We start from the raw sequence: 57,671 nt of genomic DNA, 5'->3' as shown, positions 1-57,671 counted from the left end.
GTCTGCTGATAACTATGTTCGTTTAAAAAACGAATACTTAGTGGATTTACAACAGTAGAGTCAATTCGTATATACGATATGGATCAATTTTGATTGGTCTATTTCGTTTTAAGCCTTATCAAAACAAGTCACTCCCCACATTTCTTTATGATATTGATTGATACACTCACAATAATTTATAGGATAGATCGTCCCTAACACATGCTGTAGTATTTATGTCGTCATTACAGACATATGCTGACAGCACAATTGGTCTATATTTTATGGATGTGTTTACTTTACTTGAAATACAGCCAACACAGTACATAACCTAAACAGTATTACTTACTTATTACCAAGGATGATTAAAGTGAAAACTAAAGGACGCATTAACAATAAGCATATTGCCTATGTCGACCTTAAGAGTCATCTACTCTTACTCGTTGTGCCTCTAATCCTGTTAATCATTATCTTCATACTTGCTGCTCCAGACAGTTCAGTGCTGTATTTATATCTATTACTTATTTGTGGTGTTTACGCTTTGAGCTATGGCATCACTTATTATATTAACAAACAGAATATTTCGCGTCTTTGGCAACATTTAGAACAAGTGATTCATATTAACGATACAACTTATGAATTAGTTAATTTGGCCAGCCAATATGATTCTGAAAAATCTTTTTTAGACGCCCTATTACAAAAAGCAGTAAGTGCTATAGATGATGCTGAAATGGGTAGTATTATTTTAGTTGATAAGAACACCAGCAGATTACAATTTGAGTCGGTTGTGGGCTTAGATATAGACGCTCTTCGAAAAATAAACTTTACCTTAGAAGAAACCTTTCAGTTTCGACGAACCAACGGTCGCTGTGATAAAGCGGTTGTAATTAACAATATGAAAAATATCAATGCTAAAAGCACTCTCACCAATGAAGATCAACATGCACTAATACATGCTTCGATAAAACCTATTTGTTCAACCTTGTCGAGCCCAATTCATATTGACGGTGATCTTTATGGAATGATGAACTTAGACAGTAGCAAGATGGAAGCCTTTGGTGATTACGATATTAATTTAGTTAATATTCTAACTTCAGAAGCTGCTAATGCGATTTCGTTGTATCAAAAGTCAAAGAAAATTGAAATCATGGCAGATTATGATGGGTTAACCGAACTGTACAACCGTAAGAAGTTTGATGCCACAATTTTACAATGGCAGCACGACCCAAAGTTGGCTAGTTACGTTATTATCTTGGATATGGATAATTTAAAACCACTCAACGATGAGCATGGACATCAAGCCGGTGATGATGCATTAAAAGCCTTTGCCAAATCGTTAAAGTCGCTATGGCATGCTGATTTTTTGGTGGCGCGCTATGGTGGTGATGAGTTTGTGGCTTTATGTCGTGGCCCAATAGAGGCTATAGAATTACAAATTAAACAATTACAACAAGACTTAGCCGCTTGTTCACCCGCCATTCACTTTAGCTACGGGTTTGCACAATATGATCAAGATTGGACGAGTGCCTTTAAACAGGCTGATAATAATATGTATAGCCAGAAGCGACTCAAGAAAAGGGCGCTTTCAAAACCTGCGCTTGACTAGATCGATACATATGACTCATTAAACCTATCAGGCAGTCACTATAATCTCACCGCTGTCGCTAAAAGCCTCTTGCTCAATAAGGCTTTCAGCTCTGTCTTCTAGATCAAAGCGACATTGCTCAAACAAACTGCCGGCATTATGTTTGCTCACGAGTTGATTATCACAAAGCTCACTAATAATAACAAAGCTGGCAAAACAGTTAATGTTCATGCCCTGCTGCTGCGCAATAAATCTTACCTTATTGGTTTCGATAAAGAGCTGATCGGAAAAAATCACACTTTGATTCATTAATCGGCTACCTTTTGGGTCATTAACCCACGCAATTGCCGTATGACAGAAGCGGTATCAGGAGTCACACCTCGCCATAAACTAAAACTTTTTGCAGCTTGGCCCACTAACATCCCTAAACCATCAGCGGTTTTGCGCGCATGCTGATTTTGAGCCCATTGGTTAAATACTGTGGTTTGCTGGCTATAAGTCATGTCGTAACAATCTGTGGTTTCATCTACGATAACGCTAGGTAGAGCAATTAACTGTCCAGATAAACCCGCTGACGTTGAGTTAATCACTAAATCAAATGGCGAGATTAAATCTTCAATCGGCTTAGCAAAAAAATTGCCATATTCATTAAATAATTTTTGAAGTTGCTCTGCTTTCTCATGTGTGCGATTACAGATAACTAATTGAGCCACATTATGTTCTAAAATAGGTAAGATACAGCCTCGTGCCGCACCACCAGCACCGACCAATAACACTCGCTTACCTTTTAATGAACCAAACAACATTTCGAGGTCATTCACCAAACCAATACCGTCGGTATTATCACCACCAATTTTGCCATTAGGCAAATTAAACAAGGTGTTGACTGCGCCAGCCTGTTTCGCCATATCACTGAGTTCGTCACACATGGCAAATGCTTGTTCTTTAAAAGGAGCGGTAACATTAGCGCCTTGACCACCATCGGCAAAGAAAGTCGTTAAATAAGAGTCAAATTTATCAACCGGTGCCAGAATAGCTTCATAGCTTAAGTCTTGCTGAGTTTGCTTAGCAAACTCAGCATGTATAAATGGTGACTTACTTTGGGCTATAGGGTTACCAAATACTGCATACTTATCGGTCATATGTATCATCTCTTCGTTAACGGCATTATTTGTCTACGATGGAAACATCCCACTTATAACGTAAGATGTTATCGGCTGTATGCCTCAGGCATTGCCGTTTTTTGCAAATAGCGATCACGTAGCTTGTCTTGGCGGCTGTCAGTACTTTGCTCTTCTCCTGCTATCCACATTTTTTGCACTTTACTACTGAATTCGAATGGGTCGCCGCTCCACAAAACTAAATCTGCCGGTTTGCCAACGGCAATGCGTCCAGTTTCTAAATGAAAAATATCAGCCACATTTGCAGTCACAGCAGCCAACGCATCATCATAACTCATGCCATTAGCGACCGCATTTCCGGCACTAAAACGTAAGGCATAAATACCATGGCTATCACCCGGTAGAGCAATCGCCACTTTGACACCTGCTTTGACTAGCTTACCTGCATTCTCGAGTGAATTATGCAGCGAATCAAAATTTTCTGGCAAGTTACGCATACTGTCAATCACCACCGGAATATTGGCTTGAGCTAACTTATCGGCAATGAGCACTGCATCAGCGGCATTAACTAAAATAAGCTCAAGATCTAAATTTTGCTTTAGCTTGATCAAATGCAATATATCGCTGGCCCGATCGACCTCGACAATTAATGGTTTCTCGCCTGCCAATACCGCATTAATAATATCATCTTCGCGAGTAAGCTCTACGTCATCTTCTTTAGTAGACGCTTTAGCTTTACTCTTTTTAGCTTGAGCTTTTTTAGCATCTTCGAGCTTATGGATTAATTGCTGCATACCCGAAGCCCGCGAGCCTTCTTCTGTCGCGCCCAAACTAACAACTAATCCGGTGTTAGCGGCCAATATACTGTTCCAATTACCACTTAAGTTAACCGTAAATATCTGCCCAGAAAAAATATCATCACCACCTCCAGATGACACTACATTACGTGTAATACCACCTTTTCGTGCAAATGCTACCGTCGTTACTTTAGGGTTATAGGCTAGACTAGGGTCAAAAATAATATCAGCTTTTTTTTCGTAAGTATCAAGCGAGGATCCTACGGCACCAATCTCTACAAGCCCCAGGTCATTCATACTAGCAATTAAACCTGGGGTTAAGATTGCGCCCTTGGCATCGATAATCGTATCCGCGGTAGTTGATGTGGGATTAATTGCGACAATTTTTCCGTCTTCAATCACTACCGTAGCATCTTTTAATACGCCTTGATCGGTCACGGTATGCACAGTTGCATGAATAATAGCTACACTTTCGGCTTGAGCTGCGCCACAACTGAATGCAAGACTGATAGATAAACTCAAAGCAAGCGCAGATTTGTTAAATAGTGTCATTGTCTTGCTCCTTATTGCTGACCTAACATAAAGTCACTTTTTGCCTGATAGGTTGGGTCTTGGCGGTCATATACTTTAGCCCCATCAATAAATACCTGTTCCGCTTGGGCGTAAACACTAAACGGATTGGTATTCCACACCACTACATCAGCATTTTTACCCTTTTCAAGTGAACCAGTTTTATCACTAATTCCCAATGATTTAGCCGCGTTAGCGGTAAGCCAACCAATCACGTGTTCTTCTTTCAAATCAAATCCGTTTTCATTAGCATTATGCATTATTTTGGCCGTTTCTTGATTTAGGCGTTGAATTGTTACACCTGAATCTGAGTGTACAATTGCACAAGCGTTTTTAACTGCATCAACTATCGCGACATTTTCGAGTACCATGTCGTAAGCTTCTAACTTAAAGCCCCACCAATCTGGCCACATCGCGGCACAGTTACCATTTTCGGCTAACAAGTCGGCAATTTTGTAAGCTTCTACGGCATGATGGAATGTCCCAGCGTGATAACCAAACTCCTTGCCTAAGTCGATCATCATCGCCATTTCTTCGGCTTTATAGCAATGATTGTGTATTAAAATATCACCTTCAAGCACGCCCTTTAAGGTGTCTTTCATTAGGTCTCGTTCAGGTACAAGAGGATTTTTCCCTGCGGCGTAATCAGCATCGTACTTATCCCAAGCACGCTTGTATTCTGTGGCTTGAATAAATGCCGTACGGTAGCCTGCCATATTTCCCATACGAGTCATGGGTAATTCGTTGCGACTGCCATAGAGTGATTTTGGATTTTCACCACAGGCCATTTTTAAACCATAAGGCGCATTAGGAAATTTCATCGCTTGCATTGTTGTCGCTGGAACATTCTTTAACGTTACCCCACGACCGCCAATGAGGTTGGCAGAACCAGGTAAGATTTGTAGCGTAGTGACACCACCTTCACGAGCACGATTAAAGCCAGGATCTTGCGGCCATACACTATGCTCAGCCCACACCTCTGCGGTCACGGGGTTAGTCATTTCGTTACCGTCATTATGTGACTCAGCATTCGGGCTTGGGTAAACACCTAAATGTGAATGCACATCAATAATACCAGGGGTAATCCACTTGCCTTTGACATCAATTACCACCGCACCTTCGTCAGACAGTTGTGGTCCAACAGCACTAATTTTACCGTCTTTAATTAACACATCGGCACCATCAATACGTTGACCGGTACCAGTTAATACAATGGCATTTTTAAGCAACGTAGTTGAGTTAGGTAGCACATGATAAGTACTAGGATACGGATTAGTATTGATGGTAACTTTCGGGTCTTGTTGTTCTGCTGGGCTACAACCTGCAATGGCAGTTGATAACGCCACAGCAACTAATGAAGGGATTAGTTTTGCCATTTGGCTCTCCTTTTTATTTGCGCCCAATCTAACCAAGTTAACGGCTTTAATACAGCGTAATCGTTAAATAATTGGTATCAAAACGTTAACAATAAAATAATTCATTGATGCTAATGATTTCGATATAATAACCACGATATTCTTAATGACAGATAATATGAACTGGTTACGTAAATTATTCACTAAGCCTCAAGTCGACGATGGCAGAGATCCAACACAGTCAAATGCCTACGATATTATTGGTGGCGATAACGTTATCCGCGCGATTGCCCACGACTTCTACCAACAAATGCAAACGCGCCCCGAAACCCAAGCATTATTAGCAATACATCGTTCACCAATTGCAGATTCAGAACAAAAACTGTATGAGTTTTTAAGTGGCTGGTTAGGTGGGCCACCGCTATATCAGCAAAAACATGGTAACCCTGCATTACGCGCAAGACACACGCCCTTCGCGATTGATGAGTCTATGCGCGATCAGTGGTTAATTTGCATGCGCGCAGCGATTAACAACGCAATAAAAAAGCCTGAACATCAACAAGTGATTATTCAGGCTATTTCGACTCTAGCGGACAACATGCGCAACCAATGATCAATTAACGCAGCATGTAAAGATCAAATATTCGATTGATATTACGTTTGGCCTAACCAATCTTGTGGCTTTAAGTAGATGTCGTATAATTCAGCTTCAGGGCTATCTTCTTCTGGGGTAAATGCATATTCCCAGCGCACCAGCGGCGGCATCGACATTAAAATCGATTCAGTACGGCCACCTGTTTGTAAACCAAACAAGGTGCCGCGATCATAAACTAAGTTAAACTCAACATAGCGACCACGACGATAAAGTTGGAACTGACGCTCATCATCACTGTATTCTAAAGTCTTATTTCGCTCAACAATCGGTGCATAAGCTTCAATAAAGCCATTGCCTACTGCTTGCATAAATTCAAAGCTACGTTCAAAACCAGGCTCGTTTAAATCATCAAAAAACAATCCGCCAACACCTCGTGTTTCATTTCGATGTGGCAAGAAGAAGTAATCATCACACCATTTTTTGTATTTAGGATAAACATCTTCACCAAATGGCTGGCAGATATCGTTAGCCATTTGATGCCAACTAATGACATCCTTTTTAAATGGATAATAAGGTGTTAAATCAAACCCGCCACCAAACCACCACACCGGATCAGCCCCTGCTTTACTGGCAATAAAAAACCGTACGTTAGCGTGTGTGGTTGGGATATAAGGATTGTTAGGATGGATTACTAAAGACACCCCCATAGCTTCAAAGCTACGTCCAGCCAATTCAGGACGATGCGCGGTAGCCGATGCCGGCATTGCGGCACCCATTACATGCGAAAAGTTAACCCCAGCTTGCTCAAATACTTTACCTTGGGTTAATACCCGGCTAGTGCCACCACCACCTTCTTCACGCTGCCATGAATCCGCTTTAAAACTGGCTTTGCCATCGAGTAGCTCTAAACGCTGACAAATATTTTGCTGTAATGCTAACAGGAATGATTTTACTTGTTGTACGTCTGGCGCTTGAGAATGCTTGTTTGTCATAATATTAGCTTCCACTGCGAAGAATTTGACCACTGCGAGCATCGATAATGGTTGATGGCTGACGCTGTTCGCCCAGCTGACCTAAAATCAATGCATCAATTTTATCGCTAAAATCAGTGATGATATGTTGTGCATCGACCACCGGTTGCTCACCGGCTAAATTGGCGCTTGTCGATACTAGAGGTTTATTGAGGGTGTTACATAACTCTCGCACCACTGGGTGAGCTGATACGCGCACGGCTATTGAGTCAAACTCACCGCAGAGTAATTTAGATACATGTGACTTTATTGGCATAACAAAAGTAAAGGGGCCTGGCCACTTTGATTGTGCAAACTGCAACTGCTGTTCAGTTAGCAGAGTAATATCAAGGTAAGGTAACAGTTGCTCAAACGAACTTGCCACTAAAATTAACCCTTTCTGCCAGGGGCGCTGTTTAACCGCTAACAATTTTTCAATAGCACTGTCGTTGTCAGGATCGCATCCTAAACCGAACACCGCTTCGGTAGGATAAGCAATCACGCCGCCTTGGTTTATCACGGCGGCGACAGCAGATGGTTGCAACTGCAACATGGAATTTCCTTGAATAGTTAGTGGTGTAAACGAAAACTACAAAGCTCGCTTATATTTACAGGATTTTTGCGGACACTCTACTCTACTGCCCGCAGCACCTTTGCGTTCGACTAAAATGCCGAAGCCACAATCAGGACAAGCTTCATTATAGGGAGGATAGTTTACGATAAACTTGCATTTTGGATAGGCACTACATGCAAAAAAAGTCTTCCCATAACGACTGGTACGCGATTCAAGGTGGCCTTTAGCACACAGAGGGCAAACAATCTGTTCAGTTTGATTAGTATGGTCGTGTTTTTCAATGTGAGTACATTCAGGATAGTGAGTACAGCCAATAAAAATACCAAATCGACCAGACTTCACCGCTAATTCATGACCACACTGCGGACATTGAGAACCACTGATAACTTGAGTTTCGATCGACTCATGTTGCACTAGTGGACGAGTATAGTCACACGTTGGATAATTATTACAGCCAACAAAGCTGCCATGTTTACTGTGTTTAACCGACAGCTCCGAACCACAAACAGGACAAAGTTCAAACTCTTTCTCCAGTGCATGCTCGTGGACAGTAAACAACTGCGGATCAATTTTCGACATGGTGCTCTCAATGAATGATGTTATGTAGATCTAAAAAAGGAGGCTAAGCCTCCTTTATGTTATGAGTGTAATCGCCCCTCTGGCTGCTCGAAGATTAAATCCTCCATCTGCTCATAGGCCGACTCATTTCCGGGCACATTAAATAGTACCATTAAGACTACCCATTTTAGATCTTCTAATCCTAACGTTGGCTCATCTAACTCCATAACCCGATCAATGACCATTTCACGAGTTTCGACACTGAGTACTTGGATTTGCTCCAAAAACAGTAAAAAACCACGACACTCAACATCTAACTTGGACATTTCCGCTTTGGTATAAATACGAAATGAATGTTGAGCATGATTACACAAGTAAGGTTTATCGCTTTCTTGTAGATCAGCAAGGTGCTCTAACCAAGAAAGTGCTTTTATAATATCAACTTGATGAAAACCAGCACGAGTTAACTCTTTAGTCAGCTCATCTTCATCAACTAATAATTCAATTTCACTATGAACATAATTTTCAAATAAATACATGAGGATATCGAACATGGCTAACTCCTCTTTAGTCTGACGTAACCACCGGGCACAGCTGCAACCCACCCTTGTAACTCAAGTTCAAGCATTTGTATTAACACCAGATCTATTGATTTCCCACTGTCCTCAACCACGGCGTCTAGAGAGGTCGTTTCGTACCCTACACTAGCTAACAGCGGAGGAAATGGCAAATCAGTAATGCCATTATCCTGTATATGGTACCGTAGATGCAATTGTTCAAGGTGATAATCCGATAAACACCCTAATTCTTCTATTATATCGGCAGCAGACTCGACAAGTTTTGCACCATTTTTAATTAGATCATGACAACCTTGGCTATACCCTCCTAATACAGATCCTGGCACCGCAAACACTTCACGATTTTGCTCCATTGCCAGCCGAGCACTAATTAACGAACCACTTTTACGACTTGCCTCCACGACAACAGTACCTAAGCTTAGGCCGCTGACAATACGATTACGTCGAGGAAAGTTACCTGCAAAGGGGCCTATTTCTGGCCAATACTCACTGATTACGCAACCAGTATTGATAATGTCATGATACAAATTTTGATGTCGCTTAGGATAAATACACTCAACTCCGCAGCCGAGCACCGCAATCGTCGTCCCATTTACTGCCAACGTCGCTTTATGGGCTGCGCCATCAATACCGGTTGCCATACCACTGGTAATGGCGAAACCTTGATTTGCTAGATGACGGGCTAGATCAGCCGTCATATCTAGCCCGCCTCTAGAAGCATTACGACTACCGACAATAGCGATACTAGGTAACACCAGAGATTCTATTGATCCTTTGACAAATAACACCTGTGGCGGATCGCTAATTTGCGCAAGTAATGGTGGGTAAAGTGGATCAGAGAGGGTCACGATATAGTGATTAGGCTGTGAATCAAGCCAAGCTAAAGCTTGCTCGACTTTATTAAAATCAATATGACATTTAGCCAACAGGCTTGCCGATAGCGGCAAGGCCTGCGGTTCAAACTCTAAACGTTGACGAATTTCTTCAACGTCCATTTGAGTTAGTAATTGTTGAATCCGAGCAGGTCCTAGCCCAGATACTGCACAAACAACTAGCCAGTCGACCAGTTTATCTGAAATTATTCACCTTTTATGGTCAAGGGATCGGGTTTAATCAATTTATCACCCACTCGTACCGGGCGATCATTAAACATAATCAAACCTAAACTAGTTCTATCAAATACTTTAAAAACCATCACATTACCATGAAAAACATCAGGCATTTCATACACGGTATCCTCGGAAAAATTAGCCAACAATTTATCGTAAGATGAACGGTCTAGAGGGCGAACAGGATTACCATCGTTATCAATGATAATATTTTCACCATCGCGGAACATTGAAAAGACATGCCCAGTTTCAACACCATCATTGGCACCACGATCAAGATAGACGACATCTAGCTTACCGGCTTCACGAATATTACCTGTGGTACCGACAATAGAAGTAGCAACACTTAAGTCTGCTGCTTTAGGGATAAAATACGCTGACATTAACGCTTCATCTTCTACAGGTGCAACATGATAGCCACCTTTGGTTTCGCGTAAACTACTTAATAATTCAACTTTTGATACGACGCCGGACTCTATAACTCGTCCGCTTGAGGTCAAAATAATCTCTTGGCCTAATAAATCACCGCTATCAGGAGCAAAAAACTCACGTCCAGTTTGATAAATAGCCACTTTAAGGCCTTGCTCAAGCTGCGCATTAACATAGACAACATCATTCACTACATGATGAATTGATGGACTCTCACCACTCATCACAATCGGTAATCCTAATAACCATGCCGGATCAACCACTCTATTCTGTACTAAATAGGGTTTAATTAACGCAAGATCAACCGCTGGAATCGGACCGTCTTTAGATGCTATGCGTCCTTCAGGACTTTTTTTGATGTGCTGCTTAACCATTAAACGTGGCTGACCATCGATAAATACCAATGTCAATCTGTCACCAGGGTAAATAAGATGTGGATTAGCTATTTGTGGGTTAACCCCCCACAACTTAGGCCAACGCCAAGGATCATTTAAAAAATAACCTGAAATATCCCACAACGTATCGCCTTTTTTAACGACATACGAGTCAGGATGTCCTGCCTTTAGAGTTAACGTATCAGCATTAACCCCAAAAAAATTTAATGATAAAAAAGCAAGTAAAAGTAAGCGTTTCATGGTGCGGTCCATGTTGTTTAGCTCTTTATTAGAGCTTTTTACTGTTATTGATAGGCGGTAAGGATTAAAATCACCCTAATCGCAACAGCCAGTATAGCTAACTGGCTGAAATTTGACAGACTTGTTAAGAGTTTATATATGCCATTACTTAATGTTTTACGATTTCCAGATGAACGTTTACGCACTATCGCTCAGCCTGTAACGGATTTTGGTCCAGAACTACAAACACAAATAGATAACATGCTCGAAACAATGTACTTAGAAAAAGGTATTGGTCTTGCTGCAACACAAGTTGATTTTCATCAACAGCTCATCGTTATGGATTTACAAGATGAAGTTGAACGACCAACTATTTTTATTAATCCACAAATTGTTGCTAGCAGTGGTGACTTTGCCAACGAAGAAGGTTGCTTATCGGTACCGGGAATTTATGCCAAAGTTGACCGTGCTGAATTTGTCACCTTAACAGCCCTAGATCGTCACGGTAAGGAATTTACCGTTGAAGCAGATGAGCTTTTTGCCATTTGTATTCAACACGAAATGGATCACCTAAAAGGTAAGTTATTTGTCGATTATCTATCGCCATTAAAACGCCAACGCATTAAAACTAAGCTTGAAAAAGAAGCACGTTTAGATGCTAAAGAAGCATAGGAAAAAATTTGAAACCGTTAAAAATTATCTTTGCCGGTACTCCGGATTTCGCTGCCCGACATTTACAAGCACTCATTGACTCTGAACATGAGGTGATTGCGACTTATACTCAACCCGATCGACCAGCAGGGCGAGGAAAGAAGCTCACCGCCAGTCCAGTTAAAGCCTTGGCTTTAGAGCATGCTATTGCGGTATTCCAACCTGCATCTTTACGAAATGAAGAGGCACAAGCGGAATTGGCAGCTCTTAATGCAGATATTATGATTGTTGTGGCTTACGGGTTGATTTTGCCAAAGGTAGTGCTTGATACTCCGCGTTTAGGCTGTATCAATGTACACGGTTCAATTTTACCTCGTTGGCGCGGCGCAGCGCCAATTCAACGAGCATTGTGGGCTGGCGACACACAAACCGGTGTCACCATTATGCAAATGGATATTGGTCTAGACACCGGCGATATGCTGCTTAAAACGTACTTACCTATCGAAGATACTGATACCTCTGCCAGCCTTTATGAAAAGCTAGCAGCTCAAGGGCCTTGTGCATTAATACAAGCGCTCCAAGGGTTGAGCAAAGGTAGCCTAAGCCCTGAAAAGCAGGATGAAACCCTCGCGAGTTACGCACAAAAGCTGTCTAAAGAAGAAGCACGTCTTGATTGGCATAAGAGCGCTAAGCAACTATGGCAAGAAATTCGTGCATTTAACCCTTGGCCAGTCAGCTACTTTGAACACGAGAACAGTACCATCAAAGTTTGGCAGGCGGATTATTCTGATGACAAGAGCCCGGAATCACCAGGTACGATTCTTGCGGCGACGAAGCAAGGAATTGAAGTTGCCACAGGCGATGGCAAGTTAATTATTAACACCATGCAACTGCCCAACAAAAAGCCGCTTGATGTGGCTGACATTCTCAATGCTCGTGGTGATTGGTTTACCGCTGGTGTATGTTTAAACCAAGAGGCTAACTAGCATGAATGTGCGCGCACTAGCAGCTAAAGCGATTTATGAAGTACTTGAAAAAGGCATTTCGTTATCGGTGGCTCTACCCGATCAACAGCAACACTTACAAAATGGCAAAGACAAAGCCTTATTAGCTGAATTATGTTATGGCGTTATGCGTCAATTACCGCAACTAGACAAGTGTGTAAGTGACTGCTTAGCGAAACCGTTTAAAGGTAAACAGCGTATATTGCATCAACTGCTGATAGTAGGTTGTTACCAACTTTACTTTACCCGTATCCCTGCACATGCGGCGATTTCAGAAACAGCAGAAGCCTGCAGACAGTTACGTTTTGATGGCTTGGTGAAAGTGGTCAATGGCGTATTGCGTAATATTCAGCGCCAGGACGCCGAATTAAATACTGATTCAGACACGCTGCGCTTTAATACTCCAGCCTGGTTTATTAAACGCTTGCAGCACGCTTATCCAGACAACTGGCAAGCGATTATTGAGCAAAGCCACCAGCGTCCACCAATGTGGCTCCGTAATAATCAGCAATCACAAACACGTGATAGTTATTTAGCAGCATTAGTCCAATACGATATTCCAGCCCAAGCAGGCCCAAGCCAAGATGCGATATTGCTCGACGGCGCAAAAGATGTCGCTGCGTTACCCGATTTTATGGAAGGCGCTGTATCGGTACAAGATGGCGCCGCACAATGGGCTGCAACTCTATTAGCACCAATGGCAGAAGAGTTAATTCTTGATGCCTGTGCTGCACCAGGTGGCAAAAGTTGCCATTTACTAGAGCTTGCTCCCGATATTAATTTAGTCGCCGTCGACTTTGATCAAAAACGCCTTGCCCGAGTACAACAAAATCTGGACAGGCTGCATTTAAAGGCGCAACTTATCCACGGTGATGCCGCTGATATTCCATCGTGGTGGCAAGGACAGCAATTTGATCGAATATTACTTGATGCACCTTGCTCAGCAACAGGAGTTATTCGCCGTCATCCTGACATAAAATGGTTACGAAAAAATAGCGACATTGAAGAGTTAGCTAGCTTACAAAAACAAATATTAGATCATTGCTGGCAATGGCTTAAACCAGGTGGCACTTTATTATATGCAACCTGCTCTATTTTACCGCAGGAAAACAGCCAACAAATTGAACAATTCTTAGCACGTACCGCCGATGCGAGTTTAGTACCGATAGAGCAGCAAACTCAGCTCGATGATATCGGCTGGCAAATTTTGCCAGGACAAGACAATATGGACGGCTTTTATTACGCGCGCCTAGTTAAAGCAATTTAAGGATGTACCTCAAGCCATGAAAATTATTATTTTAGGCGCAGGACAAGTTGGCGGCACATTAGCTGAAAACTTGGTCGGTGAAAATAACGACATCACACTTGTCGATAATGACCGAGCTCGATTAAGGTTATTACAAGACAAATTTGATTTACGTGTTGTTGTCGGTCATGGCGCCCATCCTAGTGTATTAAAAGAAGCGGGTGCAGAAGACGCTGACATGCTCATTGCAGTGACTAACAGTGATGAATGTAATATGGCTGCCTGCCAAATTGCTTACAGCCTATTTGGTACCCCGACAAAAATTGCTCGTATTCGCTCAGAAGCCTATTTAGAACTGCAAGATAAACTATTTATTAATAGCGAAATTAAAAGCGGGGATGCTAAACCTCGTGGTGGTTTTATTATTGATGAACTGATTGCACCTGAGCAGTTAGTGACCGCTTACATACAAAGATTAGTAGAATACCCAGGCGCACTACAAGTGCTTGAATTTGCTAAAGGTAAGCTAAGTCTTGTTGCGGTTAAAGCTTATTACGGCGGCCCATTAGTGGGTAACGCATTAGCCACATTACGTGAACACATGCCCAATATTGATACCCGCGTTGCCGCTATTTTTAGGCAAGGCCGCCCTATCATGCCGCGCGGCACCACGATTATTGAAGCAGATGATGAAGTGTTCTTCGTTGCTGATAGCCGTCATATTCGCGCAGTGATGAGTGAGATGCAAAAACTGGATAATTCGTATCGTAATATTATGATTGCGGGCGGTGGTAACATTGGTTTCGGTCTTGCTCAAAAGCTGCAACGTACCCACTCGGTTAAATTGATTGAACATCGTCAAGAGCGCGCGGAGTTATTATCGGAAAAGCTCGAAAAAACTACTGTTTTTTGTGGTGATGCTTCAGACCAAGAATTATTGCTAGAAGAAAATATCGATCAAACTGACGTATTTATTGCCGTCACCAATGACGACGAAGCCAATATTATGTCTGCCCTACTTGCTAAACGCATGGGGGCGAAAAAGGTTATGGTACTTATTCAACGCGAAGCCTATGTTGACATAGTGCAAGAAGCCAATATTGATATTGCCATATCACCTCAACAAGCCACTATCTCAGCGCTATTAACCCATATCCGCCAAGGTGATATCTGTAATGTTTATTCATTACGGCGCGGCGCTGCAGAAGCCATTGAAGCCATCGCTCATGGTGACTCCAGTACATCAAAAGTGGTCGGCAAACAAATTGGCAACATCAAGCTGCCACCAGGTACTACCATTGGCGCAATTGTTCGTAATGATGAAGTATTAATGGGCCACGATAAAACGGTAATCGAACAAGGTGACCACGTGATTTTATTCTTAGTGAATAAGAAATTTATTGGTGACGTAGAGAAGCTATTTCAACCTAGCGCATTTTTCTTTTAAGTTCCCATGCTTAACATCAAACAAATCATTTTTATCCTTGGTATTTTTCTCTCGATACTGACAGGATTTATGCTGGTTCCAATGGCTTTTGCGCTATTTTATGGCGAGGAAACCATTGGTGACTTTATGATGTCGGGTTTATTTACTGGCTTAGTGGCTATTTTGTGTATTCAAAATGGCCGTAACCATCAGTTTAATCTCAATATACGCGACATGTTTATGCTGACCAGTATCACCTGGTTTGTCGTCAGTTTATTCGCCGCACTACCCTTCACGCTTTATCATGGCATTAATTATACCGACGCTTTTTTTGAAACCATGTCAGGCATTACGACTACAGGCTCAACTGTGCTATCGGGTTTAGACACCATGGATCACAGTATTCTTGTGTGGCGCTCATTATTACAATGGTTAGGCGGTATTGGATTTATTGTAATGGCAGTGGCAATTTTACCGTTTTTAAATGTTGGAGGAATGCGTTTATTTAGAACAGAATCATCTGACTGGAGCGATAAAACCATTCCTCGAACCCAGCATATGGCCAAACATTTATTTCTTATTTATGTTGCCTTAACACTGCTATGCACATGGTGCTATCACCTTGCTGGGATGCATTGGTTTGAAGCAATCAATCATGCCATGACCACATTATCAACCGGAGGCTATTCAACCTCAGACAGCTCTATGGCGGCCTTTTCACACTCGGCGCATTGGGTCGCTATCGTGTTTATGCTGGCAGGTGGGTTACCGTTATTAATGTTTGTACAGACTATACAGCAGCGCAGTTTACGCTTGTGGAACGATCAACAAGTAAAAGGCTTTCTACGCTTTGTTGTATTAGTGTCAGTATCATTAGCCCTTTGGTTATGGCAACACCAGCAAATAGATTTTTTAGATGCACTCAGATTAGCCAGTTTTAATGTCATTTCGGTAATCACCACTACCGGATATGGATTAACCGATTATCAGTCTTGGGGCGCACTTGCCAGCGTAGTGTTTCTATTTTTAATGTTTATTGGTAGTTGTTCTGGTTCAACATCTGGCGGGATAAAAATATTTCGTTTTCAAATTGCATTCTCAATTATGCGTCAGCAAATTAAACAACAATTTCATCCTAATGGGGTGTTTAAAGAAAAATATAATGGCCACCGTATTCGGGATGACATTGTCCGTTCAATCATGGCTTTTTTTATGTTGATGGTCATCGTGATATTAGTGCTTTCTATTACACTGGTGTTGACAGGCTTAGACCCAATGACCAGCTTTACCGGCGCAATTACGGCAGTAACCAACGTAGGACCAGGCCTTGGGCCAATTATTGGCCCTGCAGGAAACTTTGCTCCACTTCCCGATGTGGCTAAATGGGCATTAGCAATTGGCATGTTATTAGGGCGTTTAGAAATACTCACAGTTGCAGTATTGTTTCACCCTAAATTTTGGCATTTTTAATATTGCCTAAGCAACGACAGTTGATGATGCTAAATGGCTAATATGATCTGCATATACCTTCACATCATCCCAATCGGTGTAATCGATAATTGCACTGGGATCAGTGGGTCCATCGGTCATTTTCATAATAAGACGGATCATTAAACTGTCATACCAAGGCCAAGATGGATAGTCGACTTTACCGGCAATAATTTTGACATCTTGGGGTTTCCAAGCCGATAAGGTTAAAAACTTCTGTAAGTATTTATTGTTCTCAGGTATACGTTTTTCGGGTTTACGTGCCACCACATTGACGCAAAAAAAGCTATTGGGCCGTTGCGATAAATGCTGCTGATTTTTACGAACAAACTCAAATACCGATTTATGATACGAGCCGTATAATACGCAAGCCCCTAATGCCACTGCTTGATATTTAGACCAATCGATTGGGCTTTTATCATTAATATTAATCACATCACAATGATCGCCTTTAGATTGAATTTGCTCTGCTATTGCACGGCTAATATGTGCAGTGTGGCCACCACGGGAATAATACAACACTAAAATATTAGCCATTTTGCGATTCTCATTATTGATTAATTTGCCTTATTTTGGCAAAAAAAGCCTTTTTAAACCTCTGCAATGATCACAAATTAGAAATAGCTCATATATTTAATAGTTAAAATTGAGATCTCGATGATGCAGAAGTATGATGATAGATAAACGCAGCAGTCCCAAAACTAGCTGATCATTAAACGTCATATAAGGACTCTCATGAAGCAAGATATCGATGTTGCAACAATGCTTAATAATGCAGAAACGGCAGCACAATGGCTCAAAGCCATTGCGAATCCTTACCGCTTAATGATTTTATGTTTACTGCTAGAAAATGAATTAAGTGTTACAGAGTTAAATGAAACAGTACCGTTGAGCCAATCGGCTTTATCACAACATTTAGCGGTACTGCGCGCACAAGATTTGGTCAACACACGTAAGAGCTCACAAGTGGTTTATTACACCCTCAAGAATGAGCAAGTTACCGAAGTTATCTCTATTCTGCATCGACGCTACTGCGCTTAAATACGTAACGGTTTAATTAACCAAGACATTCAAACAATACCGGTCAGTAAATAGCGTTTCCAACACAGTATCATTGGGCACGCTATCGGTGTAATGAGCTTATTTTTGCGCAGCTATTTGACTCGCAAACTCGTCCACTTTATGCCAATCCGTAAACTCAAACGTCCCCTGAGTATCTGTCGGCCCTTTGGTCATCCACATGATAAATCGAATCATAAACTTATCGACAAATCGATAACGAGGATAATCAATTTTACCGGCAAATACCGCTAATAATTGAGGCTTCCAAGTCGTTAGACCAAGAAATTTCACCATATATGGGTTGGTTGCTGGAGTATTTTTTTCGGGCTTTCTTGCAACAACATTCACGCTAAAAAAGCTATTCATTTTGCTATCGAGTATTGTCTTGTGTTGCTCAACAAATTTGAGTAATTCTGGTCGGTGTTTGCCATAGCGAATACTGGCACCAATCACCACCTTATCGGCATTAACTAAATCATCAGCCTGAGCTTGCGCTAAATTCACCACGCTAACGTGCTCACCTTGCTCTGTTAGTATTTGCTTAACTTTTTGACAAATAGCCAGCGTTTGCCCATCGACCGTTGAATATAAAATAACCGTATTTGACATTAATTTTTCCAAAATGTTGGGGTGAATAACACCAATAAGGTGAACACTTCTAATCGACCAAATAGCATTGCCATTACGAGTACCCACTTGGCACCGTCTGAAATACTGGCATAGTTTGATGCTACATCACCCAATCCTGGGCCTAAGTTATTTAAACTGGCAGCTGTAGCGCTAAATGCGGTGATGGCGTCCATGTCCATGGCCATTAAAATCACCATGCACACTACAAACACCAGTGCGTAAGCAGAAAAGAACCCCCATACCGCATCAATAATTCTATCGGGCAACGCTGTTGAACCGATTCTAATTGAGTACAGCGCTTTAGGATGAACCAATCGTTTTAGCTCTCGAGAACCTTGCAAAACTAACAAAATTAAGCGGATAACTTTCATACCGCCGCCGGTAGAACCAGCACAGCCACCAATAAAGCTGGAGAATATTAATAGAATAGGTAGAAACAATGGCCAAGAATGGAAGCTTTCAGTGCCAAAACCTGCTGTGGTTGAAATCGATACGACTTGAAAGAAGGCGTAATCAAGGGTTTTTTCTGGCGTGTCGTAAATCCCTGACTGGTATAAGGTAATAAAACAAATTGCAGTCAACACTAATTGTACCGCAATCAGCACTTTAAATTCGGCGTCTTTTAAATACACCTTAACGTTAATACCACGGCGAGTAAATGCGGCAAAATGTAAGCTAAAATTCACTGCTGCAATCAACAAGAAAACCGCGCATATTACGTTAATCAACGGGCTTTGAAAGTAACCGATACTGGCATCATGGGTAGAGAAACCGCCAATGGCAATAGTTGAAAACGAATGACAAATTGCATCAAATGCATCCATACCGGCAAAGTAAAATGCCAATGCGCAAGCGGTGGTCAGTAAAAAATAAATATACCAGAGTGCTTTAGCTGTTTCTGCTATTCGCGGGGTCACCTTAGTGTCTTTAACTGGGCCCGGCACTTCAGCTTTATACAACTGCATACCACCAATACCTAACAGCGGTAAAATGGCCACAGCAAGTACAATAATACCCATACCGCCCATCCACTGGAGCAAATGGCGATAAAACAATATTGATTTAGGCAAGTCATCTAGCCCAACAATTACGGTTGCTCCCGTGGTGGTTAGGGCTGAAAACGACTCAAAGAAACTGTCGGTCCAACTTAAATCGGGATTTGTGGCAAAAATAAACGGCAATGCACCTATTGATCCCAGTACCGTCCAAAACAGCACCACAATTAAAAAGCCTTCACGCGTTCGTAGGTCGCCTTTTTGATGACGGTTGGGATACCACAATAAAAAACCTAAAAAAATACTGACAAAAAAGGCCTGAATAAAAGCAGTACCACCACCATCTTTATACAAGATAGCCACTAATGCTGACGGCAGCATAGTGATTGAAAATAATCCCATCAGCAAACCGGTGATTCTAATAATTGTTTTATATTGCATTAAGGATTCTGTTTAGTTGTGCCGCGTCGAATTTAACAATTAAATGACATTTTGGCATAAGTTGGTCATAGCTCAAACTGTAAACTTTACTTGTAGTTGGCCCTGAGTCTGAGTCGCTAGTGCCAGATTAAAAGCATGGTGGTGTGATTTTGCCAATTCAAAGCGTATTTCTACCTTGTCGGTAAAGCCTTTATCAATTACTACGCCGTCATGTTGAGCAACTAAATATTCAACATCGGTGAGTTGCGCATAATGACACACTAAATTAGCCGGATACCTGAGATGCTTCACCTGAGTCTGTATCTGAGTTAATCCCAACTTGATACCCGAAGTATAAGCGCGCACTAAACCGCCCACGCCCAACTTGGTTCCACCAAAATAACGCACCACAATAACACCAAGCTCACCTATATTGGCGCCTTGTAGGCACGCTAACATCGGTTTACCTGCACTGCCTGATGGCTCACCATCATCGCTAGCGCCCATATCAATAGTGTTTTCAGGACTGCCTGCCACAAATGCATAGCAATAGTGGTTAGCACCAGGATATTGCAGCCTTATGTCAGTAAGCGCTAACTTCATATCGCTTGGCTGCAGACAATGAAATAACAAAGAGATAAAGCGACTATGCTTTATCTCTTCTTCTATTAGTATATTAGCTTGTGGTATTAAGTATGACTCAATCAATTAAACCAGACTCTCTTGTCATATTTTCTACTCGGTTGTGATGCACGATCACGTTATCTTCAATCCGAATACCGCCGAACGGACGCAGTTCATCAACAGTTTGCCAGTTAATAGCTTGCTTGGCGGTTGCAGATAGTTGCTCAAGTAAAGTGTCGATGATGTAGAGACCCGGTTCAATGGTCAGTACCTGATTTGCCGCCAATGTTCGAGTACAACGTAAAAATGGATGTGCCTCTGGCGCAGCAATATGAGTTCCACGCTCGTCGTGTGCAAACCCGCCCATATCATGAACTTGTAATCCCAGCATATGACCAAGTCCATGCGGGAAAAAAGCACTAGTAATACCCTGGGTAACTAACTGTTCAGCGCTACCATTAGCCAAGCCAAAATCAATCAATAATTGGCCAATGTGTTCATGAGTGGCAATGTGTAAATCTGTATATTTAATCCCTGGCTTCATTTGCTCAATAATGGCTAATTGCACTTTATCAAGTGCGCCTATGAGTTCACAAAAACGATTTTTCTCAAAAGCATATGTCCGAGTAATATCGGCAGCATAACCATGGAAGTTAGCACCAGCATCAATCAAAAAAGATAAACGCTGTGCAGGTTTAACATGCTCTAAAGCGGTGTAATGCAAAATAGCCGCATTTTGATTTAAGGCGACAATATTGCCATACGGCACTTCATTTTCACTCTGGCCAATTTCAAGTAAATAACATTGTTGGATTTCAAACTCGCTAGCACCATTATAAAAAGCATTCTTAGCCGCTAAATGACCCTTTACTGCAATTTTATTAGCCCGGCGCATACACTCAAGTTCATACTGAGTTTTATCTGCACGGTGGTAATGTAAATAGTTCATCACCGCATCTGGATTGCGCGCGGTAAAACCCAATACATCAGCCACGTCTAAATGCTCACCAATATAAGCCCATGATGTAAGGTTTTTAGGTAAATAGTCTGCAATACGATCTGGCTTGGTTAATAATTGAATATCAAAGTGTTCAGTCCAAAATGCTTGTGGTACATCGTTGACTTTATGCCAAAAATCGACCGGACGATAAAACACCAATGTTGGTTTATCTTGGCCATTAGCGATGATCCAACAATTAGCGGTATCTACAATAGGTAACCATGCTTTAAATTGTGGGTTAACTTTAAAGGGGTAATTTAAGTCATCTAGAAACTGTCGATGTGGTTGCCCTGAATGAATAACGAGACCGGAAATATTTTCACGCTGACAAATTTCAGCGACACGACGATTTAGTTCGCCGATGTGTGCATGATATAGATGAGCTAACGGATCCATTGACTATCCCTTTTCATAAGTTTCAACTTATTCAGTCTATCACAAACATAAAAACTCCTCGCTAGATGATAAAAAATTAAACGGCCGTTTAAATTGGGTGTTGTAATTTTTCTCATTTAGTCGCACACTGAGAATTAGCTGGTCAATAGATGGCCGAAACTGCTGTGATTCAAGCTTGATAACTGCACAGTAAATAAGATGTGGAAGTCGCTTTTAAGCAATAAGGAAGCAAGCAATGATCTACCAAAGCCCTACCATTCAGGTTGAGTTACTTGAAGATAATATTGCCAAACTGTGTTTTAACGCACAAGGTTCGGTAAATAAGTTTGACAGAGAAACTATAGCCTCTCTAGATGCCGCCTTAGACAGCATCAAACAAAACACTGATATTAAAGCCTTATTGCTGACGTCAGCAAAAAGTACTTTTATTGTTGGCGCAGACATCACTGAATTTCTAAGCCTTTTTAAGCAAGACGATGCAACTTTGTTAGCTTGGGTTGAACAAGCTAATGCGGTATTCAACAAACTTGAAGATTTACCGTTTCCAACGGCATCAGCCATCAACGGTTTTGCTCTTGGTGGTGGTTGTGAGACCATTTTAGCAACCGACTTACGTGTTGCAGATACCAATGCTCGCATCGGTTTACCAGAAACCAAATTAGGTCTTATTCCTGGTTTTGGTGGCACAGTGCGTTTACCGCGTGTGATCGGTGCAGATAATGCACTTGAGTGGATCACTACCGCTAAAGACCAACGTCCAGAAGATGCACTAAAAGTAGGCGCGATTGATGCCGTTGTCGCACCAGAAAACTTAGAAGCTGCTGCGATTCAAATGTTGCATGATGCCCTTAATGGTAGCCTTGATTGGCAAGCTCGTCGTACCAAAAAGCAATCACCATTACAGTTACCAAAACTTGAAGCCATGATGTCTTTTGCTACCGCTAAAGGAATGGTGTTTTCTGTTGCAGGCAAGCATTATCCAGCGCCAATGGCCGCTGTGAATGTTGTCGAACAGGCTGCTGGTTTGGACCGTGATGGCGCATTAAAAGTGGAAGCACAAGCTTTCATCAAATTAGCTAAAACAGACGTTGCCCAAGCGCTAATTGGTATTTTCTTAAATGACCAGTTCGTTAAAGGCAAAGCAAAGAAAGCTGCTAAATTAGCTCATAATGTCAACCAAGCAGCGGTATTGGGTGCAGGTATTATGGGCGGCGGTATTGCTTACCAAAGCGCCAGCAAAGGCACACCAATTGTGATGAAAGACATCGCTCAGCCAGCATTAGAGCTAGGCTTGAACGAAGCGGCTAAAATCCTGACAACACAAGTTGCTCGTGGTCGTTCTACGCCAGAGAAAATGGCTAAAGTATTAAACAACATCACGCCTTCACTAGATTATGCCGCTATCAAAAATAGCGATATCGTTGTAGAAGCGGTTGTTGAACATCCAAAAGTTAAGGCTACTGTACTAGCTGAAGTTGAAGGTTACGTATCAGAAGATGCCATTATTGCGTCAAACACCTCGACTATCTCAATCAACTTACTGGCCAAAAGTCTTAAGAAACCTGAACGTTTCTGCGGTATGCACTTCTTTAACCCTGTGCACAAAATGCCATTAGTTGAAATTATCCGTGGTGAGCATAGCTCTGAAGAAACCATCGCGACGGTAGTCGCTTACGCCAGCAAAATGGGTAAAACCCCAATTGTAGTGAATGATTGCCCAGGCTTCTTCGTTAACCGCGTATTATTTCCATACTTTGCCGGATTTAGTGGTCTACTCGCAGAAGGCGCAGATTTTGCCGCTGTCGATAAAGTCATGGAAAAACAGTTTGGCTGGCCAATGGGCCCAGCTTACTTACTTGATGTAGTCGGTTTAGATACTGGTCATCACGCTCAAGCGGTAATGGCTGAAGGCTTCCCTGATCGTATGGGTAAAAATGGCAAAGACGCTATCGACATTATGTTTGAAAACAAGCGTCTAGGTCAGAAAAATGCTAAAGGTTTCTATGCTTATTCTGTTGACCGTCGTGGTAAGCCGAAAAAAGACATTGATCCAACAAGCTACGCATTATTAGGCGAAACGTTCGGCGAACTAAAAGTATTTGAGTCAGATGATATCATCGCTCGCTGTATGATCCCGATGATTATCGAAACGGTTCGTTGTTTAGAAGAAGGCATTATTGCATCACCTGCTGAAGGCGATATGGGTCTAGTTTACGGTATTGGTTTCCCTCCATTCCGTGGCGGTGTATTCCGTTATTTAGATACCATGGGCGTGGCAAACTTTGTTGCCCTAGCAGACAAATACGCCCATCTTGGCGGCTTATATCAAGTGACCGATACCATGCGTAAACTTGCAGCCAACAACGGTAGTTACTACCAAGCCTAATTAGCGGGAAAGGAATTAAATCATGAAACAAGCTGTTATCGTAGACTGCATTCGTACCCCAATGGGCCGTTCTAAGGCTGGAGTATTTAGAAATGTACGTGCAGAGACTCTTTCTGCAGAATTAATGAAAGCACTGTTATTGCGTAACCCGCAACTAGACCCTAACGACATTGAAGATGTTATTTGGGGTTGTGTGCAGCAAACACTAGAGCAAGGTTTTAACATTGCCCGTAATGCATCATTGTTAGCTGGCATTCCTAAATCGGCTGGCGCAGTAACGGTAAACCGTTTATGTGGTTCGTCAATGGATGCACTGCATCAAGCGGCTCGTGCCATTATGACTGGCCAAGGCGACACCTTTATTATTGGTGGTGTTGAGCACATGGGTCACGTACCAATGAACCACGGGGTTGATTTTCACCCAGGCCTTGCAAACCGCGTAGCTAAAGCATCTGGCATGATGGGCTTAACCGCTGAAATGTTAGGTAAAATGCACGGTATTACTCGCGAACAACAAGATGCGTTTGCTGTACGTTCTCATCAACGTGCACATGCAGCAACTATCGAAGGTCGTTTTGCCAAAGAGATTTGGGGCATTGAAGGCCACGATGTAAATGGCGCACTGATCAAAGTGATGACTGACGAAGTTATCCGTCCAGAAACAACACTAGAGTCACTTGCGGGTTTACGTCCAGCATTCGACCCAGTTAACGGTACTGTAACTGCGGGAACATCTTCTGCATTATCAGACGGTGCTTCTGCAATGTTAGTGATGGAAGAATCTAAAGCGCGTGCATTAGGTTTAACCATCCGCGCACGTATTCGTTCAATGGCCGTTGCCGGTTGTGATCCTGCAATTATGGGTTATGGTCCAGTACCAGCAACCAAAAAAGCATTAGCACGCGCTGGCTTATCTGTTGCCGATTTAGACCTTATCGAATTAAACGAAGCGTTCGCGGCACAATCATTACCTTGTGTTAAAGATCTTGGCTTACAAGATGTTGTCGATGAAAAGATTAACCTTAACGGTGGCGCAATTGCATTGGGTCACCCACTAGGTTGTTCTGGCGCACGTATCTCGACAACACTGATCAACTTGATGGAAGAAAAAAATGCAACGCTTGGTCTTGCCACTATGTGTATCGGTTTAGGTCAAGGTATCGCAACCGTATTCGAACGCGTTTAATCGTTCTCATACCAAGCTGATACTTTTCAGTTGTATGAAGTGAGTTGTAAAAACGAGCCAAATTGGCTCGTTTTTTTTATTTCAAAATTCTTCTACTTTGGCTAATGTTCCACGTGAAACATGTTTTATGAAAATTAAAAAATAATAAAAAACTCAATATAACTTTAAAACCAAGCAAACTTGGCAAGCTTAAATGACAAGAGTAACATTAGCGCTAATTAGATTAGATGAAATAGATAGTAAACAATGAACGATATTTATACCCAAGCACAACACCAACTCGATGCTCTTGGTCTTCGATGCCCTGAGCCAGTGATGATGATTCGAAAAACAGTACGCAAAATGGCAGAAGGTGAAACCTTATTAGTCATTGCAGATGATCCTGCCACCACTCGTGATATTCCAAGTTTTTGTGAATTTATGGATCACACGTTAATTGCCAGCGATACCAGCAAAACGCCTTACCACTATTTACTCAAAAAAGGACTGTAATGAATGACCATCACATTGGAAGCTATCGCGTATAAAACAGCAAAACGCGGCATAATGAAGTCAACCTTTTGTGCCAATGTGACCTTAGAGCGAGGCGTCGAAAACGATATTTTTGGCAGACCAGGAAAACGTCAAGTAACAGTCATGTCTAAACAGCAGTGGCACACAGCCTGCCAAAAAATTAATTCCGATTTAGACTGGTTAACTCGAAGAGCTAATTTATTGATCAGCGGCTATGAATTTAGCGCAGCAGATGTCGGTAAAACGATCACCATAGGTACTGAGCTTAAACTACAAATCACCGGTGAAACCGATCCATGTAAAAAAATGCAGCAAGCTTACTCGGGTCTAGAACAAGCACTAACGCCCGACTGGCGTGGCGGAGTCACCTGCCGCGTGATTCAAACTGGATTAATACAACTAGATGACTCAGTAAAAATAGATTAGTAAAACCGATAAATCATTTTCGTTTAAGCCTTTCATAATAAAATCTAACGCTATAGCACTCATTGTCTATTAATCGATAATAGACACATGTGTTAACGTCTGTCATTAATTGATACAGATTTGTTGTACACCTTATCGGTAATTTATGCGATAAAGGAACCATTCAAACCGACAAACGCAGTAAAGCCAAATACTCTTCAGGTCATCTAATCATGCCAAATGATATGAACTAAATGAGTATAGGCTTGATTAAATCCACTGAAAATAAAAACGACAACGGATAATCTACTCTATGTTGACTCAAAAACTCACCCCACTTTACACCGCAATAGCACTGACCCTTGGTATTTCTGGTTTTGCTTATGCCGAAGATGACAAAGTAAAATGGCATGTAAATGCTCCTGAAAATGCGCCATTAAGTAAAATAGATATCAATGTTACCGAAGGCACATGGATGAACGTCAATGTATCACATGATGGTGAACACATTGTATTTGATTTGTTAGGTGATATTTATCAAATACCGATAGCAGGAGGAGAAGCTAAACCACTGGCACAAGGTATCGCTTGGCAAATGCAGCCAGTATATAGCCCTGACGGTAAGTATATAGCTTTCACCTCTGATGAAGATGGTGGCGACAATATCTGGATAATGAATGCCGATGGTACAAATCCACACGCTATCACTACTGAAACATTTCGTTTACTCAACAGCCCGGCCTGGAGTCCTGATTCACAATACCTAGTAGCACGTAAACATTTTACCGGCACCCGCAGCCTCGGAGCGGGTGAAGTGTGGATGTTTCACGTTGCTGGTGGCGAAGGCGTTAAACTAACAGAGCGCCCTAACGAACAAAAAGATTTGGGTGAACCGGCCTACTCGCCAGATGGACGCTATATCTACTTTAGCCAAGATCCGACCCCAGGCAAGACCTTTCATTACTCAAAAGATTCGGTCAAAGGTATTTATAAAATTAAGCGCTATGACACCCAAACGGGAGATATCGAAGTATTAATTGAAGGAACTGGTGGTGCTATCCGCCCAACACCAAGCCCTGATGGCAAAACGCTTGCTTACATCAAACGCGATGGATTCCAATCGACACTATATTCACTGAATTTAAAGTCTGGTGAAGAAACTAAGCTGTATGACAAACTCGATCGTGATATGCAAGAAACATGGGCAATTCATGGCGTGTATCCAACAATGTCTTGGACCAAAGACAATAAGCACATCGTATTTTGGGCTAAAGGTAAAATTAATAAACTTGATGTCGACAGTAAAAAAATATCTGACATTCCATTCAGTGTTAAATCTCAAAGAGATATTCAGCCATCGGTCCGCTTTACTCAAAACTTAGATCAAGATGAATTTGATGTAAAAATGCTGCGTATGGCACAGGTATCACCTGACGGCGAAAAAGTGGTATTTGAAGCCTTAGGTAAAATTTGGATTCGTGATATTAAAGATGGTAAACATAAACGATTAACCCGTTTAGATGATGACATCAATGAGCTGTTTCCACAGTGGTCTCGTGACGGTAAAGACATCGTATTCACCACTTGGAACGACCAACAGCAAGGCACCGTCAGTGTGGTTAGCGCCAGAGGTGGTAAAGCCAAGGTGTTGACCAACGAGCCTGGCAAATATGTAGAGCCAACCTTTTCGCCTGATGGCGAATATGTTGTTTATCGAAAGGCTCGCGGCGGTTACATGACACCACGAACTTGGTCACAAGAACCGGGTTTATATAAAGTCGATATCAAAGGAAAGCAAAGCACTAAACTAACCGCCAGTGGCCATCAACCACAATTTGGTAACGACTCAGATCGTGTTTACTTTATGGATTCTGGGGAGACCCCAGAGTTTGCATCAGTCGGTATGAACGGTTTTGAAAAACGAACCCATTACACCAGCGACCACGCTACCGAGTTTCGTTTATCACCAAACGGTGAGCACCTAGCTTTTGCAGAGCGCTTTAGAGTGTACGTCACTCCTTTTGCGAAACACGGCGAAACCATTGCTATTGGACCTAAAGCAAGCAACTTACCCATTACCCAACTAAGTGCTCGTGCAGGCGAAAGCATTAGCTGGAACGGTAAAAATAACCAACTGTATTGGACATTGGGCCCTGATTTATACCAAGCAGATGTCGACACTCAATATACAAAATCTGAAACCAAGGTCGATCCAAAAATAACCTCTATTGGCTTTAAAGATAAGGCCGATGTTCCACGTGGAACAGTAGTGTTTACTGGCGGTAAAGTGATTACTATGGAGAATGATCAGGTTATTGATAACGGCGTTGTTATCGTTAAAGACAATAAAATTGTCAGCGTTGGTGATGCCAATACGATTATTCCTAAGAATGCCCAAGTCATCGATATTAGCGGTAAAACCATTATGCCTGGCATATTTGATGCCCATGCACATGGCGGCCAAGCAGATGATGAAATTATTCCACAGCAAAACTGGGCCTTATATTCTGGCTTATCACTTGGGGTAACGGCTATTCATGATCCATCGAATGACACAACCGAAATTTTTGCAGCATCTGAACAACAAAAAGCAGGCAATATTGTTGGACCACGTATTTTCTCAACAGGGACTATTTTATACGGCGCCAACTTACCAGGTTATACCTCGCATGTAGATTCACTTGATGATGCAAAGTTCCACTTAGAGCGTCTTAAAAAAGTCGGTGCGTTTAGTGTTAAGAGTTACAACCAGCCACGTCGAGATCAACGACAACAGATAATTGCTGCTGCACGAGAACTCGAAATGATGGTAGTACCTGAAGGTGGCAGTTTGCTGCAGCACAATTTATCTATGATAGCCGATGGTCACACCACGGTAGAACATTCGTTGCCAGCGGCTTCTATTTATAATGACATCAAACAATTTTGGAGCCAAACAGAAGTTCACTACACACCGACCTTAGTTGTCGCATATGGCGGTATTTCTGGCGAGCATTACTGGTATGACAAAACTGATGTTTGGGCTCACCCTCGCCTAAGCATGTATGTTCCGCATGATATTCTTGATGCGCGTTCAATGCGCCGCACTACCGCGCCAGATGAACATTACAACCACTTTAATGTTGCCCGCGTAGCCAATGAGTTAAACAACATTGGCGTTAAACCTAATATTGGTGCTCATGGTCAACGAGAAGGATTAGCTGCTCATTGGGAAATGTGGATGTTTGCTCAAGGTGGTATGAGTAATATGGAAGTGTTGAAAACGGCTACCATAAATCCAGCAACAACCTTTGGTATGGACCATCAACTGGGCTCCATTAAGGTTGGCAAGTTAGCCGACTTAATTGTGATAGACGGTGATCCACTGACAGATATACGTAGCACTGACAAAGTCACCTACACCATGGTAAACGGCAAACTGTTTAATTCAGAAACAATGAATCAATTAAATGGCGATAAACAAAAACGTAAACCATTTTTCTTTGAGAAAATCTAAACGACTAATCGTTAATAATATTAGTTAACAAAAGGGTGTTCCACGTGGAACACCCTTTTTTATTATTAACAGTAGCGAATACTAGCTATCACTAATACTGACCATAACAATGACAGTCGGTAGTATGATCATTCACCATTCCCACCGCCTGCATAAATGCGTAGCAAATGGTTGGACCAACAAAATTAAAACCTAATTTTTTTAATGCTTTAGACATAGCTTCAGACTCAGGCGTTTGTGCTGGAACTTGACTTAACAATTCAAACTGATTAACGGTAGGTGAACCACCAACAAAATCCCATAAAAAAGTAGCAAAATCATTACCCTGCTCTACAAATGCCATATATGCTTTAGCATTTCTGATGATTGAATTAATTTTAAGCCGGTTACGAACAATGCCAGGCTCAAGCATTAATGCTTCTACCTTATCTTGATCAAACTCAGCAATAATACTGGGTTCAAAACCCGCAAAAAGTTGCTGGTAGTTTTGTTGCTTTTTTAAAATGGTAATCCAAGACAAACCAGCTTGCTGACCATCTAAACAAAGTTTTTCAAAAAGGTGTTTTGCATCAAATTGAGGTCGTCCCCAAACAGTATCATGGTAATGCTGATATAAAGGATCTTCACTTACCCAGCCACATCGGTTAACTTGCATGCTATGGTTCCATTGACGTTTTATTAGTACGTTAAAAAATAACCTACATCTGCCTTGCTCTACAAGGTATAATCATTAACATTTTCTATTAATAGCCTGACAGTAGTAGACATGACGACGAAACACGACGTAAAGACATTTCAAGGGTTCATCCTAACCCTGCAGGAATATTGGGCGCAGCAAGGTTGCGCAATTGTTCAACCTCTTGATATGGAAGTTGGTGCTGGTACTTTCCACCCGCAGACGTTCTTACGTTCATTAGGCCCTGAGCCAATGAGCAGTGCATACGTGCAACCGTCTCGCCGTCCTACTGATGGACGTTATGGTGAAAACCCTAACCGCCTACAACACTACTATCAATTTCAAGTAGTACTAAAGCCATCTCCAGACAACATTCAAGAGCTTTATTTAGGCTCGCTTGAAGCGCTTGGTATCGATACCAAAGTACATGATATTCGCTTTGTTGAAGACAACTGGGAATCGCCGACATTAGGCGCATGGGGTTTAGGTTGGGAAATATGGCTTAATGGTATGGAGGTGACTCAGTTTACTTACTTCCAGCAGGTTGGCGGTATTGAATGTAGCCCAGTTACCGGTGAAATCACCTACGGTCTAGAACGTCTTGCTATGTACATTCAAGAAGTTGATAGCGTATATGACCTTGTATGGACCGACGGACCACGCGGTCGTGTAACCTACGGTGACATTTTTCATCAAAACGAAGTTGAACAATCAACGTATAACTTCGAACATGCCGATGTCGACTTTATGTTTACCCTATTCGATCAATGTGAAAAAATGTGCATGCACTTATTATCACTCGAAAAGCCGTTACCACTACCTGCCTACGAGCAAGTAATGAAAGCCTCACACGCTTTTAACCTACTTGATGCTCGCCATGCTATTTCTGTCACCGAACGCCAGCGTTATATCCTTCGCGTTCGTACTATGGCAAAAGGTGTTGCAGAATCTTATTATCAAGCACGTGAAGCCCTTGGCTTCCCACTGTGTAAGTAGAGGTAACGAATGAAATTTGAAAACTTACTCATTGAAGTGGGTACCGAAGAATTACCACCAAAGGCACTGCGCACGTTAGCTGAATCATTTTTAGCTAACTTTATAGATGAATTAGCTAAAGCAGACATCCCTTTTGACTCTGCTGTTTGGTATGCTGCTCCGCGTCGTTTGGCGATTAATATATTAGGTCTCGCATTAGCACAAGCCGATAAAATCGTTGAAAAACGCGGTCCTGCGGTTAGCTCTGCATTTGATGCTGATGGTAACCCAACTAAAGCAGCACAAGGCTGGGCTCGTGGTAACGGTATTACGGTTGAGCAAGCAGAGCGATTAGTCACCGATAAAGGTGAATGGTTAGTCCATCAAGCTAAAGTGGTTGGCGTTGAAACCAAAAGCTTAATAGCTGACATGGCACAGCGCGCACTCGATAAGTTACCTATCCCTAAGCCAATGCGTTGGGGTAACAACAAAACTCAGTTTATTCGCCCAGTGCACACAATTACCATGCTATTAGGTAGCGAAGTCGTTACCGGTGAATTACTTGGCATAAAATCTGACCGCATTATTCGTGGTCATCGCTTTATGGGTCAAGCGAGCTTTGAATTAGATCATGCCGACAACTATTTAGCTGCGCTTAAAGAAAAAGGTAAAGTACTGGCTGATTATGAATTACGCAAATCACTGATCAAAGCAGATGCCGAAGCGGCAGCAACAAAACTTAACGGTGTTGCCGATATTCAAGATGGCTTATTAGAAGAAGTGGCATCATTGGTTGAATGGCCAGTTGTATTGACCGCTAGCTTTGAAGAAAAGTTTTTAAATGTACCTTCTGAAGCACTCGTCTACACCATGAAAGGTGACCAAAAGTACTTCCCTGTCTTTAATAAAGTGGGCAAGTTACTGCCTAACTTTATTTTTGTCACTAACATCGAATCAAAAGATCCACAGCAGATTATTTCAGGCAATGAAAAAGTGGTTCGCCCACGTCTTGCTGATGCTGAGTTCTTCTTTAATAACGATAAAAAACAAACCTTGGAATCTCGTCTAGCCAGTCTAGAAACGGTAGTATTCCAAAAACAACTGGGCACATTAAAAGCCCGAGTTGAGCGAATTTCAGCATTAGCGGGTTTTATTGCGACAAAAATGAACGACAACGGCGTAAACACCAATAGTGTTGATGCTAGCCGTGGCGGTTTATTGTCTAAAGCTGATCTCATGACCAATATGGTAATGGAATTTACTGATACTCAAGGCACAATGGGTATGCATTATGCTCGGTTAGACGGCGAAACAGAAGCTGTAGCGGTTGCACTTGAAGAGCAATATAAACCTAAGTTTTCTGGTGATACGGTTCCAACAGCAAGTGTATCTTGTGCCGTTGCCTTAGCAGAAAAGCTCGATACTTTAGTGGGTATTTTTGGCATTGGTCAAGCACCAAAAGGTGCTGCTGATCCATTTGCACTTCGTCGTGCTGCTATCGGTATTTTACGTATTATTGTCGAAAACAAACTGCCTCTAGACTTAGTAGAATTAATCGCTAAAGCACAAGCGTTGCACGCAACCAATGTGACTAACAGCAATACCAGCGATGATGTTCTTGAATTCCTTCTCGCACGTTTCCGAGCTTGGTACCAAGATAAAGGCATTCAAGTTGATGTTATTTTAGCTGTACTGGCTCGTCGTCCAACACGTCCTGCTGATTTTGACAGTCGTGTTAAAGCTGTATCACATTTCCGTGGCTTAGAAGCTTCTACAGCGCTTGCTGCAGCCAATAAGCGTGTTTCTAATATATTGGCTAAAGTTGAAGGCGAATTACCCGCAACCATCAATTCAGCTCTATTAACAGAAACAGCTGAAAAAGCATTAGCCGACAAACTTGCACAACTGCAACCACAGTTAGCACCTTTGTTTGCCACTGGCGATTACCAACAAGCATTAACCTTATTAGCTGACTTACGTGAAAGCGTCGATCTGTTTTTTGAAGATGTAATGGTAATGGCAGATGATGAAGCATTGAAGAATAACCGTTTAGCATTATTAACCAATCTTCGAGAGCAGTTCTTACACGTTGCGGATATTTCACTTCTACAATAATGTGATACAGCAACAATAAAAAAAGCGCCTTTCGGCGCTTTTTTTTAGTCATCTTTAACATTAAGAGTAGTAATACCTAACCCTCACCACATTAATAACTTTCAATGTTCAAAGCACTAATTTGAAAATCAGGTTTAAAACTTAATCAGTTTTTGATGTAATGCCGCAAACTCTTGTTCGCTCAAATCCACTTGGGTCAACAATACTATTAATGCTGGTTGAGGTAATTTATCCACCTGTTGTAGCATAGAGCACTCGCTAATAATATTGGCTTTCCATATAAGCAATGTCATGTCATCTGTTGGCTTAATATTGGTATTAGCAAGTAACGATAATGGCGTTTCAACATGTTGCGGTAACTGCCAATGACGAGCAAGAAGCGCACTTAACGTTAATGACTTTGTGGTCATCACCTGCTTAAACAACATTGAACTAGGCTGCTCTCCAGGCTCTGCTTGATAAAAAGCATCCACCAGCATTTTAAAAATCGCAATTTTACCAACATCATGCAATAGGCCTAATAAAAATGCGCTATCACGTTGATCGGCGCTCGCTAACTCACTGGCTAAAAAGGCAACCTGCATGGAGTGACGCCAAATTTCAGCACCAAAACGTCTAAAATAAATAGGCTTAATATCTATTAACTCACGGGCCAAACAGGTAGTAATAAATTGTCTTAATAGTTGTCGACCCACTTGAACTAATGCTTGCTGAATACTATTAACATCGTTATCAGCTCGTTTGAAAGCCGGCGAATTACATAACTTGAGCACCTCTACACATAGCAAAGGATCTTGCTCAATAAGCTGTATTAGTTCTTGAATATCAATATTGTCGTCGGCAAGTTTTTTATCGAGCTCGAGTATTTTACTGGGTAACTTTAATACGTTTTCCGCGATAGATTTTGGTGAGCTCAATGCCAGCTCAATCTCTTGTATAACACTACGTTCAAGATTATTAGCAATACCCGTGGTCGTGGTATACGGGCTTATAAACAGAAAACTATAAAATAACGTAGACAAATCTAACTGAGATTCGACCGCTTGCTTTTCGGTAACCTCTATTACAGGTATCTGCGGTTTAGCTTGTTGACGTTTTTCAGCTGCGGTTATACCGGTAAATCTGACTTGTTCATTACGGTCGCGAATATTAAATAATTTTTTAAAGAAACCAATAACCACTGTAAATAACCTTATTAAAAATGAATTAAATACGAGTAATAAGCATAGCAGTGAAAACAAAAATGGGTGCCAAAAGGCACCCATTTACACACTATAATGTGGGTTACACGTCTAAGTTTGCAACATTAAGCGCGTTAGTTTCAATAAACTCACGACGCGGCTCAACTTGGTCGCCCATTAAACAAGTAAATAGCTGATCGGCAGCAACTGCATCTTCGATGGTAACACGTAGCATACGACGAGATTCCGGATCCATTGTGGTTTCCCACAATTGCTCAGGGTTCATTTCACCCAATCCTTTATAACGTTGGATATACAGGCCGCGTTTAGCTTCACTGATGGTCCAATCTAGCGCTTCTAAGAAACTTTCAACTTCTTTAACACGCTCACCACGTTGTACATAACCGCCTTCTTCAATCATACCTTCTAACGCAGCACCTAGTTTGGCTATACGCTGATAATCTGATGAGGTAAAGAAGTCATAACCAAATAGATAGTTAGTATCAATGCCGTGCTTACGGATAGTCACGCTAGGAGTATAAACCTTGCGCTCTGGATCAAGCATCACATTTGCGGTAAAGATAATACCGCTGCTCTCACGCTCAACTAAATCTGCAATAAAGTTATTACACCATGTGGTCATTTGCACTTCATCACTTAACACTTCAGCGCTGACTTCAGGGTGATACAACATACGATCAAGTAAGTTGGCTGGGAAGCGTTTTTCTAAACGCTTAATAATGCGTTCAACTTCACGGTACTGCGCCACTAAACGCTCTAATGGTTCACCAGACATACCAAAAGCACCTTTACTTGGATAAATATTGGTGCCATCAAGTGCTTGAGTAGTTAAATATTCGGTTAATGCCGGCTCATCTTTCAAATACTGTTCTTGCTTACCTTTTTTCACTTTAAAAAGTGGTGGTTGAGCAATATAAATATAACCACGTTGAATGAGCTCTGGCATTTGACGGAAGAAGAAAGTCAGCAGCAAGGTACGAATGTGTGAGCCGTCGACGTCAGCATCGGTCATGATGATGATGTTATGATAACGAGTCTTATCTGGATTGTATTCATCGCGGCCAATACCACAACCTAATGCGGTAATTAGCGTTGCCACTTCTTGTGAAGATAACATCTTATCAAAACGGGCTTTTTCGACGTTTAGGATTTTGCCTTTAAGCGGCAAAATCGCTTGGTTTTTACGGTTACGCCCCTGCTTGGCTGATCCGCCAGCAGAGTCTCCTTCCACTATGTATATTTCAGAAAGACCAGGATCTTTTTCTTGGCAATCAGCAAGTTTTCCTGGCAAACCACCTAGATCTAACGCGCCTTTACGACGGGTCATTTCACGGGCTTTTCGAGCAGCTTCACGAGCGCGTGATGCATCAACGATTTTACCCACAATTAATTTAGCATCTGCAGGGTTTTCTAATAGGTAATCGTTTAACTGCTCACCCATTGTCTGTTCAACAGCACTTTTCACTTCACTAGAGACTAGCTTGTCTTTAGTTTGCGAGCTGAACTTAGGATCGGGTACTTTTACCGAAATAACCGCGGTTAAACCCTCACGAGCATCATCACCAGTGGCATTAGTTTTACCTTTTTTGTTATAGCCTTCACGTTCCATGTAGTTATTCAAGTTACGTGTTAACGCACCACGGAAACCCGCTAAGTGGGTACCACCATCGCGTTGTGGAATATTATTGGTAAAACAGTAAATGTTTTCTTGATAGCCATCATTCCACTGCATTGCTACTTCGACAGTAATACCGTCATCTCTCTCTTGAGAAAAATGAAATACGTCTTTGTTAATTGGCGTTTTATTTCGGTTTAAGTAATCAACAAAGGCACTAATACCACCTTCGTACTTAAAGAATTCGTCTTTATTTTCGATTTCGTCAACTAAACGAATAGCCACACCGGAGTTCAAGAATGATAGTTCACGTACGCGTTTGGCTAAAATTTCAAAGTGGAATTCAACGTCAGTAAACGTATCTGAGCTTGGCCAAAAACGAAGTTCTGTACCGGTTTTAACTGAATCACCAATTTCTTTAATAGGTGCATCAGGTATACCATGAGTATAAAACTGCTCATAGATTTTACCCGCACGACGAATGGTTAACTGCAGTTTTTTCGATAACGCATTAACTACCGATACACCGACACCGTGAAGACCACCAGAGACTTTATAAGAGTTATCATCGAACTTACCACCAGCATGAAGTATCGTCATGATGACTTCAGCAGCAGAGATACCCTCTTCTTCATGTATCGAAACAGGAATACCACGACCATCGTCTTTTACTGAGACAGAACCATCGGAATGAATGGTAATGGTGATTTCACTACAATGGCCGGCTAAAGCTTCATCGATAGAGTTATCAACCACTTCGAATACCATGTGATGAAGACCTGTGCCATCATCAGTATCACCAATGTACATACCAGGTCTCTTACGGACTGCATCAAGGCCTTTTAATACCTTGATACTCGAAGAATCGTAACTATTCTCTGACATATTTATCTCTCGTTGTTATTCAATAACCGTTACCAGCCCGTGTTCCACATGAAACATCCTTTTCGGAGGGCTAGATAACGAATCGACTATTGCTAGCGGATCGATCGCGGTGACAAAAATTTGTGCACCGGTTTCGGTTAACTGCTGAAGCAATAGCTGCCTATGCTGTGCATCCAACTCTGACGGTAAATCGTCAACTAGATAAATACTATTTTTATCTAGCTGTTGTTTGAGCAACTTTCCCTGTGCAATACGCAGTGCACAGACTAATAATTTTAATTGTCCACGGGACAATGCATCCTGTGCTGGTAAAGTGCCCACACGCAAACGTAAATCTGCTTTATGGGGACCACTACCCGTATTACCAGCAGCTAAATCTCTTGAGTATTGGTTTTCAAGTAATTGTGCAAAATCCGTTTTACTGTCCCATCCTCGGGTAAAAGAAACCTTAATATCAATCTGAGGTAAAAACACTCCGATTATACCCTTTAGTAGCACATTTAACGAGTCTACATATTGATTTCGTATCTCGGTAACTTGTTCAGCATACCGCACCAACTCTTTATCCCAAAACTGTATTTGACTATAGGAGGATTGATTTCTAAGCAACTGATTCCGTTGTTTTAATACCTTACGGGTATTCACCCAAGCTTGATAAAAGTGCGGGTCAGAATGAAAAGCACCCCAATCGATAAATTGACGACGTGCTTTAGGTCCCTCAAACAGTAAAGAAAAACTTTCTGGAGTAATAACTTGAATGGGTAATGTTTCGGCCAGGGTTGATAAGCGCTTTACTTTTTCACCGTCGATCTTAACTTCAATCTCACCACTTCGATGGCGACGTAAGCCAATTTTACAATCTCTGTCTGCATTCGTTAAGTGAGCAAATAAAGTCAGTTTATCGTCATCATGGTTGATGACTCGTTGCGATAAATGACTGCGAAACGAGCGGCCCATTCCCAAAAAGTATATAGCTTCAAGAATACTGGTTTTGCCACTACCATTTTGACCGTAAATCAAATTTAAGCCATCACAAGGCTGAAATGACGCAGAGGTAATATTACGAAATGAACCTATGGTAATACGCGATAAACTCATGAAGACCTATTTGTGACCACCGAAATGAATAATCCTACACAGACAAATAAGGTGCCTTACAGCACCTTATTAAACTATCAGACCATAACCCGTTATAAACGCATTGGCATAACCACATACATAGAATCTTCTTCTTTGTGGTTTTCAATTAACGCACTTGAATTACCATCAATTAAGGTAATTCGCACTTCATCACTGGCTAAGTTATTTAATACATCAAGTAGATAACTAACATTAAAACCAATTTCTAAAGTGTCAGAGTCATAATCAACATCAATAATTTCTTCAGCTTCTTCTTGCTCGGGGTTATTGGCAGTAATTTTCAATAAACCAGGTTCGAGCTGAATACGCACACCACGGAATTTTTCATTAGACAAAATAGACGCACGAGTTAATGCTTGTTTTAACTGATTTCGGCTGGCAATAACTACTTTAGTGCCACCCTTAGGTAACACTCTACGATAATCAGGGAAGCGACCATCAACCAGCTTGCTGGTAAACACCGCGGAGGTAGTAACCGCCCGAATGGCATTGTCACCAATGGCAATAGTGATGTCCTGATCGTCACTGTCGAGCAAGCGCGCCATTTCAACCACCCCTTTACGAGGCACAATAACTTGTTTTTCAGGTAATGAGATATCTAACGTACGATGACTTAACGCTAAACGGTGTCCGTCGGTGGCAATTGCACGTAGTACATTACCTTCGGTTTCAAATAACAAACCGTTAAGGTAATAACGCACATCTTGGTTAGCCATTGAGAACTGGGTTGAATCGATAATCGACTTCAACACGCCCTGCTTTAAGCTAAATTCGATATCCGCTTGGAATTCTTCAACGTTGGGATAATCTTCAGCAGGTAATGTTGCTAATGAAAAACGGCTGCGACCAGAACGCAATAACCATTTATTATCTTGCTGTTCTACTTTTAATTCACTTTGCTCTGGTAATGACTTAACAATATCCAGCAGCTTTTTGGCTGGAACGGTCGTACGACCGATATCGATATCACCATGAATTGCCACTTGGCCCACTAACTCAACTTCTAAATCAGTGCCCGTTAGCTTAAGTGAAGACTCACTAACCTCGATTAACAAGTTGGCTAATATAGGTAAATTGTGTCTGCGCTCTACCGCGCCGCACACTAGCTGCAACGGTTTTAATAGGGCGTCCCTATCAATTGAAAATTTCATCGTGTCTACATTCCCTGAATTAAGAAGACAAAGTTCTAATCAAGTTAGCATAATCTTCTTTAATGTCATGACTCTCTTCGCGCAGTTGAGCTATTTTACGGCAAGCATGCAATACTGTCGTATGGTCACGACCACCAAAAGCATCACCAATTTCCGGTAAACTTTGGTTGGTAAGTTCTTTAGATAACGCCATCGCCACTTGTCTAGGTCTTGCTACACTGCGAGAACGGCGTTTAGATAGCATATCTGCCATTTTAATTTTGTAATATTCAGCAACTGTCTTCTGAATATTATCTATGGTGACTAACTTTTCTTGCAGTGCCAAGAGATCTCTTAATGCTTCACGCACAAAGTCGATGGTGATTGGCCGACCGGTAAAGTTGGCATTAGCAATTACGCGGTTTAACGCGCCTTCTAATTCGCGTACGTTTGAACGTAAGCGTTTAGCAATAAAAAATGCCACTTCGTCGGGTAGGTTAATACCGCTTTCTTGTGCTTTTCGCATTAAAATCGCTACGCGGGTTTCTAACTCAGGCGGCTCAATAGCAACCGTTAGGCCCCAACCAAAGCGTGATTTTAAGCGATCCTCTACTCCGTCGATCTCTTTAGGATAACGGTCTGAGGTTAAAATAATTTGATGATTACCTTCTAGCAACGCATTAAAGGTATGGAAAAACTCTTCTTGTGAGCGATCTTTATTGGCAAAGAATTGAATATCATCAATAAATAACGCATCTACACTGCGGTAATAACGCTTAAATTCTTCGATCGCATTATTTTGTAATGCTTTAACCATGTCTTGAACAAAACGCTCAGAATGCATATACACCACTTTAGCATTGGGATTATTTTTAATAATGCCATTACCTACTGCGTGTAAAAGGTGAGTTTTGCCTAAACCAGTGCCGCCATATAAAAATAATGGATTATAGGCACCACCTGGATTTTCAGATACTTGCAACGCCGCAGCTTTACCTAATTGGTTCGATTTACCTTCAACAAAGTTATCAAACTGATACGTAGGGTTAATATTACTGCGATGATTAGGATTAATAATCGGTTCAGCCTGGGTATTAAAAGACGTCGTTCCCACTTGGGCTTTGGTTTGGCGATGTACAGGCCTAGCCGCTACTGGAGCAGGCGCAACTGGACGTGCAGAAGGACGGCTACCAATATCAAAACGTAACTTAGGTGCATTACTGCCCATTTGTTCAGTAAAAAATTGATTAATGATATTGATGTATTTATCGCGTACCCAATCCAGCACAAAACGATTTGGCGCATACAAAACCAATGTATCACCATCCATTTCAGCCTGTAACGGACGGATCCACATACTGAACTGCTGCGCTGATAACTCGTCTTGCAGTCTGCCGATACATTGTTGCCAAAGTGAAACCGCCACTTATTTATCCCCAAATATCTTTGATCAAAGGAGGAGTATTCTATAGTGAGATCACAATGATCGCTATCCTTAATAGAATAATTATCCCCAGCGGGATCATTCTGTGTATATGTAGATGATCATCAAAGATCAAAATCGATCTGATAATTGTAAATTCCAAGCAAATCCAGCTTTATTAACCGATCCACATTGATCTATAATAGAGATTGTTTGATCTACTGAAACAGCGAAAGATCCACAAGATGTAGTGTCTGTACACAGACTTATCCACAACTTATGGTGCTTATTACTCAGTAGCGTTAAATAAAGATTGGCAGAAATTTATCATATAAGCACTTTCGTTATTGACGACAGTACTTAAAGTGATTACAATTCGGCCTCTTTTTTACCCTTACCTCTAATGTTGGAGATAAGGAAAATTCACTAACAAAGACGGATTGCCATCATGAGTAAACGTACTTTTCAACCTAGCAACCTGAAGCGCAAGCGTTCTCACGGCTTCCGCGCTCGCATGGCTACTGTAGGTGGCCGTAAGGTGCTTGCACGTCGTCGTGCGAAGGGTCGCTCTCGTTTATCTGCGTAAGTAGATAACTAGGTGACTAGCTATACTTTTTCGCGGGAGTTACGTTTGTTAACTCCCGCGCAATTTAAATCTGTATTCTCCAATCCAATCAAAGCATCCTCTGCTGAAATAACTCTGCTCGCAATTCCAAATTCAGAGCAACATCCTCGTTTAGGATTAACTGTGGCCAAACGTTTTGTTAAACGTGCAAACCAACGTAATCGTATTAAACGTGTGATAAGAGATAGTTTTCGTTTACATCAACACGACATCCCAGATATAGATATCGTTGTATTAGTCAGAAATGGCGTGATGGAAATGGAAAATGCAGAACTACACAAATTAATAGAAAAGCTATGGCGCAAACTCAGTCGCCGTTACAATGGCTAGCAACTACGGTAATCCGTGGTTACCAAATTCTTATCAGCCCTTTATTGGGACCGCGTTGTCGGTTCAATCCAACTTGTTCTTATTATGCTATAGAAGCAATAAAAACACATGGAACGATGAAAGGTAGTTGGTTTGCAATGAAACGCATATTAAAATGTCACCCTTTACATCCCGGCGGTAGTGATCCCGTCCCCCCTAAAAATGACAGGTGTAATAAATAGGCTATGGAATCTCAACGCAATATATTGCTAATCGGTCTGCTGTTTGTCAGCTTTTTAATGTGGCAACAATGGCAAACGGATAAAGCACCACAACCGGCAGCAGCTCAAACTGTTAGCCAAACTAACGCTTCACCACAACACAGTGCTGACGTTCCAGAAGCGGATATCACTGGGGTACCAGTAGAATTACCTGCAACTAAAAATCTTATTAGCGTTAAAACTGATCAGCTTGATATTAAAATCAATCCGATTGGTGGTGACATTGTTTATGCCGCATTAGTGGAACATAAACGCGAAATAGACAGTAATGACCCATTCGTCATTTTAGAGCAAAACAACGATTTTACTTATATAGCTCAAAGTGGACTCATTGGTCGAGATGGTATCGATAGTAGTGCTAATGGTCGCGCAACTTATAGTGTTCAAGCTGATTCATATTCGTTAGCTGATGGTAAAGACACACTAGCAGTGCCATTAACTTACACAGCAGACAACGGTGTCACCTACGTAAAAAACTTTACCTTTACTCGGGGTCAATACGACATCAAAGTTGATTACAGCATCAACAATACTTCTGCTGCGCCTTTACAAGTGCAAATGTATGGCCAAATAAAGCAATCGATTAAAGAATCTGAAAGTAGCATGATGATGCCTACTTATCGTGGTGCCGCATTCTCATCACAAGATACTCGTTATGAGAAATATAACTTTGACGATATGGCTGATAAAAACTTGAATAAAGTCACATTGGGAGGTTGGGCAGCAATGCTACAACACTACTTTGTGTCTGCTTGGGTTCCACCAGCAACGGATTCAAACACTATTTTCTCAAGTCTGAGTGCGGGTGGACTCGCTAATATTGGTTTCCGTGGCGCGGTATATGATATAGCACCGGGTGCAACCCAAGATATTAGCTCACAGTTTTATGTAGGCCCTAAAAATCAAAAAGCGCTTTCAGCCATTTCTGAAACCTTAAACTTGGTAGTTGATTACGGTTTCTTATGGTGGTTAGCCATCCCAATCCATTGGTTATTGATGTTCTATCAATCATTTGTCGGTAACTGGGGTGTAGCAATTATTTTGATTACTCTCACAGTGCGTGGTGGTCTATATCCTCTGACGAAGAAGCAATATACCTCTATGGCCAAAATGCGTAATCTTCAGCCTAAATTGACTGAGATGAAAGAGCGTTTTGGTGATGACCGTCAAAAGATGGGTCAAGCAATGATGGAGCTGTATAAGAAAGAAAAAGTAAACCCTATGGGAGGTTGCTTACCTATTCTGTTACAGATGCCTATTTTCATTGCGCTTTACTGGGTGTTACTTGAAAGCTATGAATTACGTCATGCACCATTTATGTTGTGGATTAATGACTTATCGGTACAAGACCCTTACTACGTATTACCATTGTTAATGGGTTTATCGATGTTTTTAATGCAGAAAATGCAACCGGTAGCGCCAACAATGGATCCAATGCAAGTGAAAATGATGCAGTGGATGCCAGTTATCTTTACCGTATTCTTCTTATGGTTCCCAGCAGGTCTAGTACTTTACTGGTTAGTAGGTAACTTAGTTGCCATCACCCAGCAGAAGATTATTTATGCCGGCCTTGAGAAAAATGGCATAAAATAAGCCTAAGCTCAATCTTGTATAACTGATTAAAAAGGCGGCTGATTAGCCGCCTTTTCCTTTATAAATTTATAGGTACTACCGTGACAACAGACACTATTGTGGCACAAGCCACCGCACCTGGACGAGGTGGCGTAGGTATCATTCGTGTATCTGGCGACTTAGCCACTAATGTGGCAACCGCTATTATTGGCCATGTACCCAAAACGCGTTACGCTGAATATTGTGACTTTAATAATGCCGACGGCCGGGTTATTGACCAAGGTATTGCGCTATTTTTTAAAGGACCTAATTCATTTACTGGCGAAGATGTGCTTGAGTTACAAGGTCATGGCGGTCAAATCGTTCTTGATATGCTAATTAAGCGTGTTATGGAAATCGGCGGTATACGGATTGCCAGACCAGGTGAATTTAGCGAACAAGCTTTTATGAATGACAAGCTCGACTTAACTCAGGCAGAAGCGATTGCTGACTTAATCGATGCCACCAGTGAGCAAGCCGCTAAAAGTGCATTATTGTCACTACAAGGTGAGTTCTCAAAAGAAGTTCATGAGCTTGTCGACCAAGTAACTAACCTTCGTCTATATGTCGAAGCTGCTATCGATTTTCCCGATGAAGAAGTCGACTTTTTATCCGATGGTAAAATTGCTAACGCGTTATATAACATCATCGATAAATTAGACACAGTACAAGCTAGCGCCAAACAAGGTTCTATTATCCGTGAAGGTATGAAAGTGGTCATTGCCGGTCGACCAAATGCCGGTAAATCCAGCTTACTAAATGCATTAGCAGGTAAAGAGTCGGCTATTGTGACTGAAATTGCTGGCACTACGCGCGACGTACTACGTGAACACATCCACTTAGACGGTATGCCACTGCACATCATAGATACAGCAGGATTACGAGACACCAATGACACGGTCGAACAAATTGGTATTGAACGCGCATGGGCCGAAATAGCCAGTGCCGATAGAGTGTTATTTATGGTCGATGGCACCACAACTAACGCCATAGATCCTCGCGAAATTTGGCCAGATTTTATTGATCGCCTACCAACTAACCTCGGCGTCACGGTTATCCGTAATAAAGCCGATTTAACCGGTGAAACCTTAGATAATACCGAAGAGCAAGGCTACAGTGTTTACCGCATATCGGCTAAAACTGGGCTAGGTATTGAAGAATTGAAACAACACCTCAAATCGTTAATGGGTTACCAAAGTAATTTAGAAGGTGGCTTTATTGCCCGTCGTCGCCACTTAGAAGCCCTAGATTTAGCAGCCAGCCACTTACAGCTAGGCAAAGAACAGCTTGAAGTGTATTTAGCCGGTGAATTGCTGGCAGAAGAACTGCGCATGTGCCAAATGGCGTTGTCTGAAATCACTGGTAAATTTACCTCCGATGATTTGCTCGGCAAGATTTTTGGCTCATTCTGTATTGGTAAATAGGTTATTGGAAAATAAACTCTCTATGATCCCCATATTCGCTAATCATATTGTGGTACTCGATTTTGAAACCACAGGACTATCACCCGATAATGGTGACCGAGCCATTGAAATTGGCGCGGTAAAACTGGTCAATGGCCAAATAGTCGATACCTTCCAAGAATTGATTAATCCTGGTCAACGAGTCAATAGCTTTATTGAACAATACACCGGTATCAGCAACAATATGCTTAAGCATGCATCAACCTCTAAACAAGTCATGGGGCAGTTTGCTCAGTTTATTGATGGCTTTAATTTAGTGGCACACAATGCCAGTTTTGATAAGAAGTTTCTTGATGCTGAATTTAGTCATAGCAAACTGCATTACAGTGGTCAGTTTGTTTGCTCTTTATTGCTATCCCGCCGCATAAGTCAGGACGCACCCAATCATAAGCTAGGCACTTTAGTCGATTATCATCAATTGCCTAACGATGGTGTTTTTCACCGTGCCTTAGCTGACGCTACCATGACCAGCCACCTTTGGTTACATCAACTAGAAATACTGCAACAACAAATGCCAAAACACCCTATAACCATTGATATTATTAATAAAATATCTAGCCTACCCAAAGCTCAAATAGCGCGTTTTATACGTACTATGAGCTAGTTAATAGTGGATTTAGACACCATTTTTACAACTCTTGCGACAACTTATCGACCAATAATCTGACTTTAGGTGATAAATGACGATTATGCGGATACAAAGCCCAAATACCTTCTTTAGGTTGTTGAAAGGGAGCAAGCAATACCACTAATGTCCCTTCAACAATGGCATCATTGACGTAATATCCCGGTAACTGCACTATCCCCAAACCACAAATGGCTGCGTTCAATAAACTCAAACCGCTACTGCATGCCAAAGATCCATGCACTTTTACTGTCTTAGGTTTACCTTGTTCTACAAAATGCCAATGAGGCAGACTGCCTATTAAGCAATTATGTTGAGCCAGTTCAGATAACGCATAAGGTGTACCGTATTGAGCAATATAACTCGGCGCAGCGCACACATATTGGCTGCGATTTGTTAAGCGTTTGGCCATCATTGACGAATTAGTTAACCGCCCTAGCCTAATAGCTAGATCATAACCGCCATCGACTAAATCAAGTTGTTGATTAGTCAGCTCGCAAACAACTTCAATATCTTGATATTGCTGCATAAAATCAATCACAATCGGCATGATAAACTTTTCGCCGTAAGTCACAGGAGCGGTAATTCTAATCAGCCCTTGTGGCTTATCTTTTAAACTTGAAATAGCCCGTTCAGCTTCGTCAAGACTGTTTAACACTTGGCGACAATGTTGATAATAAACCGAGCCCTCTTCGGTTAATGATACTTTACGGGTAGTGCGATAGAATAATTTAGTGTTTAAGCGATTTTCAAGCTGGCTAATTTGTCGACTCACTTGCGCCGTCGAAATGCTCAAACGCTTACCTGCAGCAGTAAAACTGTCGGTTTCTGCTACCGCAACAAATTCAAAAATCCCTTCCCACTGCATCATTATTACATTCTCGTAAAAGTCATTTACAAAACAAGCTAATTATCATTCTATGATAAACAAATACAATGGCTAAATACACTACACTGTAGCAATACCTCTTAGCCATGTTGACCATGGTCGTTAACATTAAGGAAATCATTTATGTCTGCACAATTTATTAAGTCAAAAGCCGCTATTGCTTGGGGACCTGGTCAGCCATTGTCGGTAGAAGAAGTTGACGTAATGTACCCAAAAGCGGGCGAAGTCATGGTGCGTATTGTGGCATCTGGCGTTTGTCATACTGATGCTTTCACACTGTCAGGTGATGATCCTGAAGGGGTATTTCCCGCCATTTTAGGCCATGAAGGTGGCGGCATAGTTCACATGATAGGTGAAGGGGTTACTAGCGTAAAAGTAGGCGACCATGTTATTCCGCTATACACAGCAGAATGCGGAGTATGTAAATTCTGTACTTCTGGTAAAACCAACCTGTGTAGTGCCGTTCGTGCCACTCAAGGTAAAGGCTTAATGCCTGACGGTACCACCCGTTTCTTTAAAGATGGCGAGCCTATTTTCCATTATATGGGTTGCTCAACCTTTTCTGAATACACCGTATTACCAGAAATTTCACTAGCCAAAGTAAACCCAACTGCACCGCTTGAAGAAGTGTGTTTATTGGGTTGTGGTGTCACTACAGGTATTGGCGCAGTACTCAAAACCGCTAAAGTACAAAAAGGCGATACGGTGGCTATTTTTGGATTAGGCGGTATTGGTCTATCGGCTATTATTGGTGCCACTATGGCAGGTGCTAGCCGTATTATTGGTGTCGATCTTAATGAATCCAAATTTGAGTTAGCTAAAAAATTAGGCGCAACAGACTGCATTAATCCTAAAGACTTTGATAAACCAATCCAAGATGTGATTGTTGAAATGACCGACGGCGGCGTCGATTTCTCATTTGAATGTATCGGTAACGTCAATGTAATGCGCAGCGCATTAGAATGTTGTCACAAAGGTTGGGGCGAGTCGGTCATTATTGGCGTAGCTGGCGCTGGCCAAGAAATATCAACCCGCCCATTCCAACTAGTCACTGGTCGTGTATGGCGTGGCAGTGCATTTGGTGGAGTAAAAGGACGTAGTGAGTTACCAGGTATTGTTGAACAATATTTAGCGGGTGAGTTTAAACTTGACCAGTTTATTACCCACACAATGGGGCTTGAAGGTATAAATGAAGCATTTGAATTAATGCATAAAGGCGAAAGTATTCGCAGTGTTATTCACTTTGTCAAGTAACGGTTAATTTACATGCTGTTGGCCGTTAGGTGTAAATCACTTAATGGCTAATGACCAATAAGGATACATCATGACCATTGAAAGTATCAGCAGTACCAAAGTATTTGGTGGTTGGCATAAACAATATAGTCATCAATCAAGCACACTTAATTGCACTATGCGCTTTGCTGTTTACTTACCGCCACAAGCGGAAAGTCAAAAAGTACCAGTGTTATATTGGTTATCAGGACTCACCTGTACTGATGAAAACTTTATGCAAAAAGCGGGTGCACTTCGTATAGCCGCTGAACTTGGTATGGCGATAGTCGCGCCCGATACCAGCCCGCGCGGTGAAGGTGTGGCCGACGATAAAGACGGTGCTTATGATTTTGGTTTAGGTGCCGGCTTTTATCTTAATGCCACTAAACCGCCATTTGATCAGCATTATCAAATGTATGATTACGTGGTTAATGAGTTACCTAAGTTGATTGAGGCGCATTTTCCGGTAACAGCGCAACGCAGCATCAGTGGTCATTCAATGGGTGGTCATGGCGCGTTAACCATCGGATTAAAAAATCCACAGCAATTTAAAAGTGTATCTGCATTTAGCCCTATTTGTCATCCAATCGATAGCCCTTGGGGCATCAAGGCATTTCGAGGCTACTTAGGTGATGATCAGCAACAATGGCTACAATATGACAGCTGCGAGTTGATGGCTAAAAGCCAACAATTTGTGCCCATGCTGGTGGACCAAGGTAGCAATGACAACTTTTTAGACGAGCAACTAAAACCACAAACATTAATGCAAGTAGCTAAAGAAAAAGGTTATCCGCTTGAGTTAAGAATGCAGTCTGGCTATGACCACAGCTATTATTTTATCGCGTCATTTATTGAGGACCATCTGCGTTTTCATGCAAAATATTTGTCATTAAGCTAGTTATCCAAGTAATACTGCAGTATTAACCCCATATCAACGAGCCTTATAAGGCTCGTTTTTTTATGCTAAAAACATTAAAAACTCATGTTAACCAATAAACAAAGCCTAAATAAAAGGACTTAAAAACGCCTAAAGCACACTTATTTACACAGTTATCCCCCTTTATAAACACAAATAAGCCAACATTAATCGCAGTTGAACGAGTAAAATAGCCGAATGCATCGCCCCACAGCGATCAAAACAGGTATGTAATAATGAAATACACAGATAATTTGGAGTCAAAATGGCAAAAATAGCACTATTAGTAGGCACAACATTAGGCGGTTCAGAGTATGTTGCTGATGAAATGGCAGCGCAGCTTGCTGAGTTAAATCATCAAACAGAGGTATTTATAGAGCCTAATATTGATGAATTAGCCGATTTTTCACTGTGGATAATAGTCTGTTCGACTCATGGAGCAGGCGATCTACCCGACAACATAGTACCTTTTTATAAGCAATTAATGATCAGAACGACCGATCTTAAGCATATTAAGTTCGCATTATGTGCAATTGGCGACTCAAGTTACGATACTTTTTGCCAAGGACCGGAAAAAATCATCGCCATACTTTTACAAAATGGATCTAACGCTATTGTGGATAAGATCCAAATCGATGTACAACAAGATCCGATCCCTGAAGAACCCGCTCTAGCATGGTTATTACAATGGCAGGATCTTATATAAATATTAATAAATTCGATCATAGTTTGAATAAATCATGATCAGCCCACAGATTAGATCATACTTATCCACAATATACTCTTTCTTAGTATAAGTTTGTGGATAAGCTATTATTTTTAGCGATCATAACTCTGTACTATTCACACTCCGATCTGCTCAATGATCACCCTTGTGGATAAGTACCCGATCTATCCCCATGTTATCTTGAGTTTGATCGCGATCAGATCACAGGTTAGTTTTTACCTTAACACCTGATTTTAATCATAAATAAAAGTTATCAACAGAAAAGTCCGATCCTAATAATAAATATAATAAAAAGATCTATATAAAGATCTTAAGATCTATTAAGCAAACCTCATCTTGATCAATAAGTGAAAAATGATCGTTCACGTTAAGACAAGCAAGTGCTAAAATGATCCACTCGAAAACAGATTAAAATTGAATTTAACTTTTATAGCTATCAAAGGTCAGATAATGCATTTTCATGAACGGTTTGATGTAATTGTTGTAGGTGGTGGTCATGCCGGAACTGAAGCAGCACTTGCAGCAGCAAGAATGGGATCAAAAACCCTATTGCTAACTCATAACATCGACACACTTGGCCAAATGTCTTGTAATCCAGCTATTGGTGGAATTGGTAAGGGCCATTTGGTAAAAGAAATTGATGCATTAGGTGGTGCAATGGCAACCGCCACTGACTTTGCAGGCATTCAATTTAGAACGTTAAATTCAAGCAAAGGCCCAGCGGTACGTGCAACACGTGCTCAGGCAGACAGAGCTTTGTATCGTCAGAAAATCCAGAATATTTTACAAAACCAAGTTAATTTACGTATATTCCAACAGGCAGTTGATGACCTAGTTGTTGAAAATGATAAAGTTATTGGCGTAGTGACTCAAATGGGATTAGCTTTTGAAGCTCCAGCTATTGTGCTAACAACAGGCACATTTTTAAGCGGTAAGATTCATATTGGTATGCAGAATTACAGCGGTGGCAGAGCCGGTGATCCTCCAGCCATAGCGTTAGCTAATCGATTACGTGAATTAAATATACGTGTTGGCCGTCTAAAAACAGGCACACCACCACGTATAGATGCTAATAGCATTGATTTTTCACAAATGACCGAACAAAAAGGTGATACGCCATTACCGGTTATGTCATTTACGGGTAACGTAAATCAACATCCAAGACAAGTTTCATGTTTCATTACCCACACCAATGAAAAAACCCACGATATTATCCGTGGAGGACTCGATAGAAGCCCGATGTATTCAGGGGTTATAGAAGGGATAGGACCACGTTATTGTCCATCTATTGAAGACAAAATTCACCGTTTTGCAGATAAATCGTCACACCAGATCTTTATTGAGCCTGAAGGGTTAAGCACTAATGAGATTTACCCTAATGGTATCTCAACCAGTTTGCCATTTGATGTGCAACTGAATTTAGTTAGATCAATTAAAGGCATGGAAAATGCAGAAATTATGCGCCCAGGTTATGCTATCGAATATGACTATTTTGATCCTCGCGATCTTAAAAACTCATTAGAAACCAAGGCGATTGCGGGACTTTATTTCGCAGGTCAAATTAACGGCACCACAGGTTACGAAGAAGCTGGGGCACAAGGTTTACTTGCAGGGATGAATGCATCTCTACAGGTTCAGGGTAAAGAAAGTTGGTGTCCACGTCGTGATCAAGCATATCTTGGTGTACTGGTGGATGATTTATCCACTTTAGGCACTAAAGAACCGTACCGTATGTTCACCAGTCGTGCTGAATATCGTTTGCTATTGCGTGAAGATAATGCTGATTTACGTTTAACAGAAAAAGGCCGTGAGCTTGGATTGGTTGATGACAATCGCTGGGAATTATTTATTGCCAAAAGAGAATCGATCGAATTAGAACTACAGCGTTTACGAAGTCAGTGGGTTCACCCCAATTCACCGCTATTAGGTGTACTAAATCCACAACTTAATACACCTATTTCACGTGAAGCATCGTTTGAAGATTTATTACGTCGACCAGAAATGGATTATGCAAAGCTAATGTCATTAGATGGTTTTGGGCCAGGACTTAACGATCAACAGGCCGCTGAACAAGTACAAATTCAAGTTAAATATTCTGGTTATATTCAGCGTCAACAAGAAGAAATTGATAAAGCTATTCGTCATGAAAGCTCATTGTTGCCACTTGATCTGGACTATCAAGAAGTTCCAGGTTTATCAAATGAAGTGATTGCAAAACTGAATAACCATAAACCTGATACCGTTGGACAAGCATCAAGGATCTCAGGAATTACCCCAGCAGCAATTTCAATTTTGCTAGTACATTTGAAAAAACGTGGATTATTACGAAAAATAGCATAAATCTAGTTATTTTTTCAACTCAATAACACAAGGGAAGCCATAAGGCTTCCCTTAGTGCTTTTACGGCTTCATAATAACTGCCGTGTTTATCATGCAACCTACGAGGCTTTCTGTGTTATCTGCCCAACTTAAAACCTATTTAGCTGAAATGGATATGTCGGCCACTGAATTACAACAAAAACAATTAATAGGTTTTGTTGAAATGCTTGATAAATGGAATAAGGCTTATAACCTAACCGCTGTTCGCGATCCTGAGCAAATGTTAATCCGTCATGTTATGGACAGTTTGACCGTTTCTCCTTATCTTGAAGGACAGCGATTTATTGATGTGGGAACTGGCCCCGGTTTACCAGGGATCCCATTAGCCATTATGAACCCAGATAAACAGTTTGTATTGCTTGATAGTTTAGGAAAACGGATCCGTTTTCAAAAACAGGTTCAATTTGAATTAAAAATTAACAATATTACTTCAGTAGAAAGTCGTGTTGAAGCTTATAACCCAGAAAGCAAATTTAATGGGGTATTAAGTAGAGCATTTGCATCGATTCAAGATATGCTCAGTTGGTGTCATCATTTACCGACTGAAAAAGGCACTTTTTATGCGTTAAAAGGCCAGATAAATCAGCAAGAATTACAAGATATACCAGCGGGATTTTCGTTGGTAGAAACCATTGTATTGCATGTCCCTATGTTAGATGAACAGCGACATTTATTAAAAATTGCTAAGCAATAAATCGCATTTCTTTCGCTAATTAAGCTAACCGGACATCAATAATATTAAGACAGGATGACATTGTGGGTAAAATCATTGCCGTAGCCAACCAAAAAGGTGGCGTTGGAAAAACAACAACTTGCGTTAATTTAGCCGCATCACTTGCCGCCACAAAGCGTAAAGTGTTGTTGATCGATTTAGATCCTCAAGGTAATGCTACGATGGGCAGTGGCGTCGATAAATATGAAGTCGACAATACCGCTTATGAATTATTGGTAGAAGAAAAACCTTTTGCTGATATTGTCATTAGAAATACCATTGGTAAATATGATTTGATCGCAGGTAATGGTGATGTGACCGCTGCTGAAATTAAACTGATGGAATTTTATGCTCGTGAGATCCGCTTACGTAACGCATTAGCGCCGATCAGAGATGACTACGATTATATTTTTATTGATTGTCCGCCATCGCTTAATATGCTCACCGTGAACGCTATGTCTGCTGCTGATTCTGTGCTCGTGCCAATGCAATGTGAATATTATGCCCTAGAAGGCTTAACAGCATTGATTGAAACGATTACTAAGCTTGGTGCAATGGTAAATCCAACGCTAAGCATCGAAGGCATTTTGCGTACAATGTATGATCCGCGCAATCGTTTATCTAATGATGTTTCTGATCAGCTTAAGCAGCATTTTGGAGAAAAAGTGTATCGTACTGTTATACCCCGGAATGTTCGATTAGCTGAGGCCCCTAGTTTTGGTGCGCCTGCCATGTATTACGACAAATCCAGTGCTGGGGCCAAAGCTTATTTAGCCCTAGCGGGTGAAATAATCCGTCGTGCAGAACAGCAAACTCAACCCAAACAAGCGTAGGATAGCGAAATGACTTTAAAAAAACGCGGTTTAGGTAAAGGCTTGGATGCCTTATTAAGCCACAGTAATGCCGCTAGTCGTAAAAGCGAACAAGCAGAAGAAAAACAACAACTATCTGCTACGGTAAGTGATTTACTGCACCTTGATCTTGATTTATTACAACCAGGTAAATATCAACCCCGTAAAGATATGTCGCCCGAAGCATTAGAAGAGCTGGCTGAATCTATTCGAGCTCAAGGTGTAATACAACCGATTGTTATTCGTAAAATTTCTGATACTAACTATGAAATTATCGCCGGCGAACGCCGCTGGCGTGCGGCTCAACTCGCTAAACTTGATAAAGTACCGTGTATTGTTAAGCAAGTTGCCGATGATGCCGCTGTTGCGATTGCTCTTATTGAGAACATTCAACGTGAAGATTTAAATGCAATGGAAGAAGCCATCGCATTACAGCGATTACTTGAAGAGTTTGAATTAACTCATCAACAAGTCGCTGATGCTGTAGGTAAATCCCGTGCTAGCGTGTCTAATTTATTGCGTTTAAATAGCCTTAACGAACCTGTTAAACGTTTGTTAGAAAACGGTGACATCGACATGGGGCATGCTCGTGCTTTATTAGCATTAGAGGGTGATGAACAGACAAATTTAGCTCGATTAGTAGCCTCGAAAGAAATGACTGTTCGAGAAACTGAACGATTAGTTAATAAAGCCTTGAATCCGGCTAAAGACGCCGAAACACCAGCTAAAGATCATGATGTTAGCCGCTTAGAACAAGAGTTAATTGAAAGACTAGGTGCTAAAGTTGCTATCAATCATGGAAGTAAAGGTAAAGGCAAAATTGTAATAAATTACCAGAATCTTGCTGAATTAGACGGGATTTTAAGTAAAATTCGTTGAAATGTGGATTAAACCAATTTCATTAGTAAGTTTGTGACGTAGCTCTAATTTTAGTTTTTAGTAATTTAGCGCTCGATAGTGCGCAAAATCGTTGTTTTACTATCATCAAAGTTGCAAACAAAGCGCGAAAAGGTATACTTTGCAGGCTTTTTGAATCTTAAGGCTAGTTTAATATATTAAATTTAACATTAGGACCGCGAAAGGCAATAATGCGGAGATATGAAGTTGGGTAATGTTTTAGCGCGTCGTGGCAGGTTAGCAGCCTATAAATTAGTGCTGGTACAAGCGGCAGTCGCGAGTATTATTTCAACACTATTTTTCGTTATGTGGGGAGCACAGTATGGCTTATCTGCACTTGCAGGTGGCGTAATTGCTGTACTTCCTAATTTTGTATTCGCAACCCTAGCTTTCTCACATAGTGGGGCAAGCTCTGCAGCAAAAGTGATTAAAAGCTTTTACTGGGGGGAAGCGGTAAAGATGCTATTAACCATTGCATTATTTTCGTTAGTGTTTATCAATTTAAAAGTTGGATTTATGCCACTTTTTACCTGTTACTCATTAGCGCTAGTTGTACATTGGATAGCACCTTTATATTTCAAGCAAAGTTAAGTGGGATGAATCATGTCTGCAACTGGTGAAGAAATGACACAGCAGAGCTATATCCAACATCACCTTACTAATTTAACCGTTGGTGAAGGATTTTGGACTTGGAACATTGATTCGTTGCTCTTTTCGGTTGGGCTTGGGATGTTGTTCTTATGGCTGTTTTACCGTGCCGGCAAAAAAGCGACTACAGGCGTTCCTGGCAAATTTCAATGTTTTGTCGAGATCATTGTTGAGTTCGTTGATAGCAGTGTGAAAGAAACTTTTCACGGCCGCAATCCTGTTATTGCGCCTTTAGCTCTGACAATTTTCGTCTGGATTTTCATGATGAACTTCATGGATATGATCCCAGTCGATTGGTTACCTTCACTGGCTTTATTAGCTGGTGTTCCATACCTAAAAGTTGTTCCGACTACAGACGTTAACATTACCTTCAGCTTAGCTCTTGGTGTGTTTGTGCTGATTATTTATTACAGCATTAAAGTCAAAGGTGTTTCAGGTTTTGTTAAAGAACTAACTTTTCAGCCTTTTAACCATTGGGCAATGATACCCGTCAACTTATTATTAGAAACAGTGACTCTAGTTGCGAAGCCGATTTCATTGGCTCTACGACTATTTGGTAACTTGTACGCTGGTGAGTTGATATTTATCCTTATTGCATTGATGTACGGTTCTAACATGGCGTTATCTGCTCTAGGTGTAGGATTACAACTAGGTTGGTTAATTTTCCATATTTTAGTTATTACTTTACAAGCATTTATTTTCATGATGTTGACCATTGTTTATTTAAGCATGGCGCATGAAGATCATTAAGGGTAACCGAAAATTTTTTGACCTAAATCATTAATAACAACGATTTAGAATATTGGAGATAGATATGGAAACTGTATTAGGAATGACGGCAATTGCTGTTGCTCTACTCATTGGTATGGGTGCATTAGGAACAGCTATTGGTTTCGGCCTTTTAGGTGGAAAGTTTTTAGAAGGTGCAGCTCGTCAGCCAGAAATGGCGCCTATGTTACAAGTTAAAATGTTCATCGTAGCGGGTCTTTTAGATGCCGTAACTATGATTGGTGTAGGTATTGCGCTATTTATGCTATTTACTAACCCATTGGGTGCAATGCTTTAACTAATGCTTCTGTCTTTAATCTAACTAGGAGGCTGTTGTGAATTTCAACGCTACCCTATTCGGTCAGACGGTTGCCTTTATTCTCTTCGTGTGGTTTTGCATGAAGTTTGTATGGCCTCCGTTGATGAATGCCATCGAAGAACGCCAGAAGAAAATTGCTGATGGTCTGGCTGATGCCGGCCGTGCAGCAAAAGATCTAGAGTTAGCACAAATTAAAGCTACTGAGCAACTAAAAGAAGCAAAAGTAACTGCCAACGAAATTATTGAGCAAGCTAATAAGCGTAAGGCTCAAATCGTTGAAGAAGCTAAAGTTGAAGCACAAACTGAGCGAGCTAAAATTATCGCCCAGGGTCAAGCAGAAATTGAAAACGAACGTAATCGCGTAAAAGATGATTTGCGTAAGCAAGTTGCTCTACTAGCAATCGCTGGTGCAGAGAAAATTCTTGAACGCGTGATAGATCCAGAAGCCCACAGTGACATAGTTAATAAACTTGTTGCTGAAATTTGATTAAGGGAGTTGAGTTATGGCTGAATTAAGCACCATCGCTCGCCCTTACGCAAAGGCAGCTTTTGATTTTGCTGTTGAGCATAAAGCAGTAGAAAGTTGGACAGAAATGTTAACTTTTGCTTCATTGGTAAGTGAAAACGAATCAATAAAGCCACTGCTTAATGGTACTCTCGCGAGTACACAGCTTGCCACACTGTTTATAAAAGTATGCGGTGAGCAAGTCAATGAGCAAGGTCAAAACCTGATAAAGGTAATGGCTGAAAACGGTCGTTTAGGGATACTGTCAACAGTATCGCTACTTTTTGCTGAATACCGTAATGAGTGGGCAAAAGAAGTTGAGGCCGATGTGGTTTCTGCTACTGAGCTAAGCTCTGAGCAACAGCAGCAAATTAGTGTTTCTTTAGAGAAACGTCTCGCACGCAAAGTTAAGCTGAATTGCAGCATCGACGCATCGCTTATTGGCGGTGTAATTATTAAATCAGGCGACCTAGTCATTGATGGCTCGGTAAGCGGTAAGTTATCGCGTTTGTCTGAAAAGCTGCAGTCGTAATTGGGAGTTTGAGCATGCAACTGAATTCCACTGAAATCAGCGATCTGATTAAACAGCGGATCCAGCAGTTCGACGTCGTTAGTGAAGCTCGCAACGAAGGTACAATCGTTGCAGTAAGTGACGGCATCATTCGCATTAACGGCCTAGCCGATGTAATGCAAGGTGAAATGATCGAACTGCCTGGTGGCTGTTTTGCAATCGCGTTGAATTTAGAACGTGATTCTGTCGGCGCCGTAGTAATGGGGCCTTATGCTAATTTAGCAGAAGGCGATAAAGTTAGAACCACTGGTCGTATTCTTGAAGTACCGGTGGGTCGTGGTCTACTTGGCCGCGTTGTTAACACTCTAGGTGAGCCTATTGACGGAAAAGGACCTATCGA

The 57,671-nt window shown here is 41.4% G+C and carries 57 protein-coding genes (2 of these 57 only partly in view); 35 read left to right on the top strand and 22 right to left on the bottom strand.

Features of this window, described 5'->3' with window-relative positions; all coding sequences use genetic code 11:
* Positions 1-58, top strand: the end of a protein-coding gene (locus EGC82_RS01300) for a gamma carbonic anhydrase family protein (protein WP_124729170.1). 488 nt of this gene lie to the left of the window's left edge; the window shows 58 of its 546 coding nt (coding positions 489-546); its start codon lies off the left edge, out of view; its stop codon occupies positions 56-58.
* Between the two features lie 291 nt (positions 59-349).
* Positions 350-1,585 carry a sensor domain-containing diguanylate cyclase gene (locus EGC82_RS01295; protein ID WP_124729169.1) on the top strand — a complete coding sequence of 412 codons (1,236 nt, stop codon included), beginning with the start codon at positions 350-352 and terminating at the stop codon, positions 1,583-1,585.
* A 27-nt stretch (positions 1,586-1,612) separates the two neighbouring features.
* Here the strand turns inward: EGC82_RS01295 and EGC82_RS01290 are convergent, their stop codons facing one another.
* From EGC82_RS01290 to EGC82_RS01275, 4 genes are all read right to left on the bottom strand, one after another.
* Complete coding sequence (locus EGC82_RS01290; RefSeq protein ID WP_124729168.1) at positions 1,613-1,873, bottom strand: DUF1488 family protein; 261 nt, start codon at positions 1,871-1,873, stop codon at positions 1,613-1,615.
* Positions 1,873-2,706: a shikimate dehydrogenase gene (gene aroE, locus EGC82_RS01285; RefSeq protein WP_124729167.1), complete on the bottom strand. Its 834-nt coding sequence runs from the start codon at positions 2,704-2,706 to the stop codon at positions 1,873-1,875. Before aroE ends, EGC82_RS01290 begins: the two co-directional genes overlap by 1 nt.
* Positions 2,707-2,774: 68 nt before the next feature.
* Positions 2,775-4,034: an amidohydrolase family protein gene (locus EGC82_RS01280; protein WP_124729166.1), complete on the bottom strand. Its 1,260-nt coding sequence runs from the start codon at positions 4,032-4,034 to the stop codon at positions 2,775-2,777.
* 11 nt (positions 4,035-4,045) lie between these two features.
* Complete coding sequence (locus EGC82_RS01275; protein WP_124729165.1) at positions 4,046-5,428, bottom strand: amidohydrolase; 1,383 nt, start codon at positions 5,426-5,428, stop codon at positions 4,046-4,048.
* A gap of 157 nt (positions 5,429-5,585) precedes the next feature.
* On the opposite strand from EGC82_RS01275, the gene EGC82_RS01270 reads away from it, so the two are divergent.
* Complete coding sequence (locus EGC82_RS01270; RefSeq protein WP_124732528.1) at positions 5,586-6,020, top strand: group II truncated hemoglobin; 435 nt, start codon at positions 5,586-5,588, stop codon at positions 6,018-6,020.
* A gap of 41 nt (positions 6,021-6,061) precedes the next feature.
* Here EGC82_RS01270 and hemF read toward each other — a convergent pair whose 3' ends face one another.
* From hemF to EGC82_RS01240, 6 genes are all read right to left on the bottom strand, one after another.
* Positions 6,062-6,994 carry an oxygen-dependent coproporphyrinogen oxidase gene (gene hemF, locus EGC82_RS01265; RefSeq protein WP_124729164.1) on the bottom strand — a complete coding sequence of 311 codons (933 nt, stop codon included), beginning with the start codon at positions 6,992-6,994 and terminating at the stop codon, positions 6,062-6,064.
* A 4-nt stretch (positions 6,995-6,998) separates the two neighbouring features.
* A complete protein-coding gene (tsaC, locus tag EGC82_RS01260) occupies positions 6,999-7,565 on the bottom strand; it encodes an L-threonylcarbamoyladenylate synthase type 1 TsaC (RefSeq protein WP_124729163.1) in 567 nt (188 codons plus the stop codon).
* Positions 7,566-7,601: 36 nt separating this feature from the next.
* Positions 7,602-8,165 carry a DNA topoisomerase family protein gene (locus EGC82_RS01255; protein WP_124729162.1) on the bottom strand — a complete coding sequence of 188 codons (564 nt, stop codon included), beginning with the start codon at positions 8,163-8,165 and terminating at the stop codon, positions 7,602-7,604.
* Positions 8,166-8,224: 59 nt separating this feature from the next.
* A complete protein-coding gene (locus EGC82_RS01250; protein WP_124729161.1) occupies positions 8,225-8,698 on the bottom strand; it encodes a DUF494 family protein in 474 nt (157 codons plus the stop codon).
* A gap of 2 nt (positions 8,699-8,700) precedes the next feature.
* Positions 8,701-9,717 (bottom strand): DNA-processing protein DprA, encoded by a 1,017-nt coding sequence (dprA, locus tag EGC82_RS01245; RefSeq protein WP_124729160.1) that lies wholly within the window; start codon positions 9,715-9,717, stop codon positions 8,701-8,703.
* An 83-nt stretch (positions 9,718-9,800) separates the two neighbouring features.
* Positions 9,801-10,907, bottom strand: a complete 1,107-nt coding sequence (locus tag EGC82_RS01240; RefSeq protein ID WP_124729159.1) for a LysM peptidoglycan-binding domain-containing protein — start codon at positions 10,905-10,907, stop codon at positions 9,801-9,803.
* 126 nt (positions 10,908-11,033) lie between these two features.
* Here EGC82_RS01240 and def point away from each other — a divergent pair, with 126 nt between their 5' ends.
* From def to EGC82_RS01215, 5 genes are read left to right on the top strand one after another with little or no spacing between them, the layout of a single operon-like run.
* The gene (gene def, locus EGC82_RS01235; protein WP_208646918.1) at positions 11,034-11,546 is read left to right on the top strand and encodes a peptide deformylase; all 513 of its coding nucleotides are present in this window, start codon (positions 11,034-11,036) and stop codon (positions 11,544-11,546) included.
* An 8-nt stretch (positions 11,547-11,554) separates the two neighbouring features.
* Entirely contained in the window at positions 11,555-12,511 is a 957-nt protein-coding gene (fmt, locus tag EGC82_RS01230) for a methionyl-tRNA formyltransferase (protein ID WP_124729157.1), read from the top strand.
* A 1-nt stretch (position 12,512) separates the two neighbouring features.
* Entirely contained in the window at positions 12,513-13,796 is a 1,284-nt protein-coding gene (gene rsmB / locus EGC82_RS01225; RefSeq protein ID WP_124729156.1) for a 16S rRNA (cytosine(967)-C(5))-methyltransferase RsmB, read from the top strand.
* 16 nt (positions 13,797-13,812) lie between these two features.
* Positions 13,813-15,222 (top strand): Trk system potassium transporter TrkA, encoded by a 1,410-nt coding sequence (gene trkA / locus EGC82_RS01220; RefSeq protein WP_124729155.1) that lies wholly within the window; start codon positions 13,813-13,815, stop codon positions 15,220-15,222.
* A 6-nt stretch (positions 15,223-15,228) separates the two neighbouring features.
* The gene (locus EGC82_RS01215) at positions 15,229-16,671 is read left to right on the top strand and encodes a TrkH family potassium uptake protein (protein WP_124729154.1); all 1,443 of its coding nucleotides are present in this window, start codon (positions 15,229-15,231) and stop codon (positions 16,669-16,671) included.
* A gap of 6 nt (positions 16,672-16,677) precedes the next feature.
* Here the strand turns inward: EGC82_RS01215 and hemG (EGC82_RS01210) are convergent, their stop codons facing one another.
* Positions 16,678-17,226 (bottom strand): menaquinone-dependent protoporphyrinogen IX dehydrogenase, encoded by a 549-nt coding sequence (gene hemG / locus EGC82_RS01210; RefSeq protein ID WP_124729153.1) that lies wholly within the window; start codon positions 17,224-17,226, stop codon positions 16,678-16,680.
* Positions 17,227-17,424: 198 nt separating this feature from the next.
* Between hemG (EGC82_RS01210) and EGC82_RS01205 the strand changes: the two genes are divergently transcribed.
* Complete coding sequence (locus EGC82_RS01205; RefSeq protein WP_124729152.1) at positions 17,425-17,730, top strand: ArsR/SmtB family transcription factor; 306 nt, start codon at positions 17,425-17,427, stop codon at positions 17,728-17,730.
* A gap of 99 nt (positions 17,731-17,829) precedes the next feature.
* On the opposite strand, the gene hemG (EGC82_RS01200) is transcribed toward EGC82_RS01205, so the two are convergent.
* The 4 genes from hemG (EGC82_RS01200) to pepQ form a co-directional block, all read right to left on the bottom strand.
* Positions 17,830-18,360, bottom strand: coding sequence for a menaquinone-dependent protoporphyrinogen IX dehydrogenase (gene hemG / locus EGC82_RS01200; RefSeq protein WP_124729151.1), 531 nt, complete (start codon positions 18,358-18,360; stop codon positions 17,830-17,832).
* The gene (locus EGC82_RS01195) at positions 18,360-19,817 is read right to left on the bottom strand and encodes a TrkH family potassium uptake protein (protein WP_124729150.1); all 1,458 of its coding nucleotides are present in this window, start codon (positions 19,815-19,817) and stop codon (positions 18,360-18,362) included. The genes hemG (EGC82_RS01200) and EGC82_RS01195 overlap by 1 nt, the downstream gene beginning before the upstream one ends.
* Positions 19,818-19,889: 72 nt before the next feature.
* Entirely contained in the window at positions 19,890-20,504 is a 615-nt protein-coding gene (locus EGC82_RS01190) for a YigZ family protein (RefSeq protein WP_124729149.1), read from the bottom strand.
* The gene (gene pepQ / locus EGC82_RS01185; protein ID WP_124729148.1) at positions 20,497-21,816 is read right to left on the bottom strand and encodes a Xaa-Pro dipeptidase; all 1,320 of its coding nucleotides are present in this window, start codon (positions 21,814-21,816) and stop codon (positions 20,497-20,499) included. Before pepQ ends, EGC82_RS01190 begins: the two co-directional genes overlap by 8 nt.
* Positions 21,817-22,051: 235 nt before the next feature.
* Here pepQ and fadB point away from each other — a divergent pair, with 235 nt between their 5' ends.
* The 5 genes from fadB to EGC82_RS01160 all read left to right on the top strand — a co-directional run bounded on the left by fadB (position 22,052) and on the right by EGC82_RS01160 (position 29,802).
* The gene (fadB, locus tag EGC82_RS01180) at positions 22,052-24,202 is read left to right on the top strand and encodes a fatty acid oxidation complex subunit alpha FadB (protein ID WP_124729147.1); all 2,151 of its coding nucleotides are present in this window, start codon (positions 22,052-22,054) and stop codon (positions 24,200-24,202) included.
* 22 nt (positions 24,203-24,224) lie between these two features.
* Complete coding sequence (fadA, locus tag EGC82_RS01175) at positions 24,225-25,388, top strand: acetyl-CoA C-acyltransferase FadA (protein WP_124729146.1); 1,164 nt, start codon at positions 24,225-24,227, stop codon at positions 25,386-25,388.
* Positions 25,389-25,634: 246 nt separating this feature from the next.
* The gene (gene tusA, locus EGC82_RS01170) at positions 25,635-25,880 is read left to right on the top strand and encodes a sulfurtransferase TusA (RefSeq protein ID WP_059746100.1); all 246 of its coding nucleotides are present in this window, start codon (positions 25,635-25,637) and stop codon (positions 25,878-25,880) included.
* 3 nt (positions 25,881-25,883) lie between these two features.
* On the top strand, positions 25,884-26,327 hold the full coding sequence (locus EGC82_RS01165; RefSeq protein WP_124729145.1) for an MOSC domain-containing protein: 444 nt from the start codon (positions 25,884-25,886) through the stop codon (positions 26,325-26,327).
* 292 nt (positions 26,328-26,619) lie between these two features.
* On the top strand, positions 26,620-29,802 hold the full coding sequence (locus EGC82_RS01160) for an amidohydrolase family protein (RefSeq protein WP_124729144.1): 3,183 nt from the start codon (positions 26,620-26,622) through the stop codon (positions 29,800-29,802).
* A gap of 91 nt (positions 29,803-29,893) precedes the next feature.
* Here the strand turns inward: EGC82_RS01160 and EGC82_RS01155 are convergent, their stop codons facing one another.
* Positions 29,894-30,457 (bottom strand): DNA-3-methyladenine glycosylase I, encoded by a 564-nt coding sequence (locus EGC82_RS01155; protein ID WP_124729143.1) that lies wholly within the window; start codon positions 30,455-30,457, stop codon positions 29,894-29,896.
* A 111-nt stretch (positions 30,458-30,568) separates the two neighbouring features.
* Here EGC82_RS01155 and glyQ point away from each other — a divergent pair, with 111 nt between their 5' ends.
* Together glyQ and glyS are read left to right on the top strand one after the other, a co-directional pair.
* On the top strand, positions 30,569-31,474 hold the full coding sequence (glyQ, locus tag EGC82_RS01150; protein WP_124729142.1) for a glycine--tRNA ligase subunit alpha: 906 nt from the start codon (positions 30,569-30,571) through the stop codon (positions 31,472-31,474).
* Between the two features lie 9 nt (positions 31,475-31,483).
* Positions 31,484-33,568, top strand: coding sequence for a glycine--tRNA ligase subunit beta (gene glyS / locus EGC82_RS01145; protein WP_124729141.1), 2,085 nt, complete (start codon positions 31,484-31,486; stop codon positions 33,566-33,568).
* A gap of 134 nt (positions 33,569-33,702) precedes the next feature.
* Here glyS and EGC82_RS01140 read toward each other — a convergent pair whose 3' ends face one another.
* The 5 genes from EGC82_RS01140 to dnaA form a co-directional block, all read right to left on the bottom strand.
* Entirely contained in the window at positions 33,703-34,749 is a 1,047-nt protein-coding gene (locus EGC82_RS01140; RefSeq protein ID WP_124729140.1) for an HDOD domain-containing protein, read from the bottom strand.
* A 103-nt stretch (positions 34,750-34,852) separates the two neighbouring features.
* Positions 34,853-37,270, bottom strand: coding sequence for a DNA topoisomerase (ATP-hydrolyzing) subunit B (gene gyrB / locus EGC82_RS01135; RefSeq protein WP_124729139.1), 2,418 nt, complete (start codon positions 37,268-37,270; stop codon positions 34,853-34,855).
* A gap of 15 nt (positions 37,271-37,285) precedes the next feature.
* Positions 37,286-38,368: a DNA replication/repair protein RecF gene (gene recF, locus EGC82_RS01130; protein ID WP_124729138.1), complete on the bottom strand. Its 1,083-nt coding sequence runs from the start codon at positions 38,366-38,368 to the stop codon at positions 37,286-37,288.
* A 92-nt stretch (positions 38,369-38,460) separates the two neighbouring features.
* Positions 38,461-39,561, bottom strand: coding sequence for a DNA polymerase III subunit beta (gene dnaN, locus EGC82_RS01125; RefSeq protein ID WP_124729137.1), 1,101 nt, complete (start codon positions 39,559-39,561; stop codon positions 38,461-38,463).
* Between the two features lie 19 nt (positions 39,562-39,580).
* Positions 39,581-40,966, bottom strand: a complete 1,386-nt coding sequence (gene dnaA / locus EGC82_RS01120; protein ID WP_124729136.1) for a chromosomal replication initiator protein DnaA — start codon at positions 40,964-40,966, stop codon at positions 39,581-39,583.
* A gap of 445 nt (positions 40,967-41,411) precedes the next feature.
* On the opposite strand from dnaA, the gene rpmH reads away from it, so the two are divergent.
* From rpmH to EGC82_RS01090, 6 genes are all read left to right on the top strand, one after another.
* The gene (gene rpmH, locus EGC82_RS01115; RefSeq protein WP_124729135.1) at positions 41,412-41,549 is read left to right on the top strand and encodes a 50S ribosomal protein L34; all 138 of its coding nucleotides are present in this window, start codon (positions 41,412-41,414) and stop codon (positions 41,547-41,549) included.
* A gap of 12 nt (positions 41,550-41,561) precedes the next feature.
* Positions 41,562-41,918 (top strand): ribonuclease P protein component, encoded by a 357-nt coding sequence (gene rnpA, locus EGC82_RS01110; RefSeq protein WP_011639470.1) that lies wholly within the window; start codon positions 41,562-41,564, stop codon positions 41,916-41,918.
* Positions 41,885-42,139 carry a membrane protein insertion efficiency factor YidD gene (gene yidD / locus EGC82_RS01105; protein WP_124729134.1) on the top strand — a complete coding sequence of 85 codons (255 nt, stop codon included), beginning with the start codon at positions 41,885-41,887 and terminating at the stop codon, positions 42,137-42,139. Before rnpA ends, yidD begins: the two co-directional genes overlap by 34 nt.
* Before the next feature lie 3 nt (positions 42,140-42,142).
* Positions 42,143-43,771, top strand: a complete 1,629-nt coding sequence (gene yidC / locus EGC82_RS01100; RefSeq protein WP_124729133.1) for a membrane protein insertase YidC — start codon at positions 42,143-42,145, stop codon at positions 43,769-43,771.
* 80 nt (positions 43,772-43,851) lie between these two features.
* A complete protein-coding gene (mnmE, locus tag EGC82_RS01095; RefSeq protein WP_124729132.1) occupies positions 43,852-45,213 on the top strand; it encodes a tRNA uridine-5-carboxymethylaminomethyl(34) synthesis GTPase MnmE in 1,362 nt (453 codons plus the stop codon).
* A gap of 22 nt (positions 45,214-45,235) precedes the next feature.
* The gene (locus tag EGC82_RS01090) at positions 45,236-45,856 is read left to right on the top strand and encodes a 3'-5' exonuclease (RefSeq protein WP_124729131.1); all 621 of its coding nucleotides are present in this window, start codon (positions 45,236-45,238) and stop codon (positions 45,854-45,856) included.
* A gap of 25 nt (positions 45,857-45,881) precedes the next feature.
* On the opposite strand, the gene EGC82_RS01085 is transcribed toward EGC82_RS01090, so the two are convergent.
* Positions 45,882-46,748, bottom strand: coding sequence for a LysR substrate-binding domain-containing protein (locus tag EGC82_RS01085; protein ID WP_124729130.1), 867 nt, complete (start codon positions 46,746-46,748; stop codon positions 45,882-45,884).
* A gap of 141 nt (positions 46,749-46,889) precedes the next feature.
* Between EGC82_RS01085 and EGC82_RS01080 the strand changes: the two genes are divergently transcribed.
* The 13 genes from EGC82_RS01080 to atpA all read left to right on the top strand — a co-directional run.
* Complete coding sequence (locus tag EGC82_RS01080; RefSeq protein WP_124729129.1) at positions 46,890-48,020, top strand: S-(hydroxymethyl)glutathione dehydrogenase/class III alcohol dehydrogenase; 1,131 nt, start codon at positions 46,890-46,892, stop codon at positions 48,018-48,020.
* Positions 48,021-48,090: 70 nt separating this feature from the next.
* On the top strand, positions 48,091-48,936 hold the full coding sequence (gene fghA, locus EGC82_RS01075) for an S-formylglutathione hydrolase (protein ID WP_124729128.1): 846 nt from the start codon (positions 48,091-48,093) through the stop codon (positions 48,934-48,936).
* A 283-nt stretch (positions 48,937-49,219) separates the two neighbouring features.
* Positions 49,220-49,660 carry an FMN-binding protein MioC gene (mioC, locus tag EGC82_RS01070; protein ID WP_124729127.1) on the top strand — a complete coding sequence of 147 codons (441 nt, stop codon included), beginning with the start codon at positions 49,220-49,222 and terminating at the stop codon, positions 49,658-49,660.
* A gap of 471 nt (positions 49,661-50,131) precedes the next feature.
* Positions 50,132-52,021 carry a tRNA uridine-5-carboxymethylaminomethyl(34) synthesis enzyme MnmG gene (gene mnmG / locus EGC82_RS01065; protein WP_124729126.1) on the top strand — a complete coding sequence of 630 codons (1,890 nt, stop codon included), beginning with the start codon at positions 50,132-50,134 and terminating at the stop codon, positions 52,019-52,021.
* Positions 52,022-52,133: 112 nt separating this feature from the next.
* On the top strand, positions 52,134-52,754 hold the full coding sequence (gene rsmG / locus EGC82_RS01060; protein ID WP_124729125.1) for a 16S rRNA (guanine(527)-N(7))-methyltransferase RsmG: 621 nt from the start codon (positions 52,134-52,136) through the stop codon (positions 52,752-52,754).
* A gap of 62 nt (positions 52,755-52,816) precedes the next feature.
* Positions 52,817-53,605: a ParA family protein gene (locus tag EGC82_RS01055; RefSeq protein WP_124729124.1), complete on the top strand. Its 789-nt coding sequence runs from the start codon at positions 52,817-52,819 to the stop codon at positions 53,603-53,605.
* A 9-nt stretch (positions 53,606-53,614) separates the two neighbouring features.
* Entirely contained in the window at positions 53,615-54,502 is an 888-nt protein-coding gene (locus EGC82_RS01050) for a ParB/RepB/Spo0J family partition protein (RefSeq protein WP_124729123.1), read from the top strand.
* Between the two features lie 225 nt (positions 54,503-54,727).
* The gene (locus EGC82_RS01045) at positions 54,728-55,111 is read left to right on the top strand and encodes an ATP synthase subunit I (protein WP_124732527.1); all 384 of its coding nucleotides are present in this window, start codon (positions 54,728-54,730) and stop codon (positions 55,109-55,111) included.
* Positions 55,112-55,123: 12 nt separating this feature from the next.
* Positions 55,124-55,918: a F0F1 ATP synthase subunit A gene (atpB, locus tag EGC82_RS01040; protein WP_124729122.1), complete on the top strand. Its 795-nt coding sequence runs from the start codon at positions 55,124-55,126 to the stop codon at positions 55,916-55,918.
* 64 nt (positions 55,919-55,982) lie between these two features.
* Positions 55,983-56,234 (top strand): F0F1 ATP synthase subunit C, encoded by a 252-nt coding sequence (gene atpE, locus EGC82_RS01035; protein WP_011639455.1) that lies wholly within the window; start codon positions 55,983-55,985, stop codon positions 56,232-56,234.
* A gap of 37 nt (positions 56,235-56,271) precedes the next feature.
* The gene (gene atpF, locus EGC82_RS01030) at positions 56,272-56,742 is read left to right on the top strand and encodes a F0F1 ATP synthase subunit B (protein WP_101087350.1); all 471 of its coding nucleotides are present in this window, start codon (positions 56,272-56,274) and stop codon (positions 56,740-56,742) included.
* Between the two features lie 16 nt (positions 56,743-56,758).
* Positions 56,759-57,292 (top strand): F0F1 ATP synthase subunit delta, encoded by a 534-nt coding sequence (atpH, locus tag EGC82_RS01025; protein WP_011639453.1) that lies wholly within the window; start codon positions 56,759-56,761, stop codon positions 57,290-57,292.
* Between the two features lie 14 nt (positions 57,293-57,306).
* Positions 57,307-57,671: the 5' end (the start) of a F0F1 ATP synthase subunit alpha gene (gene atpA / locus EGC82_RS01020; RefSeq protein ID WP_124729121.1), read on the top strand. Its footprint extends 1,177 nt past the window's final position; the window shows 365 of its 1,542 coding nt (coding positions 1-365); its start codon is at positions 57,307-57,309; its stop codon lies off the right edge, out of view.

The organism is Shewanella livingstonensis (assembly GCF_003855395.1).
GTDB classification, from domain to species: Bacteria; Pseudomonadota; Gammaproteobacteria; order Enterobacterales; family Shewanellaceae; genus Shewanella; species Shewanella livingstonensis.
The sequence above is the reverse complement of the archived record's forward strand: the minus strand, read 5'-3'. Positions and strand labels throughout refer to the sequence as shown.

What these genes read in the sequence shown, in the direction of transcription:
- dprA (WP_124729160.1), bottom strand. Translation starts at nt 9,717, where the DNA reads ATGGACGTTGAAGAAATTCGTCAACGTTTAGAGTTTGAACCGCAGGCC.
- EGC82_RS01205 (WP_124729152.1), top strand. Translation starts at nt 17,425, where the DNA reads ATGAAGCAAGATATCGATGTTGCAACAATGCTTAATAATGCAGAAACG.
- mnmG (WP_124729126.1), top strand. Translation starts at nt 50,132, where the DNA reads ATGCATTTTCATGAACGGTTTGATGTAATTGTTGTAGGTGGTGGTCAT.
- EGC82_RS01195 (WP_124729150.1), bottom strand. Translation starts at nt 19,817, where the DNA reads ATGCAATATAAAACAATTATTAGAATCACCGGTTTGCTGATGGGATTA.
- EGC82_RS01050 (WP_124729123.1), top strand. Translation starts at nt 53,615, where the DNA reads ATGACTTTAAAAAAACGCGGTTTAGGTAAAGGCTTGGATGCCTTATTA.
- EGC82_RS01240 (WP_124729159.1), bottom strand. Translation starts at nt 10,907, where the DNA reads ATGGACCGCACCATGAAACGCTTACTTTTACTTGCTTTTTTATCATTA.
- tsaC (WP_124729163.1), bottom strand. Translation starts at nt 7,565, where the DNA reads ATGTTGCAGTTGCAACCATCTGCTGTCGCCGCCGTGATAAACCAAGGC.
- EGC82_RS01080 (WP_124729129.1), top strand. Translation starts at nt 46,890, where the DNA reads ATGTCTGCACAATTTATTAAGTCAAAAGCCGCTATTGCTTGGGGACCT.
- fghA (WP_124729128.1), top strand. Translation starts at nt 48,091, where the DNA reads ATGACCATTGAAAGTATCAGCAGTACCAAAGTATTTGGTGGTTGGCAT.
- EGC82_RS01270 (WP_124732528.1), top strand. Translation starts at nt 5,586, where the DNA reads ATGAACTGGTTACGTAAATTATTCACTAAGCCTCAAGTCGACGATGGC.
- fadB (WP_124729147.1), top strand. Translation starts at nt 22,052, where the DNA reads ATGATCTACCAAAGCCCTACCATTCAGGTTGAGTTACTTGAAGATAAT.
- gyrB (WP_124729139.1), bottom strand. Translation starts at nt 37,270, where the DNA reads ATGTCAGAGAATAGTTACGATTCTTCGAGTATCAAGGTATTAAAAGGC.
- atpE (WP_011639455.1), top strand. Translation starts at nt 55,983, where the DNA reads ATGGAAACTGTATTAGGAATGACGGCAATTGCTGTTGCTCTACTCATT.
- EGC82_RS01160 (WP_124729144.1), top strand. Translation starts at nt 26,620, where the DNA reads ATGTTGACTCAAAAACTCACCCCACTTTACACCGCAATAGCACTGACC.
- yidD (WP_124729134.1), top strand. Translation starts at nt 41,885, where the DNA reads ATGGCGCAAACTCAGTCGCCGTTACAATGGCTAGCAACTACGGTAATC.
- recF (WP_124729138.1), bottom strand. Translation starts at nt 38,368, where the DNA reads ATGAGTTTATCGCGTATTACCATAGGTTCATTTCGTAATATTACCTCT.
- dnaN (WP_124729137.1), bottom strand. Translation starts at nt 39,561, where the DNA reads ATGAAATTTTCAATTGATAGGGACGCCCTATTAAAACCGTTGCAGCTA.
- EGC82_RS01215 (WP_124729154.1), top strand. Translation starts at nt 15,229, where the DNA reads ATGCTTAACATCAAACAAATCATTTTTATCCTTGGTATTTTTCTCTCG.
- atpH (WP_011639453.1), top strand. Translation starts at nt 56,759, where the DNA reads ATGGCTGAATTAAGCACCATCGCTCGCCCTTACGCAAAGGCAGCTTTT.
- glyQ (WP_124729142.1), top strand. Translation starts at nt 30,569, where the DNA reads ATGACGACGAAACACGACGTAAAGACATTTCAAGGGTTCATCCTAACC.
- rsmB (WP_124729156.1), top strand. Translation starts at nt 12,513, where the DNA reads ATGAATGTGCGCGCACTAGCAGCTAAAGCGATTTATGAAGTACTTGAA.
- EGC82_RS01255 (WP_124729162.1), bottom strand. Translation starts at nt 8,165, where the DNA reads ATGTCGAAAATTGATCCGCAGTTGTTTACTGTCCACGAGCATGCACTG.
- fadA (WP_124729146.1), top strand. Translation starts at nt 24,225, where the DNA reads ATGAAACAAGCTGTTATCGTAGACTGCATTCGTACCCCAATGGGCCGT.
- hemG (WP_124729153.1), bottom strand. Translation starts at nt 17,226, where the DNA reads ATGGCTAATATTTTAGTGTTGTATTATTCCCGTGGTGGCCACACTGCA.
- hemF (WP_124729164.1), bottom strand. Translation starts at nt 6,994, where the DNA reads ATGACAAACAAGCATTCTCAAGCGCCAGACGTACAACAAGTAAAATCA.
- trkA (WP_124729155.1), top strand. Translation starts at nt 13,813, where the DNA reads ATGAAAATTATTATTTTAGGCGCAGGACAAGTTGGCGGCACATTAGCT.
- EGC82_RS01290 (WP_124729168.1), bottom strand. Translation starts at nt 1,873, where the DNA reads ATGAATCAAAGTGTGATTTTTTCCGATCAGCTCTTTATCGAAACCAAT.
- yidC (WP_124729133.1), top strand. Translation starts at nt 42,143, where the DNA reads ATGGAATCTCAACGCAATATATTGCTAATCGGTCTGCTGTTTGTCAGC.
- EGC82_RS01280 (WP_124729166.1), bottom strand. Translation starts at nt 4,034, where the DNA reads ATGACACTATTTAACAAATCTGCGCTTGCTTTGAGTTTATCTATCAGT.
- EGC82_RS01090 (WP_124729131.1), top strand. Translation starts at nt 45,236, where the DNA reads ATGATCCCCATATTCGCTAATCATATTGTGGTACTCGATTTTGAAACC.
- mioC (WP_124729127.1), top strand. Translation starts at nt 49,220, where the DNA reads ATGGCAAAAATAGCACTATTAGTAGGCACAACATTAGGCGGTTCAGAG.
- EGC82_RS01275 (WP_124729165.1), bottom strand. Translation starts at nt 5,428, where the DNA reads ATGGCAAAACTAATCCCTTCATTAGTTGCTGTGGCGTTATCAACTGCC.
- rpmH (WP_124729135.1), top strand. Translation starts at nt 41,412, where the DNA reads ATGAGTAAACGTACTTTTCAACCTAGCAACCTGAAGCGCAAGCGTTCT.
- glyS (WP_124729141.1), top strand. Translation starts at nt 31,484, where the DNA reads ATGAAATTTGAAAACTTACTCATTGAAGTGGGTACCGAAGAATTACCA.
- hemG (WP_124729151.1), bottom strand. Translation starts at nt 18,360, where the DNA reads ATGTCAAATACGGTTATTTTATATTCAACGGTCGATGGGCAAACGCTG.
- EGC82_RS01155 (WP_124729143.1), bottom strand. Translation starts at nt 30,457, where the DNA reads ATGCAAGTTAACCGATGTGGCTGGGTAAGTGAAGATCCTTTATATCAG.
- def (WP_208646918.1), top strand. Translation starts at nt 11,034, where the DNA reads ATGCCATTACTTAATGTTTTACGATTTCCAGATGAACGTTTACGCACT.
- tusA (WP_059746100.1), top strand. Translation starts at nt 25,635, where the DNA reads ATGAACGATATTTATACCCAAGCACAACACCAACTCGATGCTCTTGGT.
- aroE (WP_124729167.1), bottom strand. Translation starts at nt 2,706, where the DNA reads ATGACCGATAAGTATGCAGTATTTGGTAACCCTATAGCCCAAAGTAAG.
- atpB (WP_124729122.1), top strand. Translation starts at nt 55,124, where the DNA reads ATGTCTGCAACTGGTGAAGAAATGACACAGCAGAGCTATATCCAACAT.
- EGC82_RS01085 (WP_124729130.1), bottom strand. Translation starts at nt 46,748, where the DNA reads ATGATGCAGTGGGAAGGGATTTTTGAATTTGTTGCGGTAGCAGAAACC.
- EGC82_RS01250 (WP_124729161.1), bottom strand. Translation starts at nt 8,698, where the DNA reads ATGTTCGATATCCTCATGTATTTATTTGAAAATTATGTTCATAGTGAA.
- pepQ (WP_124729148.1), bottom strand. Translation starts at nt 21,816, where the DNA reads ATGGATCCGTTAGCTCATCTATATCATGCACACATCGGCGAACTAAAT.
- EGC82_RS01165 (WP_124729145.1), top strand. Translation starts at nt 25,884, where the DNA reads ATGACCATCACATTGGAAGCTATCGCGTATAAAACAGCAAAACGCGGC.